Source organism: Hymenobacter metallilatus (assembly GCF_003944705.1).
Lineage (GTDB): Bacteria > Bacteroidota > Bacteroidia > Cytophagales > Hymenobacteraceae > Hymenobacter > Hymenobacter metallilatus.
On the sequence record NZ_RWIS01000003.1, the window covers coordinates 171861 to 228804 of the forward strand.

55 protein-coding genes and 1 riboswitch (1 of these 56 running past the window's edge) are annotated in these 56944 nt (G+C 59.3%); of the genes, 24 read left to right on the forward strand and 31 right to left on the reverse strand.

All coding sequences use genetic code 11. From position 1 onward, the window contains the following. Together EI290_RS06275 and EI290_RS06280 are read left to right on the forward strand one after the other, a co-directional pair. Nucleotides 1-498: the 3' portion of an oxidoreductase gene (locus EI290_RS06275; protein ID WP_125427830.1), read on the forward strand. It extends 348 nt beyond the left edge of the window; only the last 498 of its 846 coding nucleotides appear in the window; the start codon falls outside the window, past its left edge; its stop codon occupies nt 496-498. Nucleotides 499-853: 355 nt separating this feature from the next. Further along, nucleotides 854-2059: a hypothetical protein gene (locus EI290_RS06280; protein ID WP_125427832.1), complete on the forward strand. Its 1206-nt coding sequence runs from the start codon at nt 854-856 to the stop codon at nt 2057-2059. 82 nt (nt 2060-2141) lie between these two features. Here the strand turns inward: EI290_RS06280 and EI290_RS06285 are convergent, their stop codons facing one another. The 3 genes from EI290_RS06285 to hrpB all read right to left on the reverse strand — a co-directional run bounded on the left by EI290_RS06285 (nt 2142) and on the right by hrpB (nt 6468). After that, the gene (locus EI290_RS06285) at nt 2142-2804 is read right to left on the reverse strand and encodes a hypothetical protein (RefSeq protein WP_125427834.1); all 663 of its coding nucleotides are present in this window, start codon (nt 2802-2804) and stop codon (nt 2142-2144) included. Nucleotides 2805-3027: 223 nt separating this feature from the next. Further along, on the reverse strand, nt 3028-3810 hold the full coding sequence (locus EI290_RS06290) for a DUF2490 domain-containing protein (protein ID WP_125427836.1): 783 nt from the start codon (nt 3808-3810) through the stop codon (nt 3028-3030). Between the two features lie 138 nt (nt 3811-3948). Further along, nucleotides 3949-6468 (reverse strand): ATP-dependent helicase HrpB, encoded by a 2520-nt coding sequence (gene hrpB, locus EI290_RS06295; RefSeq protein ID WP_246008872.1) that lies wholly within the window; start codon nt 6466-6468, stop codon nt 3949-3951. 321 nt (nt 6469-6789) lie between these two features. On the opposite strand from hrpB, the gene EI290_RS22380 reads away from it, so the two are divergent. After that, the gene (locus tag EI290_RS22380) at nt 6790-8010 is read left to right on the forward strand and encodes a DUF6799 domain-containing protein (RefSeq protein ID WP_221766237.1); all 1221 of its coding nucleotides are present in this window, start codon (nt 6790-6792) and stop codon (nt 8008-8010) included. A 77-nt stretch (nt 8011-8087) separates the two neighbouring features. Here the strand turns inward: EI290_RS22380 and EI290_RS06305 are convergent, their stop codons facing one another. Then, the gene (locus tag EI290_RS06305; protein ID WP_125427838.1) at nt 8088-8411 is read right to left on the reverse strand and encodes a rhodanese-like domain-containing protein; all 324 of its coding nucleotides are present in this window, start codon (nt 8409-8411) and stop codon (nt 8088-8090) included. Nucleotides 8412-8537: 126 nt separating this feature from the next. Between EI290_RS06305 and pnuC the strand changes: the two genes are divergently transcribed. The 4 genes from pnuC to EI290_RS06325 are packed head-to-tail and all read left to right on the forward strand — an operon-like array spanning nt 8538 to nt 11086. Further along, a complete protein-coding gene (gene pnuC, locus EI290_RS06310) occupies nt 8538-9170 on the forward strand; it encodes a nicotinamide riboside transporter PnuC (protein ID WP_185816869.1) in 633 nt (210 codons plus the stop codon). Between the two features lie 2 nt (nt 9171-9172). Then, nucleotides 9173-9736, forward strand: a complete 564-nt coding sequence (locus EI290_RS06315) for an AAA family ATPase (protein ID WP_125427842.1) — start codon at nt 9173-9175, stop codon at nt 9734-9736. A 50-nt stretch (nt 9737-9786) separates the two neighbouring features. Beyond that, on the forward strand, nt 9787-10662 hold the full coding sequence (locus EI290_RS06320; RefSeq protein WP_125427844.1) for an aldose 1-epimerase family protein: 876 nt from the start codon (nt 9787-9789) through the stop codon (nt 10660-10662). Nucleotides 10663-10669: 7 nt separating this feature from the next. After that, nucleotides 10670-11086, forward strand: a complete 417-nt coding sequence (locus EI290_RS06325; protein WP_125427846.1) for a GNAT family N-acetyltransferase — start codon at nt 10670-10672, stop codon at nt 11084-11086. A 111-nt stretch (nt 11087-11197) separates the two neighbouring features. Here the strand turns inward: EI290_RS06325 and EI290_RS06330 are convergent, their stop codons facing one another. Beyond that, entirely contained in the window at nt 11198-11422 is a 225-nt protein-coding gene (locus EI290_RS06330) for a hypothetical protein (RefSeq protein ID WP_125427848.1), read from the reverse strand. Nucleotides 11423-11717: 295 nt separating this feature from the next. Continuing rightward, nucleotides 11718-11818, forward strand: a riboswitch (TPP riboswitch). A gap of 61 nt (nt 11819-11879) precedes the next feature. On the opposite strand from EI290_RS06330, the gene EI290_RS06335 reads away from it, so the two are divergent. The 4 genes from EI290_RS06335 (at nt 11880) to EI290_RS06350 (ending at nt 17436) form a co-directional block, all read left to right on the forward strand. After that, a complete protein-coding gene (locus EI290_RS06335) occupies nt 11880-14357 on the forward strand; it encodes a TonB-dependent receptor (protein ID WP_125427850.1) in 2478 nt (825 codons plus the stop codon). A gap of 415 nt (nt 14358-14772) precedes the next feature. Next, complete coding sequence (locus tag EI290_RS06340) at nt 14773-16005, forward strand: acyl-CoA dehydrogenase family protein (RefSeq protein WP_125427852.1); 1233 nt, start codon at nt 14773-14775, stop codon at nt 16003-16005. A 95-nt stretch (nt 16006-16100) separates the two neighbouring features. Beyond that, entirely contained in the window at nt 16101-16808 is a 708-nt protein-coding gene (locus EI290_RS06345) for a hypothetical protein (protein WP_125427854.1), read from the forward strand. Nucleotides 16809-16827: 19 nt separating this feature from the next. Then, nucleotides 16828-17436, forward strand: coding sequence for an acyl carrier protein (locus EI290_RS06350; RefSeq protein WP_125427856.1), 609 nt, complete (start codon nt 16828-16830; stop codon nt 17434-17436). 68 nt (nt 17437-17504) lie between these two features. Here the strand turns inward: EI290_RS06350 and EI290_RS06355 are convergent, their stop codons facing one another. Both EI290_RS06355 and EI290_RS06360 read right to left on the reverse strand, forming a co-directional pair. Then, complete coding sequence (locus tag EI290_RS06355) at nt 17505-17897, reverse strand: hypothetical protein (protein ID WP_125427858.1); 393 nt, start codon at nt 17895-17897, stop codon at nt 17505-17507. Nucleotides 17898-18126: 229 nt separating this feature from the next. Then, on the reverse strand, nt 18127-18588 hold the full coding sequence (locus EI290_RS06360; RefSeq protein WP_125427860.1) for a DUF4268 domain-containing protein: 462 nt from the start codon (nt 18586-18588) through the stop codon (nt 18127-18129). A 116-nt stretch (nt 18589-18704) separates the two neighbouring features. Between EI290_RS06360 and EI290_RS06365 the strand changes: the two genes are divergently transcribed. After that, complete coding sequence (locus EI290_RS06365; RefSeq protein WP_125427862.1) at nt 18705-19037, forward strand: HIRAN domain-containing protein; 333 nt, start codon at nt 18705-18707, stop codon at nt 19035-19037. A 212-nt stretch (nt 19038-19249) separates the two neighbouring features. Here the strand turns inward: EI290_RS06365 and EI290_RS06370 are convergent, their stop codons facing one another. Beyond that, nucleotides 19250-20215: a hypothetical protein gene (locus EI290_RS06370; protein WP_125427864.1), complete on the reverse strand. Its 966-nt coding sequence runs from the start codon at nt 20213-20215 to the stop codon at nt 19250-19252. 180 nt (nt 20216-20395) lie between these two features. Here EI290_RS06370 and ruvB point away from each other — a divergent pair, with 180 nt between their 5' ends. Together ruvB and queG are read left to right on the forward strand one after the other, a co-directional pair. Beyond that, nucleotides 20396-21442: a Holliday junction branch migration DNA helicase RuvB gene (gene ruvB, locus EI290_RS06375; protein ID WP_125427866.1), complete on the forward strand. Its 1047-nt coding sequence runs from the start codon at nt 20396-20398 to the stop codon at nt 21440-21442. A 125-nt stretch (nt 21443-21567) separates the two neighbouring features. Then, nucleotides 21568-22548, forward strand: a complete 981-nt coding sequence (gene queG, locus EI290_RS06380; protein ID WP_125427868.1) for a tRNA epoxyqueuosine(34) reductase QueG — start codon at nt 21568-21570, stop codon at nt 22546-22548. Between the two features lie 99 nt (nt 22549-22647). Here the strand turns inward: queG and EI290_RS06385 are convergent, their stop codons facing one another. The 5 genes from EI290_RS06385 to EI290_RS06405 form a co-directional block, all read right to left on the reverse strand. Further along, a complete protein-coding gene (locus EI290_RS06385) occupies nt 22648-22842 on the reverse strand; it encodes a hypothetical protein (protein ID WP_125427870.1) in 195 nt (64 codons plus the stop codon). A 273-nt stretch (nt 22843-23115) separates the two neighbouring features. Then, nucleotides 23116-24033 carry a ferritin-like domain-containing protein gene (locus tag EI290_RS06390; RefSeq protein WP_125427872.1) on the reverse strand — a complete coding sequence of 306 codons (918 nt, stop codon included), beginning with the start codon at nt 24031-24033 and terminating at the stop codon, nt 23116-23118. Between the two features lie 14 nt (nt 24034-24047). Next, nucleotides 24048-24752 (reverse strand): ferritin-like domain-containing protein, encoded by a 705-nt coding sequence (locus EI290_RS06395; RefSeq protein WP_185816870.1) that lies wholly within the window; start codon nt 24750-24752, stop codon nt 24048-24050. A gap of 161 nt (nt 24753-24913) precedes the next feature. Continuing rightward, on the reverse strand, nt 24914-25765 hold the full coding sequence (locus tag EI290_RS06400; protein WP_125427876.1) for a ferritin-like domain-containing protein: 852 nt from the start codon (nt 25763-25765) through the stop codon (nt 24914-24916). A 32-nt stretch (nt 25766-25797) separates the two neighbouring features. Continuing rightward, nucleotides 25798-26520, reverse strand: a complete 723-nt coding sequence (locus EI290_RS06405; protein ID WP_125427878.1) for a ferritin-like domain-containing protein — start codon at nt 26518-26520, stop codon at nt 25798-25800. A gap of 286 nt (nt 26521-26806) precedes the next feature. Between EI290_RS06405 and EI290_RS06410 the strand changes: the two genes are divergently transcribed. Next, complete coding sequence (locus tag EI290_RS06410) at nt 26807-28270, forward strand: BatD family protein (RefSeq protein WP_125427880.1); 1464 nt, start codon at nt 26807-26809, stop codon at nt 28268-28270. Between the two features lie 175 nt (nt 28271-28445). After that, on the forward strand, nt 28446-29528 hold the full coding sequence (gene aroC, locus EI290_RS06415) for a chorismate synthase (RefSeq protein WP_125427883.1): 1083 nt from the start codon (nt 28446-28448) through the stop codon (nt 29526-29528). Between the two features lie 319 nt (nt 29529-29847). On the opposite strand, the gene EI290_RS06420 is transcribed toward aroC, so the two are convergent. After that, entirely contained in the window at nt 29848-31230 is a 1383-nt protein-coding gene (locus tag EI290_RS06420) for a sodium:proton antiporter (RefSeq protein ID WP_125427885.1), read from the reverse strand. A 179-nt stretch (nt 31231-31409) separates the two neighbouring features. Here EI290_RS06420 and EI290_RS06425 point away from each other — a divergent pair, with 179 nt between their 5' ends. After that, nucleotides 31410-32045 (forward strand): NifU family protein, encoded by a 636-nt coding sequence (locus EI290_RS06425; RefSeq protein WP_125427887.1) that lies wholly within the window; start codon nt 31410-31412, stop codon nt 32043-32045. 136 nt (nt 32046-32181) lie between these two features. Here EI290_RS06425 and EI290_RS06430 read toward each other — a convergent pair whose 3' ends face one another. The 11 genes from EI290_RS06430 to EI290_RS06480 form a co-directional block, all read right to left on the reverse strand. Then, a complete protein-coding gene (locus EI290_RS06430) occupies nt 32182-33084 on the reverse strand; it encodes a DUF5777 family beta-barrel protein (RefSeq protein WP_125427889.1) in 903 nt (300 codons plus the stop codon). A 7-nt stretch (nt 33085-33091) separates the two neighbouring features. Beyond that, a complete protein-coding gene (locus EI290_RS06435) occupies nt 33092-33679 on the reverse strand; it encodes a YceI family protein (RefSeq protein ID WP_125427891.1) in 588 nt (195 codons plus the stop codon). A gap of 3 nt (nt 33680-33682) precedes the next feature. Next, nucleotides 33683-34156: a hypothetical protein gene (locus tag EI290_RS06440; RefSeq protein ID WP_125427893.1), complete on the reverse strand. Its 474-nt coding sequence runs from the start codon at nt 34154-34156 to the stop codon at nt 33683-33685. Continuing rightward, nucleotides 34135-35025, reverse strand: coding sequence for a hypothetical protein (locus EI290_RS06445; RefSeq protein ID WP_125427895.1), 891 nt, complete (start codon nt 35023-35025; stop codon nt 34135-34137). Before EI290_RS06445 ends, EI290_RS06440 begins: the two co-directional genes overlap by 22 nt. A gap of 161 nt (nt 35026-35186) precedes the next feature. Beyond that, nucleotides 35187-36731: a hypothetical protein gene (locus EI290_RS06450; RefSeq protein WP_125427897.1), complete on the reverse strand. Its 1545-nt coding sequence runs from the start codon at nt 36729-36731 to the stop codon at nt 35187-35189. Beyond that, complete coding sequence (locus EI290_RS06455; RefSeq protein ID WP_125427899.1) at nt 36706-37320, reverse strand: RNA polymerase sigma factor; 615 nt, start codon at nt 37318-37320, stop codon at nt 36706-36708. Before EI290_RS06455 ends, EI290_RS06450 begins: the two co-directional genes overlap by 26 nt. A gap of 248 nt (nt 37321-37568) precedes the next feature. Then, nucleotides 37569-40544, reverse strand: a complete 2976-nt coding sequence (gene secDF, locus EI290_RS06460) for a protein translocase subunit SecDF (protein ID WP_125427901.1) — start codon at nt 40542-40544, stop codon at nt 37569-37571. Between the two features lie 143 nt (nt 40545-40687). Then, nucleotides 40688-41056 (reverse strand): hypothetical protein, encoded by a 369-nt coding sequence (locus EI290_RS06465; RefSeq protein ID WP_125427903.1) that lies wholly within the window; start codon nt 41054-41056, stop codon nt 40688-40690. Nucleotides 41057-41242: 186 nt separating this feature from the next. Continuing rightward, entirely contained in the window at nt 41243-41860 is a 618-nt protein-coding gene (locus EI290_RS06470) for a uridine kinase family protein (protein ID WP_125427905.1), read from the reverse strand. 193 nt (nt 41861-42053) lie between these two features. After that, the gene (gene rdgB / locus EI290_RS06475; protein WP_125427906.1) at nt 42054-42635 is read right to left on the reverse strand and encodes an RdgB/HAM1 family non-canonical purine NTP pyrophosphatase; all 582 of its coding nucleotides are present in this window, start codon (nt 42633-42635) and stop codon (nt 42054-42056) included. A gap of 162 nt (nt 42636-42797) precedes the next feature. Then, the gene (locus tag EI290_RS06480) at nt 42798-43196 is read right to left on the reverse strand and encodes a hypothetical protein (protein WP_125427908.1); all 399 of its coding nucleotides are present in this window, start codon (nt 43194-43196) and stop codon (nt 42798-42800) included. 195 nt (nt 43197-43391) lie between these two features. On the opposite strand from EI290_RS06480, the gene EI290_RS06485 reads away from it, so the two are divergent. The 4 genes from EI290_RS06485 (at nt 43392) to hemC (ending at nt 47375) form a co-directional block, all read left to right on the forward strand. After that, on the forward strand, nt 43392-43637 hold the full coding sequence (locus tag EI290_RS06485) for a type B 50S ribosomal protein L31 (protein WP_125417889.1): 246 nt from the start codon (nt 43392-43394) through the stop codon (nt 43635-43637). Between the two features lie 174 nt (nt 43638-43811). Next, nucleotides 43812-45017, forward strand: coding sequence for a GlmU family protein (locus EI290_RS06490; protein ID WP_125427910.1), 1206 nt, complete (start codon nt 43812-43814; stop codon nt 45015-45017). 94 nt (nt 45018-45111) lie between these two features. After that, a complete protein-coding gene (locus tag EI290_RS06495) occupies nt 45112-46245 on the forward strand; it encodes a DNA polymerase III subunit (protein ID WP_125427912.1) in 1134 nt (377 codons plus the stop codon). A gap of 194 nt (nt 46246-46439) precedes the next feature. Then, nucleotides 46440-47375: a hydroxymethylbilane synthase gene (gene hemC, locus EI290_RS06500; RefSeq protein WP_246008873.1), complete on the forward strand. Its 936-nt coding sequence runs from the start codon at nt 46440-46442 to the stop codon at nt 47373-47375. A gap of 109 nt (nt 47376-47484) precedes the next feature. On the opposite strand, the gene EI290_RS06505 is transcribed toward hemC, so the two are convergent. After that, nucleotides 47485-48108 carry a DUF2238 domain-containing protein gene (locus tag EI290_RS06505; RefSeq protein ID WP_125427916.1) on the reverse strand — a complete coding sequence of 208 codons (624 nt, stop codon included), beginning with the start codon at nt 48106-48108 and terminating at the stop codon, nt 47485-47487. Nucleotides 48109-48283: 175 nt separating this feature from the next. Here EI290_RS06505 and EI290_RS06510 point away from each other — a divergent pair, with 175 nt between their 5' ends. Continuing rightward, nucleotides 48284-48925, forward strand: a complete 642-nt coding sequence (locus EI290_RS06510; RefSeq protein ID WP_125427918.1) for a peptidylprolyl isomerase — start codon at nt 48284-48286, stop codon at nt 48923-48925. A 21-nt stretch (nt 48926-48946) separates the two neighbouring features. Continuing rightward, the gene (locus EI290_RS06515; RefSeq protein ID WP_125427920.1) at nt 48947-49846 is read left to right on the forward strand and encodes an SDR family oxidoreductase; all 900 of its coding nucleotides are present in this window, start codon (nt 48947-48949) and stop codon (nt 49844-49846) included. A 470-nt stretch (nt 49847-50316) separates the two neighbouring features. On the opposite strand, the gene EI290_RS06520 is transcribed toward EI290_RS06515, so the two are convergent. The 4 genes from EI290_RS06520 to EI290_RS06535 all read right to left on the reverse strand — a co-directional run bounded on the left by EI290_RS06520 (nt 50317) and on the right by EI290_RS06535 (nt 54325). After that, entirely contained in the window at nt 50317-51285 is a 969-nt protein-coding gene (locus EI290_RS06520) for an ABC transporter permease (RefSeq protein WP_125427922.1), read from the reverse strand. After that, a complete protein-coding gene (locus EI290_RS06525) occupies nt 51282-52286 on the reverse strand; it encodes an ABC transporter permease (protein ID WP_185816872.1) in 1005 nt (334 codons plus the stop codon). Before EI290_RS06525 ends, EI290_RS06520 begins: the two co-directional genes overlap by 4 nt. Before the next feature lie 44 nt (nt 52287-52330). After that, on the reverse strand, nt 52331-54064 hold the full coding sequence (locus EI290_RS06530; protein WP_125427926.1) for an ABC transporter substrate-binding protein: 1734 nt from the start codon (nt 54062-54064) through the stop codon (nt 52331-52333). A gap of 72 nt (nt 54065-54136) precedes the next feature. Beyond that, the gene (locus EI290_RS06535) at nt 54137-54325 is read right to left on the reverse strand and encodes a hypothetical protein (RefSeq protein ID WP_125427928.1); all 189 of its coding nucleotides are present in this window, start codon (nt 54323-54325) and stop codon (nt 54137-54139) included. 808 nt (nt 54326-55133) lie between these two features. Between EI290_RS06535 and EI290_RS06540 the strand changes: the two genes are divergently transcribed. Beyond that, nucleotides 55134-56222 carry a phospholipase D-like domain-containing protein gene (locus tag EI290_RS06540; RefSeq protein WP_148103621.1) on the forward strand — a complete coding sequence of 363 codons (1089 nt, stop codon included), beginning with the start codon at nt 55134-55136 and terminating at the stop codon, nt 56220-56222. A gap of 72 nt (nt 56223-56294) precedes the next feature. Here EI290_RS06540 and EI290_RS06545 read toward each other — a convergent pair whose 3' ends face one another. Further along, nucleotides 56295-56798 (reverse strand): hypothetical protein, encoded by a 504-nt coding sequence (locus EI290_RS06545; RefSeq protein WP_125427932.1) that lies wholly within the window; start codon nt 56796-56798, stop codon nt 56295-56297. Nucleotides 56799-56944: the final 146 nt, after the last annotated feature.

Here is a 56944-nt window from a genome sequence, read left to right on the forward strand (position 1 = left end):
CTGCGGGCGGTATTGCCCCACCTGCGGGAGCAGAAAAGCGGGCATGTGCTCAACATCACCAGCATTGGGGGGCTGAAAACCTTCCCTGGCGTGGGTGTATACAATGCCAGCAAGTTTGCGCTGGAGGCTATTGGCGAAAGTCTGGCCCAGCAGGTGGCGCCGCTCGGTATTAAGGTAACCAACATTGAGCCCAGCGGCTTCCGCACCGAGTGGGCCGGTAGCTCGGCCACGTACGTGGATACCAACATTGAGGACTACCGCTCTACCGTGGGCGAGAACCTGAAAGGTATTCAGGGTTACAGCGGCCGCCAGCCCGGCGACCCGCAGCGGGCCGCCAAAATTATGTTTGAGGTAGTGCGGCAGGAAAACCCGCCCCTGCATTTGCCTTTGGGCAAAGCGGCCGTAAAAGGGGCCCGCGACAAGTTTACGAGCCTGGTACAGGAGCTGGCCCAGGTAGCCGACCTCGGCGACTCGGCCGATTACCCGGCTGGTGAATAAACAGAATTTCAGAACGTCATCAGGCCACTGTCCTTCGGGTTAGTGGCCTGATGCGGTTATCCAGGGTATGGGAGGTTGCGGAAGGATATGCTCGCCTCCTGGCGGGGGGCGTAGCCCGCAGCTGGATACGCCGCACCGTCTTGCTAACGAACCGGACCACGGAAGCTACGAGCTGCAGGCCGCGCTATAGGGCGCCAAAAACCGTTATATAGAAATACAGAAGATTGTTTTTTTATAGAAAGCAGGGGCCTGATTGTCTGAATGTTGGCGGGCGGGCAGTAAATTAGTGCGCTCTTTCCGAGCCTGTATTAATTTTTACTGTTCACGTCCTTCATTTCACTTCTTTATTCTGCCCATGCGGATACCTTTTACCCTCTCAGTAGCGGCCACGCTGCTAGCCCTGCCCGGCCTAGCGCAAAGCATCGAGTCGCAAAAAATCAGCTTTGAGTACGTTCGGCTACCTCTAGTGCCCCTGTCCGGCAGCGTCCATACGTACCACGCGGAAGTAGTAACCCGCTACCAGGACGCCATTGCCCAGCAGAAGGCCGCCCATGCTGCGGCCGTTACGACGGCCGAAACCAAGGCGGCCGAAGCCAAAAAAGAGTACAAAGCCCAATCATTCGGCGCAAAAGCCTTCAACAAAATTGTACTGGACGAAGGCAAGCCCAAGGATGCGGTGCTGCCCGCCGCCGACTATACCCCGCAGGTGTTCGACACGCAAACGCTGGCCACCACCTACGTTACAGTAAGTGGCCTGCAGCGGACCCCGGGCCCTGACGCCGACCTTCAGGTAGTAGTAGGCCTCGACGGATTTACCCAAGGCGAGATTGTGCAGCAGGCCATCCAGGGTAGCCAGATGAAAATTGGCGGTGTGGCTACCGGTGACGGTATCAAGCATGCCTATCAGGTGTCGTATAAGTCGCCGCTGAGCGTGAAGGTAACGGCCAAAGACGGCACAGTGCTGCTGGAGGAGCAGCTGGAAGCCTCTACCGCCTACCGCAAAGCCAGCACCGAGGCTTTTGCCACCGAGGCCGGCCTGGCCAAGTACTGGCAGGCTAACCAGATGGTGTTTATGCGCAAGCTGGACGACGACCTGATGAAGGAGAATATGAAGCTGGTGGCCGAGCTGCTGGATAGCCGGCTGGGCCAGCGCACCCTCACCCGCAGTACCAGGGTGGTAGTGGTTACCGACAAGAATATTAACTACGACGAGTTTCCGCAAGCCTACGAAAAGGCTGTAATGGGTTACAAGCTACTGGCTCAGCCCAACCGCTCGGCCGATGCCGCCAAGCAGATGCAGGAAGCCTTGGCTTTATGGAATAAAGCCCTGGCCGAGTCGAATCCCAAGGACAAAAAAGCCCGCATCGATGCCAAAGTAACGGCTGCTACGTTGCTGAATGCTGCGGAGGCCAACCTCTGGCTTAACAACTTCGATGAGGCCGAGCGGCTGCTGGTAAAGCTGAAGTTGCTGGATATTTCGCGCTATACCGAGGCCGCCAAGGAGCTGGACGTACTTCTGCAGGACCAGCGCACCCGCTACCTGGCCAATCATAAAGGGTAAGTCCTGTTACTCTACCACCAACGGGGCCCGCTACTGCGCAGTAGCGGGCCCCGTTGGTGGTAGAGTAACAGGGGCTAAGAGCTTAAAATTGCGTGCCGACGCTTAATTGCAGCTCCCGAACCCGAAATTCGGACTGGCTCACAACCGGGTTGCCGCGGTAGGTGCTCACAATGCGCGAAGCCTCCGGAATTTGCACGTTGTACGGCGTATCCGAGGCGGTCAGGGAGAGTAGCAGCCGGTTGTTGGTGAAGTATAAGCCGGGCTGAACGAACGTATAGCTGTAGCCTTTCTGGCTCAGATTGATCATCTGGCCCACCGAAATGCCAGGCATCAGATGGCCATTTTCACCCAGCCGGATGTGGTAGTGCAGGCCCCAGTCGACGCGGGCACGGGTGAGCAGGCGGCTGATATGCTCCTGAGAATAGAAGGTAATACCCGTAGCCGGATAGCTCTCGGTATAGCCGGTTTTGAAATTCAGCAGTTGCATGTCTAAGCCTACTGTGCCCGACATAAGCAGCCGGTTGGCCAAAGGCTTAAACGCTTTTACGTCGGCAAAGCCCGAAAATGTGTCGCGCAGCTCCGGCTGCGTTTCTGAGTAGCCACTGTACGAGGTAGAACGGAACTGACTGATTTTCGGTCCGGCCTCAAAATAGAACTGCCACTTATTGGTTTGCTGAGCGGCAGCAGACTGCGCCAGACCCAGGGCAGAGGCCAGCAGAACGGTTGTGGTAAATAAGTGCTTCATAACAGGCAACATGGATATAGGTGGATGTTGATCCTCCCAAAACCAAGGATAATGCCAGAATGCAGCGGGTTTCAGTTTTTAGCAAAAAAGTTCCCGGGCCTGCCTGTAAGCCGGTAGAATTTGCCTTATCGGCCGCAACAGGCGCTTCACAATTCCACCTGCCCACAAAACCGCACCTGACTGTGCCAAAGTATGAACATGGCCCGAGGCAATAGGCAAGCAATTAAGGCCGGATACTTGGCTGCGTGCGGCGCCAGTCAGGATGAAAGCACAGGCTGATCTGCATGTTCTCATTCAGTTCTGGCCGACTGTCCTGGGGCAGCTGGACAAACTGGTTGAGGTAGCCAATTTCTACTGACGAGGCAGTGCTGATCTGGTAGCCTATTCCAACGTAAGCGCGGTTTTGTTGGAACAGTCTTCCCTTGGCCTGCTGCCCGAATCCCAGAAAAATTTCATCAGCAACCACGGCAAAGGGTACCCCACTGGTCAACTCCCGGCCTAACAGAGGTATAGCCAGCCGCAGCTGGTAGCGCAGCCGGTTCAGGTAAGTAAAATCCTGGTCGGGCTGCAGCCGTACCCAGCGCTGCTCCAGGCGGTAGCGTTGCTGCAGCTGTACCCGGTTCTTGGCATCGCGCAGCTGCAGCTGCTGATATAGTCGGTGCTCCGGCCCGCTGGCTCCGGGGTAGTGGTCCTCGGCCACATCCTGGGAGTAGGCATAGCCACCGGTCAGCAGCAGATTATCGGAGAAGTAGTAGTTGGCGCCACCCCGGAATACGTTTTGGTAGCCCAGCTCGGAGGTGCGCGTGCGTAGCACCTGTACTTCCGTGTGCAGGCCCCACCGTTTACTCAGGCGGGCGTCGCTCAGGAACATAAGCCAGGTGTTCTGGCGGATAGAAGCGGAAGATGAAGGGGCAAACTGCTGGGCCACGCCCGGGTGTAGCAACAGCAACATCAGGCCCGCCAGCAGCCCTAATCCCCGGGAAGTGAGGCGGGTAGAGTGCTGCATAGGGTAATGTTACCGAATTGTTTCCTGTGTTACCTAATTGTTAATGTTAAGTTTTTGACGACTCTCGGTGAATAGCCCGAATCAGCAGGTAAAAGCCTGGCTCAGGGCGTAGCCGGCTTGAATGTAGCCCGTCCGTTGTTAGAGGCCGTTCTGCTTTTTGGTACCCCGAATGGCTTGGGCTTCCAATGGGTTTTCGGGCCAGTAGTGCTTGGGGTAGCGGCCCCGTAGCTCTTTGCGCACCTCAAAGTAGCTGCTGGTCCAAAAGCTGCGCAGGTCGCGGGTAACCTGGGCGGGGCGGTAGCCAGGACTGAGCAAGTGGAGCGTGAGCGGCACGCGGCCTCCCGCCACAGTGGGCGTATCCAGCAGCCCGAATACCTCCTGCAAGCGCACGGCCAGCACTGGCGCGGCCGGCTCGGCGTAGTCCAGCCGGATGCGGGAGCCGGTTGGCACTTCCAGGTGGGTGGGTGCCAGTTGCTCCAGCTCCTGGCGCTGCGCCCAGCCATCCGGCAGCAGGCCAAGCAAGGCTTCCTGAAAATCAACCCGGCTCAGCTCACTCATTGATTTTACACCGATGAGGTAGGGGCCCAGCCACTCGGGCAGGGCTGCCAGCAGCGCCGCATCCGACACATCTGGCCAGCGCTGAGGAAAATGATGCTGCAAAAAAGCCAGCCGCTCCCGAAGCTGTCGGGCCGCCTCGCTCCAGGGCAAGCGGCCAATGCCACCGGCCTGTATGGCCCCGAGCAGAGCCTCGGTTATGGCGGCGGGGTCGGGGTTGGGCAGGCTGGTGTCGGAAAGGAGCAGAGCCCCCAGGCGGCGCAGGCGGCGGGCGGTTACGCGGCCGGCCGCTTCGTCCCAGCGCACTTCGTCGCGGGTTTCCAGCTGCTCCGCGAAGTACTCTTCCAACTCGGCCCGACTGACCGGCGCGGCCAGACTAGCCCGGGGCTGGGCCGCCAGGCCATCCAGCGCGGCAACGGCAAAAAAGGTATCCTGCTGCCCGAAAAACTCCGCGGCCAGCGTGGCGCGCTGCCCACTGATGAGGCGTACCCGCTCGGGCGTTTCGCGCTGGGCCAGCCGGTCGGGGTAGGCCAGGGCCGCCAGCAGACCGGCCACATCGGGCTCAATTTCGCCCCGGGCCCCGGCGCGGTTGCGGAGCACGGCCGCCGCCTCGCGCACCCGGCGCAGGGCGGCTCCGTCGGGGTGCAGGCCGGGCAGCGGGGCGCGGCCGGTACTAAGCGCCTCCAGCCGCAGCCGCAAGTCGGGCGGCCCGAACGAGCCGTCGGCGGGGCGTAGCAGGTCGCGCTCCGTAAGCAGGGCCGCCAGGGCGCAGGCCGTAGCCCCGTGCCCGATTTCCTGCCCCCGCACCACCAAATGAGCCAGCCGGGGCGCCAGCCCCAGCCCGGCCAGGGCCCGGCCGTGGGCGGTGGGCTGCCCCTGGGCCGTGAGGGCCTGCAAGCGCCGCAGCAGCTCCCGGGCCAGCGCCAGGGCTGGAGCCGGGGGCGCATCGAGCCAGCGCAGGGCCGTGGCATCATAAGCGCCCCACAATGCCAGCTCCAGGGCCAGGGGACTAAGGTCGGCGGTGAGGATTTCGGGGGCCAGATGGTGGGGCAGCTTTTGGAACTCGGCTTCCGTCCAGAGGCGGTAGCAGGTGCCGGGACCCAGGCGGCCGGCCCGGCCCCGGCGCTGGTCGGCCGCGGCCTGGCTCACGGGCTCGGTGCCCAACGTGGTAAGGCCGGTGCGGGGCTCGAAGCGCGGTACGCGGGCGTAGCCGCCATCCACTACAATGGTTACGCCCTCAATGGTAAGGCTGGTTTCGGCAATGCTGGTGGCCAGCACCACCTTGCGGCGGCCGGCCGGGGCGGGGCACAGGGCGGCATCCTGCTGCTCGGCCGGCAGCTCGCCGTGTAGCACATGCACATCAATGTACTCAGGCAAGCCCGCCAGCTTGTCGGCCACGCGGCGCTGGTCGGCCAGGCCCGGCAGGAACACCAGCACGTCGCCAGTGGGGTGGGCCGTCAGGGCTTCGCGGATGATGGCGGGCGTGAGGTCCTGGAGTTTTTCGTGGGGGCGGCTGGAAACGGTAGCGGCCCGGCGCGGACTCAGGTAATGGGTTTCGACCGGAAACATGCGGCCCTGGCTGCGCACTACCGGCGCGCCCAGCCAGGCCCCCAGCCGGTCGGCATCCAGCGTGGCCGACATCACCAGCAGCCGCAGGTCGGGGCGGAGCACTTGTTGAGCATCCAGGGCCAGGGCCAGCCCCAGGTCGGCCTGCAGGCTCCGCTCATGAAACTCATCAAACAGCACCGCCGCCACTCCCTCCAGCGCCGGGTCGTCCTGGAGCTGCCGGGTCAGGATAACTTCCGTTACCACTTCAATGCGGGTTTTGGCCGATACCTTACTTTCCAGGCGCATCCGGTAGCCTACCGTGTGGCCCACGGGCTCACCCAGCAGCTGAGCCATGCGGGTAGCGGCGGCGCGGGCCGCCAGCCGCCGGGGTTCCAGCACCAGAATCCGGCCTCCCTCGCGCCAGGCGGCTTCCAGCAAAGCCAGGGGCACAATGGTGGTTTTACCGGCTCCGGGCGGCGCTTGCAACACGGCCCTGGAGTGCGTTTCCAGGGTGCGGAGCAGTTCCGGCAGGGCATCGAGAATGGGCAGAGACAATTCCTGCAATTGATGAGAAAGAGCTGATGACATAACGAAATACTGGCGAAGATGCCAACCGGTACTTAGGGCCGCGAAGTTGAGCAAAACTGCCACAATAGTTTGCCACCCTTATAAACCGAATGCAGATGCCTACTCTACCTCTATAGGGTGTAAATGGTAATTCGGCAGGGATAAATAAGCTTTTGTCTAATTGATGTTTAATCTGTGATAAAAAAAATTACACTTTTGTGTATTGGGCAAACCCTGTTCCCTACCAACTCTCACCTATAAGTCATTACGTTCATGATTAAACAAGTACTTTTTCGGCTACTCGGTTTGGTGTTACTGAGTTTATGCGCGCCGCGGCTGATACTAGCCCAAGGGCCTGCTGTACTCGACGCGCCCCCGGCCATGCCGCTCACCTGGTTTATTAAGCAAGACCAGCATATGGTGGTGCGACGCGGTGCCGTAGTGATGGTGATGGATCGGGACGTCGTCTTATCCAACGGAGCCCGCATCAACCACACCAACGGAAAAGTAGAGCTGCTGACTGGCGGCAGCATGCCGTTGCAGGAAGGTGAGGCCATGAGTCAAAATGGAGAACTGGTAGGCAGCCAGCGCGCCTTACAATTGGGCCTTACCCCGGCGGTAGTATCAGGGCGTATGGCAGCGGCAGTGGCTGCTACCCCGGTGGTAGCTCCGGCCGTTGTTGCGGCTCCAGTAGCAGCGGAAACCCCAGCAGCCAGCTCGCTTACTTTTGCCTATCAGGCGCCGGCGCCCGTTAATGGCAAGCTGAAGGGAGTAGTAGAACTAGGGGCCAGCGGCTTCAACTCGTTCATTATCCGGGTAGACAAACAACAGAACTGGAAACTAGAGAAATCGGAATTTGGCAACAGCTTGGTGATGGAAAACATGGCCACCGACGACGATGTGCGCAAAGGGCTTAAAAGCTACATTGCCCAAATGCTGGACTATGGTGTGGGGGGGCACGATATTCACTTCGTGGTAAGCTCCGGTGCTGCTATGGCCGACGTCACCCGGCGTATTGTTCAGAACCTGAAGGGACTGGGTTATGTGGTCAACACTGTAACGCCAGAGCAGGAAGGTGCCCTGGGGCTAAAGGCTGCTCTGCCGCCTTCCTATGCCAACAAGGCCTTTGTGGCTGATATTGGCTCGGGTAATACCAAAATTTCCTGGCTGCAGAACGCCATGCCAAAGGCGCTGGATACTTATGGTGCCAAGTATTACCAAAAAGGCATTGCTGATGAAGCTGTATCCCGCGACGTAGCCGATAATGCACGGCAGGTACCAGCAACGCAACGCCAGACCTGCTTTATTATTGGAGGCGTGCCCTACGAGCTGGCTAAAATCAACCGCCAGGGCAAGGAGCGTTTTACGGTGTTGGGCCCACCGGCCGCTTATGCCGAGCTGCCCAACGCCAAAACTAAGGCGGGTGTTACCATTTACAAAGCCCTGGTGGACGCTACCGGCTGTCAGCAATTTGTATTCGATTGGGATGCCAATTTCACCATTGGCTACCTGCTTAGCTTGCCCCAATAGTGCAACGAAGCCACGCAGAACGCCGACCCGAAGAAATTCCGGGTCGGCGTTCTGGTTTGAGCCTGGCAGCAAGTTTTTTAATACACCGGTACCGCTGGATCTACCTGCTGGCTCCAGGCGTGAATACCGCCGCGCAGGTTCAGCAGGTTCGTCAGCTCGTGGCGGTGCTGGAGGTAGGCCAGGGCCTGCATGGAGCGCACGCCGTGGTGGCAGATGAGCACGGCGGGTCGGTCGGGGTCAATTTCGGTGGCGCGGCTGGCTAATTCGCCCAGCGGCAGCAGCTGGCTGCCCTCTATGCGGCAGTAGGCAAACTCCTCGGGCTGGCGCACGTCAATGAGCTGGATGTCTTCGCCGCGCTGAAGACGGGCGTGCAGGTCGGGGGCAGTAAGTTCGGGCAGCATGGTGGGCGGTAGAAAGCGAAAAAGCCGGAGAAGCTGCAAAATTACGGGCTACTCCTTAGCTTTGACCAAGCGGGTAGCCTGAACCGGAGATATTGCTCCGGCGCCCCGCTTATCACTGGTCTTTCTGTGTTGCAGTCGTTGTATGAGTTCTGGACCGCCGCTGCCGGCGTCAGTCCGCTGGAGTGGGTGGCCGTGCTGACGGGCTTTGCCTGCGTGTGGCTGGCCGCGCGTGAGTCGCTCTGGAACTTTCCGGTGGCCATTGTCAGCTGCGGCCTCTACGTGCTGGTGTATTATAAAGCTCGGCTGTATTCCGATTGTGGTCTGCAGGGGGCGTTTATTGCGCTCAGTGTATATGGCTGGTATGAGTGGCTGCATGGTGGCCGCCACCGCGCCGAATTACCCGTTTCGCGCACCCAGCCGCTGGAATGGGGTGGATGCCTGCTGTTTGTGCCAGCTTTTACCCTTGGGTTCGGCTACTACCTGCAGCACCACACCGATGCTGCACTGCCCCACTGGGATGCCCTGACCACGGCTATCAGCTTGGCGGCTCAGTACCTGCTGATGCGGAAGCGGCTGGAAAACTGGTGGCTCTGGGTCTTGGTAGATATAATGTACGTTCCCATCCTCTGGTACAAGCAGCTTTATCCCACCAGTGCCCTGTATGCCCTGTACCTAGGGTTGGCTATCTACGGCTACCGGGAGTGGCACCGCACATTGCGTCGGCAGCAGGCTGCGGCCTCATCTTTTCAAGTCGCCTGAGTATGTTGCGTGTTGCCCTTACCGGACCCGAGTCGACGGGCAAAACGACGTTGAGCCGCCTGCTGGCCGAACAGTATACCACCACCTGGGCCCCGGAGTATGCCCGCTACTACCTGGAGCAGCACGGCCCCAACTACACCATGGCCGACCTGGAGCGGATTGCCAAAGGCCAGTTGCGGGCCGAGCAGAACGCCATGCAGGCCGCACAGGTACAGGGCCGGCCGCTGTTCTTCTGCGACACTGATTTGCTGGTAATAAAAATCTGGTCGGAACATGCCTTTGGGGTGTGCCCCCAGTGGATAATAGAGCAGATTGAGTTGCAGCGCTACGACCTGGTGTTGCTGCTGGATGTCGACCTGCCCTGGGAGCCCGACCCTTTGCGGGAGCACCCCAACCATCGGCAGTATTTTTACGATTTGTACCAGCGGGAACTGCGGGAGCGGCTGTCCAATTTTGCCGAAATAAGCGGGGCACCGGCTGAGCGCTTGGAGCAGGCCTGCTTCCACGTGGATATTTTGCTGGGCAAAACCAGCTTCTGGCGCACGGCGCGCATCTCCCAAGGCTAACCTTGCCGGCCCGGCTGCCGTTTCTGGGAGCTGGCTGTTCTCTACCGCGTATGTTATATACCCTCGAAAATGAAGTGTGCCGCGTGGCCGTAGATACCCGCGGGGCTGAGCTGCACAGCTTCATTCGCAAAGACCTGAACGAGCTAGAGTACATCTGGCCCGCCGAAGCCGCCTACTGGAACCGCCACGCACCGGTGCTCTTCCCCCTTGTGGGCCGCCTGCCCCAGGATGCCTACCAGCACCAGGGCCGTACCTACACCCTCGGCCAGCACGGCTTCGCCCGCGACCGGGAGTTTCGGCTGCTGCACCAAGGCCCGGCGGCGCTGACGTTTGAGCTGCGCGCTGATGAGGACAGCCGCCGCATCTACCCCTTCGAGTTTGCCCTGCGCCTCAGCTACCGCCTGGCTGGTGCCACCCTCACTATTGGCTGGGAGGTGGAAAACCCGGGGGCCGCTGAACTGCTGTTCAGCATTGGGGCTCACCCGGCCTTCCGGTGCCCACTGCTGCCCGAGGAATCCTTCGAAGACTACGAATTGGTGTTCGACCATCCCGTAACTTTGCAGCGGCATTTGCTGGAAGAGGGGCTGCTAACAGGCCACATGGCACCCGTGCTGGAACAACAAAACGTGCTGCCCCTCAGCTACGAGCTATTTGCGCAGGACGCCTTGGTGTTTAAGCACTTCGATTTCACCCACCTCACGCTGCGAAGCCGGCTTTCGGGCCGGTCCGTGCGGGTCCGCTTCGATGGGTTTCCGTACCTGGGCCTCTGGACCAAAGGGGCCGGGGCGCCGTTTGTGTGCATTGAGCCCTGGCACGGCATTGCCAGCGCTACCACCGGCTCCCGGGAGCTTGCCGACAAAGAAGGCATTCTGAGTTTGCAGCCCGGCCAGCACTTTACTACCACGCATAGCATCACCGTTGAGTAACTTCTTCATGACCTCCGAAATTACCATCCGCCCCATTAAGGCGGCCGATACGCACGCCCTGCGCCATCAGGTTCTCTGGCCCCAGGAATCATTGGATTATGTGAAGCTGAACAACGACGAGCAGGGCCGGCACTACGGGGCTTTTCGTAACGGCAAGCTGGTATCGGTTATTTCTCTGTTTGTGGATGGCCACGTGGCCCGTTTTCGCAAGTTTGCCACCCGCCCCGATTGCCAGGGGCAGGGCATTGGCTCCCAATTGCTACGTCATACTCTGGAAGAAGCCCATACCCATGGTGCTCAGCGCATTTGGTGTGATGCCCGCGCCATAAACGAGGCCTTTTACCGGGCTTTTGGCCTAGAGCCCGAGGGCAACCGATTCTACCGGGGTACCATTCCTTACATCCGTATGGCCAAGGATTTGTAGCGTTCAGTAATGAGGCTACAAGCAGAGAGGGGAGACTGTTGTTCGAACGGCCCGTACGGGTGTTGGAACAACTGTCTCCCCTCTGTTTGCGTGTCGGCGCACTCCCCGCCCTCATACTTCTACCCGCCGACGGTTGTAATCCGGCTCCCAGTCGTTGATGGGGCGGGAAATACCGGGCGGCAGGTCGAAATCAGGCAGGCCATCATCCAGGGGCTCCCCGCCGTCGTCGTCGTTATCGGAAGCGGGAGGATGACGCATACGCCGCCGCGGGAGCACCAGCAGTAACCCCGCAAATACCAACGCAACGAGCAAGTAGAGTACACCGGAGACGGTCATGGCGGGGAGAGTTGAGATGCAACATCAAACCGAAAAAGCAACAGACTTCAGTACGAGAAACGGAGGGGCGAGCCGGGTTGTTTTGGTCAGGGCACTTTTTCTTCGTAGCGCGTCAGTAGCTAGCTAATTTACCTGATTGTCAAGAAATAAAGTACACATTTGTTTGTAAATCCCGCTTGCTTCTGCGCTGGAAGCGGGTGCCCGAAATCCGGCCGGGGTTGGGGCTGAATGTGTGCCCGGGGGCAGACAATTTTGGGCCCGATGCGGCGAAACCCAAACTCCCGCGTACCTTTGCCGCATAGTTTAGGGGTGCCTCTCTGCACAGAGAGGCTGAGATCATACCCATTGAACCTGCCCGGGTAATGCCGGCGAAGGGAACAAACGATCCGCGAACGAAAAACCTCTGGGTGCCGACCCCTGGCACCGGGTCCGTTCCACCTTTTTCCATTTTTCACCAGTGAAAAATTTTGTAGTAACCGGAGTAGCCTTGTTGGCCGCTACCGGTGCGGCATGGGCGCAAGGGCCCGTGTCGGGCAGCGTGCTGGATGCCCGAACCGGCTTGGCCCTGCCCGGAGCGACCGTGCTGCTCGATGGCACTGCCGTGGCTGCCTCGCCCGAGGGCTCATTTACACTGCCCGCTGTACCGGCCGGGGCCCACGAGCTGCGCATCACGTTTGTGGGCTATGAGCCGCTGGTGCAGCGCCTGGAGGGGCAGAGTGGCCCCCAACAGCTGCGCCTGGCGCTACAGCCCGGGGGAGTGCTCACCGGGGAGGCGCTGGTAACGGCCTCCCGGGCCAACGAGCGGACGGCCACGGCCTACACCAACCTGAGCAAAGAGGATCTGGCCACGCGCAACTTCGGCCAGGATGTTCCCTACCTGCTCGACCAGACGCCCTCCGTTGTAGTCAACTCCGATGCGGGCAATGGTGTGGGTTACACGGGCATCCGGGTGCGGGGAACGGGCATTGAGGGCATCAACGTGACGGTGAATGGCGTGCCCTTGAACGATGCCGAAAGCCACGGCGCGTTCTTCGTGAACCTGCCCGATCTGGCTTCCAGCACCAGCAGTCTGCAGGTACAGCGCGGGGTGGGCACCAGCCAGAATGGTAGTGCCGCCTTCGGGGCCAGCATCAATATGAGCACCCTGGAGAGCCGGACTCAGGCTTACGCCGAAAGTCAGAATACCTACGGCTCCTTCAATACCTGGAAAAACAACGTACAGTTCGGTACGGGCCTGCTGGGTGGCCGCTTCACGGTGGATGGCCGCCTCTCGCGCATCAGCTCCGACGGCTACATGGTGCGGGGGGCTTCGGATCTGAAATCCTACTACCTGGCCGCCGGCTACCAGCAGAAGAATACGCTGCTTAAGTTCATCACCTTCTCGGGGCGGGAGAAGACCTACCAGGCCTGGAATGGAGTACCCGAGCCAGCCCTTACGCGCAATGCCGCCGGCCTGCAGCAGTACGTAGATAACTATGAGCTGACGCCCGAAGACGCCGCCCGGGCTTTGCGCGAAGGCCGCCGCTACGCTTACTATACCTACGATAACCAGACCGACAATTACCAGCAGAACCACTACCAGCTCCACCTCACCCAGGGCCTGGGCCGCAGCTGGAACCTGGCCGCCGCCGCCCACCTCACCCGGGGCTTCGGCTATTACGAGAGTTTCCGCGCCAACCGCAAGCTGGCCGAGTATAACCTGCCCGACGTGGTGCTGGGCACTGCCCCCAATACCACCACCATCAAGCGCACCGACCTGGTGGACCGTAAGTGGCTGGACAACTACTTTTTCGGGGGAATTTTCGCCCTCAACTACCAGCCCGCTGCGGGCCGGGTGCAGGCCACGCTGGGCGGGGGCTGGAACCGCTTCCTCAACGACCACTACGGTGAGGTTATCTGGGCGCGCTACGCTTCTACTGGCAGCATCCGGCACCGTTCTTACTTCAACGATGCCCGCAAAACCGACTACAACGCCTATGCCCGCGCCATCTGGCAGGCCCTGGATAAGCTGAGCGTGTACGCCGACGTGCAGGTACGGCGCCTCACGTACCGGCTCGATGGCATTGAGGATAAACAGGTGCCTGTTTCGGCCAAGGCGGACTATACTTTCATCAACCCCAAAGCCGGCCTTACCTGGCAGCTGGCGGCCAGCCAGACCCTGTATGCCAGCTACGCCGTGGCCCACCGGGAGCCCGTGCGCTCCGACTTCACCGACCGGCCCCTGAATGATGCCGGCCCCCAGGCCGAGCAGCTGCACGATGTAGAAGGCGGCTACCGGCTTAACCGCACGGTGAACGGGCAAGCACTGCGGGCCGAAGTAAATGGCTTTTATATGCGCTACCGCAACCAGCTGGTGCAAACCGGCCAGCTCAACGACGTGGGCACCCCGCTGCGTACCAATGCCCCCCGCAGCTACCGGGCCGGCGTGGAGCTTACCGGGGCCTATCAGCCCCTGGCCTGGCTCACACTCAATAGTACCCTCACCCTGAGCCGGAACCGCATCCTGAACTACCGCGCCGTAACCTACGATAAGGACTATAACCCCGTAGTTGCCGCCGAGGGCCGCACCACCACTATTTCCTACTCGCCTAGTGTGGTATCGGCGCACACGGTAGAGGTAGTGCCAGTGAAAGGCCTGCGGGCGGCGCTGCTCTACAAAACCGTCGGCCGCCAGTACCTCGACAATACCGAATCGGTCCGGAAGGTCATTGCCGCCTATCAGGTGCTGGATCTGCGCCTGCGCTACACGGTGCAGCCCCGGTTTATGCGGGAGTTGGAGCTGGGCCTGCTGGTGAATAATCTGCTCAACCGGGAGTACGTGGCCAACGGCTACACCTACGGCTACCCCGATGCCACCGGCCAGCAGCTCACTTTCAACTACTATTATCCTCAGGCTACCCGCAACTTCCTGGCCTCGGTGGGGGTGAAGTTCTGAAGCAAACCAGCTGTCATTCCGAGCCGCGCGCGGAATCTGGGAGAATTGTCAGGTGGTAAATCCAGATTCCGCGCGCGGCTCGGAATGATACGCTCGGAGTGCGGGTCACACTTCTGAACAACTTCATTGTCAGGATTTTTTGCGAATAGATTCGCGAAATGCTATTTTTCGGCATACGCTTTGCCAACAAGCGGTAGTGACTTTTCCCGACCGGAAATCTGCCTTCTGGTCGTATTGTGGGCGTGTAGTGTCGTTGGCTGGTTTCTGGCATTCCCTGTCAACCGCCACGTCCTCCAAAACCCTGACTGGTTCCGGTACTGGTCAGGGTTTTTTCGTGCCGGCTTGTTGCGGCCGGTTGCCGGTCAGGCGTTGCCAAATTCTTATCTTTGGGCATCATCCCACCCACATCACCATTATGTCTTCGCAAGCTGACGTTCTTTCCACCAAGGCCCAGGTGCAGCGCAACAAAGGCTCCCTCAACGCCGCTGGTTTCACCGATTACTACGACATCGACGATTTGCTCACGGAGGAGCACAAGCTCATCCGTCAGAGCATCCGGGACTTCGTTAAAAAGGAAATTTCGCCTAACGTGGAGAAATGGGCCCAGGATGCCTACTTCCCCTCCGACATTGTGCGCAAGTTCGGCGACGTGGGCGCGTTCGGGCCCACCATCCCCACGGAGTACGGCGGCGGCGGCCTCGACTACATCAGCTACGGCCTGATTATGCAGGAAATTGAGCGCGGCGACTCCGGGATGCGCTCCACGGCCTCGGTGCAGGGCTCCCTGGTGATGTACCCTATTTACCAGTACGGCTCGGAGGAGCAGCGCCGCAAGTACCTGCCCAAGCTGGCCTCGGGCGAGTGGCTGGGCTGCTTTGGCCTCACCGAGCCCGACCACGGCTCCAACCCCGGCGGCATGATGACCACCATCAAGGACCAGGGCGACTATTACCTGCTCAACGGCGCCAAGCTGTGGATCAGCAACTCGCCCCAGAGCCAGGTGGCTGTGGTATGGGCCAAAGACGACAACGGCCGTATCCGCGGCGTTATCGTGGAGCAGGGCATGGAAGGCTTCACCGCCCCCGAAATCCACAACAAGTGGAGCCTGCGCGCCAGCATCACCGGCGAGCTGGTGTTCGATAACGTGAAAATTCCCAAGGAAAACATCCTGCCCAACATCGACGGCCTCAAGGGCCCGCTCAGCTGCCTCGATTCGGCCCGCTACGGTATTGCCTGGGGCGCCCTGGGCGCGGCCATCGACTGTTACGAGTCGGCCCTGAAATATTCCCTGCAGCGGGAGCAGTTCGGGAAGCCCATTGCTTCCTTTCAGCTCCAGCAGAAGAAGCTGGCCGAAATGATAACCGAAATTACCAAGGCCCAGTTGATGGTGTGGCGCCTGGGAATGCTCAAAAATGAAGGCAAGGCCACCAGCGCCCAGATTTCAATGGCCAAGCGCAACTCGGTGGAAATTGCCCTGCACATTGCCCGCGAAGCCCGCCAAATCCACGGTGGCATGGGCATAACGGGCGAGTATCCCATCATGCGCCACATGATGAACCTGGAGTCCGTGGTAACCTACGAAGGCACCCACGACATCCACCTGCTCATCACCGGAGCCGATATTACGGGCATTCAGGCGTTTAAATAGCGTCAGTAGCACAAGCTTCAGCTTGTGCCGTATGTCGTCGTATTTTCAAACGGTCGTTCTGGAAGCAGGGCGGCCGTTTTAGGTTATACTCTGATATGCAAACTATTACCCGCCGTTTCCTGAGTGCCGCATTGCTGCTGGTAGCCATGTTTAGCACGGTGCATCTATTGACAGCATATTGGCGGAAGCCAAACCCTGTGGTGGCGCGAAAATGGAGTGCGCCCCGCCTATTGCTGCCGGATAGTGTGGTTTATGGCTTCGTGCGGGAGCTACTGGCCCAGTCAGACACAATGGAGAGCAGGCCGAATCACCCGTCATCAGCCGATTTTCACATCAGCAGAGTACTTTTTGAAAATAACTTGTGGCCCGCTGCTAATGGACGTTTTTATTCTCAATGTCCGCAGGAAAACGGCTGGTGGCTATGGCAGCTGTGCGAACAAGATCCCCTGCTTACACCGGCCGATACAGTATTTATGCGGCAGCAGATGCGTTTCTGCACCGGGTATGGGCTACACCAGCGTTTTATTCCGGGGCGCACGATTATTCCGGCCGATACCGTCTGGACGCTGAAAGAGCGTTTGCATGATATTTTTGAAGCAATGCGTATTCTTCGGCAGCGTCATCACACCTCTGGCTTCTCCAACATCAGCGCGCCCCAGTTTTCGGTTGACCATCAAACGGTAATTGTCGAAATCAGCAGCACCTGTGGTGGCGGGTTTTGTGGAGGAAGCGAAACGTGGTTGCTTCAGAAACGCGGCAGGCACTGGCATAAAATACGCTTACTAAGCAGCTGGGTCAGTTAACACGCCTACCTCTACCCATATGGGCCTTGATACTGTGGAACTCGTAGTTAAGTTCGAAAAATATTTTCAGATACAGATTCCCAACCGCGTAGCCGAATCCATCTATACTGTTGCCGATGCCGCTGCCGTCATAGCCCGGCTGAAACACCTGCCCGCTGATCCGGCCCGTACCGCCGCCTACTACCAATTGCTGACCCGGCTGCTGGATTGTTTACATCCGGGGTACTCACCGGCTACGGAGGCTACGCTGCTAACAGATCTGGATTTGTTGGATACTAATCTTACTCAGGCTCAGCCACTGGCGCACTGCCTGCAACTGCACATGCCCGATTTACCCCGGGCCGCCTGGGAGCCTGGCTTGCCCGGCTGGTGGCAACGCCTGTTTGGTAGTGGTAAAGATGAGTCCGTGCCTGATCCACCGCCTCTGTCTCCTGACTGGGCTCGTACTACCGTAGCCGATTTAACGGAATGGCTACTGGCCCAGAACTACGCCCAGTTGCTGCCGCAACCGGCCACACTCTACGAAGTGCAACGCGCCGTAATAGGCATCACCTGTGCCAAATGCGGGGTGCCGGTACCCGAAATTAAGCTGGCGGATAGCTTCACTGACGACCTGGGAATGGATTAGGTCTTGTAAATAGAAAAGCCCCGAAGCATATGCCTCAGGGCTCTTGGGTCCGGAAAAAATTTCGGCGGTTACTTCTTCTCCAGGTAGTAAATCGTCTGGCTGAAAACGGTATTGCCGCCGCTGGCTATGTCGCTGGGGGCTACGCTAACCAAGCGCCAGCCATCGGCAGTGTACTGATTTACGGCGGCCATGGCGGCTTTGTGTACTTCCGTCATGTTGGCGGCCATTTGTTTGGCACTAAAGCGGCTGAAGTCGATTTCCTTCACTTGCTCCTTACCATCCGGCGACACGGTGACAATGCTGGCCTGGGCGTTGAAACCCATCGACACGCGCGAAATAATCATCATGTAGCCGTTGGGGGCAGCGGCAGTAGCCGGGGCAGCCGGGCGGGCAGTAAGAGTAGCAGGAGCAGCGGCAGTAGCACTCAGCAGCAGAGCCAGCAAAAACGAGCGGATTTTCATGCGTAAAATTGGATATAAAGAGAGAAAAAAGGTGAACAAAGCCACCGCAGCAAATTAAGGGCCGCTATTTACAACGATTTACATATATACTCACTTAACGACAACCTGCGCAAGTTGTACCTCTTACATTTTGCTGAAAAATGTGCGAGCCAATACAGCCTTCCGGCTACTTTCAACTGTAAGCATAAGGCCAGAGGAATGCCCGAAAAGCCAGTAAGCAGGTACGAAGTTAGCGCAGCTCATCAAACGCATACTGGCCGGTACTCCAGAACTCATCCAGGGCCATGATGCGGGGCTTGAAAAAGGAAATCAACTCCGGCCACTGCTCCCGGTTGAAGAGGTTGGTGGGGCGCAGCTCCCGGTAGATGCGGCTCAGGGGGTACCCGTTGGCATCCACGGCTGCCGGCTCCCAGGCCCAGACTTCGCCGGTAGCTTCTTCCAGCATCGGGCGAACCTCCCGGAACTGCTCGAAGAACAGCTCCCGCAGGCCAGCGTCGGGGTGGGTTAGCTCGATACCGATGGTGGCGTGGCGGTTGTCGGCCTGCATGCGGAAATACACATGTTTGAGGCCTGTTTTATAGTTAATCCAGTTGATGGGCACTCCTTCGGCCGAGGGCACGGGCTGCATATAGTGCCCAAAAGTGGTCCAGAAAGCCTGACGGAGCTGCGTTATTTCGTTCTTACTATACATGATGGGGCAAAAGTACGGAGCAGGCGGCTAGTGCGTAAGTGAGCAAACCAGGCCGGCCATGATGCGTAAACCCGGGCCAACGTGTAATTTACGCCCTCAACCCAACGTCTGTCTCTATGTCCGCTCCCGCTGCTGATTCGCTCGTCTTGCTTGAATGTCTGGTTGCCGGCACCACGCACCGCGACGGGTTGCGGGAGTACGAGCCTCAGTTGCAGCCCAACCAGCACCTGGCCCTGCAACGGGAACCCGACAGCTCTTACGACGACTGGGCCGTGCGCGTGTACACCACCGGCCCCCAGGCGTTCTGGCTGGGCTACCTGCCCGAAGGTCGTAACGAAACCGTAGCCCGCCTGCTCGACGCCGGTTTTCCCCTCTCGGCCCGCCTCACCCACAAAGCCTGGGAAGAAGACTGGCTGCACCTGGAAATTGAAGTGCTGCTGGAGCGGTGAGTGGTGAAATTGTGAAAGGTGAAGTTGTGGCGGGTCATTGCGAGCAGCGCGAAGCAATTCTTCCTGTTTAAGGAGATTCGCGCTGAAAAACCGGAAAGCCCTTACTTCCACACCGAGCGTAAGGGCTTTTCAGTTTTTCAGCGTCTTGTGCTACATGAAGGCAGGATTGCTTCGTCGTGCCTCCTCGCAATGACCCGGCATAAATTCACTACTTACCCCAGCGTATCGGCCAGTTGCCGGATTTCCTGGCGGGCCTGCTGAATTTCGGGGGCGTCGGGGAAAGTACGCTGCACCCAGTGTGTGAAGCCGCTGACCATTTCGCCCACGGCCTGCCGGTTGCTTACCGGTGCCGCCTCCGTAGCCGCCGCTTCCGCCTCCGATAGCACCGGAAAGGCATCCTCCAGTCCAATCCGGCTCATTACATCTGACACGAACACCATGCCGCACACCTGCATACCCTGGTACAGCTGCACCAGCTCGGGCATGGTAAGGGTGAGCTGCTCCTGAGCCCGCACCCGCCCGAGGTGCTCGATAAGGGGTTCCAGGGCCGCCGGCTGCAAGTTGGGTAGTTGCGCCACCGCCCGCAGAAATGGGTGGTCGGTGGTGTTGGGCAAACTATGCACCAGCAGCAGAGCCAGGCGCAGCATCTGTAGCTGTTGCTCGGCCAGGCGCAGATTGGCGGCCGGTGGTGCAGGCGCAGGCTGGGCCGCCAGCAGGTCGGCAAACGCTTCTTCCAGCCGCAAGCGGTGCAGCCCCAGCGAAACCTGGCCTGCCGGCGCAGGCACGTGCTCCTCCAGGGTAGTCAGGAAAGCACCGCTTAGCTCCAGGCAGTAGGTTGTAAGCGTTTCCATATCGGGTGCGGCAATGCCCATCTGCTGCTGCACGTAGGCCAGCACCGGCGCCGCCAACGATGTTTCCAGCGTCAGGCGGCCCAGCAGCAGCAGGTGGTAGAGGGCCAGCGGGTCCGTGCGCAGGATGTGGAGTAGCTCAGCGTGCGTCTGAATCTGGTTTAACTCCTGCACCCGGCGGGTATTCAGGCTTGCCAACGTGGCTATTCGTTGAGCGTCAGGGTGGCTGAGCAGCTCGGCTGCGGCCATGCCGTGCAGGCTCAGGCAATGCGCCAGTTGCTCATAAAAATCGGGAGGAAGGGCGTCGAGCCAGGAGGTGGAAGTAGGCATAGCAAAACGGCGGATGATGCTGCAAGTTACGTGCTGTTGCCAACCCGGCAGTAGCCGTACCGACGATGCTTGCTAATATGGTTAGTAGAATAGGGCAAGAAGAATATTTTTTGCTAAAAAAGGCACCAACGCCCACCCTAAAGTGTTACCTTTCGACACGCTGAATTACACTTTACGCTTATGCGCGACCCGTATATGACCGGTGGCAAAGACCACATGGACGCCACCGAAAAGGACATTGACAAGGCGCTCCGGCCCCTTTCCTTCGATGATTTCACCGGCCAGGGCAAGGTAGTCGAGAACCTGAAAGTGTTTGTGGCCGCCGCCAAGCACCGCGGCGAGGCCCTCGACCACGTGCTGCTGCACGGCCCCCCCGGCTTGGGCAAAACCACTCTCTCGCACATCATTGCCAACGAGCTGGAATCGGGCATCAAAATGACCAGCGGCCCGGTGCTCGACAAACCCTCAGACCTGGCCGGCCTGCTCACCAACCTGGAGCCCAACGACGTGCTCTTTATTGATGAGATTCACCGCCTCAACCCGGTGGTGGAGGAGTACCTGTACTCGGCCATGGAGGACTACCGCATCGACATCATGCTCGATTCGGGCCCGAATGCCCGCTCCGTGCAGATTTCCCTGTCGCCGTTCACACTCATCGGGGCCACTACCCGCTCGGGTATGCTCACCTCCCCGCTGCGGGCCCGCTTCGGTATCAGCTCCCGCCTGGAGTATTATGATTCCAAGCTGCTGACCAGCATTGTGCAGCGCTCCGCCGAAATTCTGGGCACGCCCATCTATGAGGATGCGGCTTTTGAAATTGCCCGCCGCTCCCGTGGTACCCCGCGCATTGCCAACAACCTGCTGCGCCGCACCCGCGACTTCGCCCAGATTAAAGGCACCGGCACCATCACCCGCGAAATTGCCGAGTTTGCCCTCAACGCCCTCGACGTAGACCAGAACGGTCTCGACGAAATGGACATCCGCATTCTGAGCACCATCATTGACAAGTTCAAGGGCGGCCCGGTAGGCTTGGGCACTATTGCCACCGCCTGCGGCGACGAAGCCGAAACCATTGAGGAGGTGTACGAGCCCTTCCTCATCCAAGAAGGCTTCATCAAGCGCACCAGCCGCGGCCGCGAAGCCACCGAGCTGGCCTATCAGCACCTCGGCCGCCCCATGCCCCAGCACCTGCGCGGCAACACGGCCACGGGGGAGCTGTTTAGCTAGTTACATTCTGTCATCCTGAGCACAGCGAAGGACCTTATTCCATCTGAACGATACGGTTCAGATGGAATAAGGTCCTTCGCTGTGCTCAGGATGACGTATTTTTGTATTCTGCCTACTCAACTATCATGCTGCCCACTGCCCACTACACTGCTTTCATCAAACGCCGGGCGGCGGAGCTGGGGTTTATGTATTGCGGCATCAGTAAGGCTGGGTTTCTGGAGGAAGAGGCCCCGCGCCTGGAGAACTGGCTGAACCGCAATATGCACGGGCAGATGGCCTACATGGCCAACCACTTCGATAAGCGCCTCGACCCGCGCCTGCTGGTGGAGGGGGCCAAATCCGTCATTTCACTGCTGCTGAATTACTACCCACCCGAGGACCAGCAGCAGCCCGACGATACGCTCAAAGTCAGCAAGTACGCCTACGGGCGCGACTACCACTTCGTCATCAAGGACAAGCTCAAAACCCTGCTCCACGATATGCAGCAGGAGATAGGGGAGGTGGGGGGCCGGTGCTTCGTCGATTCGGCTCCGGTGATGGACAAAGCCTGGGCCCGGAAAAGCGGCCTGGGCTGGGTAGGCAAGAACACCAACCTGATCCGGCCCGGCACCGGCAGCTTCTTCTTCATTGCCGAGCTGATTGTGGACCTGGAGCTGGACTACGACGGCCCCATCAAAGACTACTGCGGCACCTGCACCAAGTGCGTGGATGCCTGCCCCACTCAGGCTATTACCGAGCCCTACGTGGTGGATGGCAGCAAGTGCATCAGCTACTTCACTATTGAGCTGAAAGACCAGATTCCGCGGGAAGTGAACGGGCAGTTCGGCAACTGGATTTTCGGCTGTGACATCTGCCAGGATGTGTGCCCCTGGAACCGCTTTTCCCGGCCCCACCAGGAGCCCCAATTCACGGCCCACCCAGCCCTGAAAGACCTAACCCCCGGCGACTGGCAGGAAATCACCCACGAGCTGTTTTTGGAGCTGTTCCGGCAGTCAGCGGTAAAACGCACCGGCTACGCGGGGCTGCAGCGCAACATTCGATTTGTGCTAGGCGAGGAAGTTGGTACAGCGCCGGAGGCCGGCCTCCCGGATGCACCTCGTATGTAATGCCCATACTACTGATGCAGAAACGCCGGAGCCGGGCGCTGGCCTGCAGTGTGGCAAGCGGCGCCCGGCTCCGGCGTGTGGGGAAGTGGAAAGGAGAAATTACGCTACAACCGGCTGACGGAACACGCGGTTCAGCACACGGCGGTACAACCGGGAAAACTGCTTGTAGCACCAGGATTTCAGCTCCGAAAGCTCTGCAGGTACCAGGGTACGAAGGGCTTTACGCAGTTCCTTCTCGAAGAGGATCTTGTCGAAGCTCACTTTGAGCAGAATGGTTTTGGCATACTCGAGCATGGGTGAAGTTGGTTTTCAGAGGGTGGTAAATAAAGAGCGGAAAGGGTGGGCAGGCACTTGTACGGAACAGCAAAAAAAAGGCTAACAAGTGTTAGAAGATTTCTTGACGCTTTCTTGAAAGATACAAAAAAATAACTGGCAAATGCAAGCAACAGTACCAGTGTTGCTGACTTTGACCCAGAGAAAGACATGAAAAAAGGAACGTTGCATACGTTCCTTTTTCTGGCAGCAAAGCTCGCAACCGAATGTTTCCGGTGCGTGTTGCAGCGGTTATTAATACGTGAATACCTGCAGGATGCTTTCGGCCGTAACAGACTCAATGGGCTCATCAAACGCTTCGGCTACCTTGGCCAGCAAGGCACTGGCGCTAAGAGCCGGCGTGCCTACATTGATGGGAAGCGTAGAATCGAAAGGCACCCGCGTGACGAGGCCGCTGAGCGAAACGTACTGATTAATGTTGGTTTCGGTGGTGTATACAGCGTGCTGGGGCGAGCCGGCCGTGGTAATGGCCGTATCGGTGGCACTTACCCAACTCTTGACGGTGGCCCCGCGCTGCCGCCGCAGAGTGCGGATGTGGGCGGCGTGGCGGGCCTCCGTGGAGTGAGCACGCACGGTAGTTTCCAGCAGGTAGTTGTCGGATTGCAGGAAGGCGGCCTGGCCCTTGTAGGTTTGCACGCTGGCGTCTTTCAACAACTGGGCTACCTTCAGGAAGGTATCCGGGTTGGTATATACATCCGGGTAAACGGCCGGCTGGGTGCCGTTGCGGCTGCCCGTAAAGTCATAGTTGGGAGAAGCATCGAGGGCGCTGCCAGCATTGGTAATCAATTGCCCATACAAGGCCGCGTGCTTCTGCTGCTGGCTCTGGATAGTTTGGATGGCGTCGCGGGTGGCCGCGGAGCCGAAGAAGGTAGCCGGATTGGCTGGTCCGCCTGGCAGCAGACCCAGGGCGCGGGAGTAGAAAGCGTTCTGCAAGTTTTCCAGCTTCAGAATCAGCTTCAGTGCATCCAGGCGGGTACGCACTTCTTTCTGGCCCGCTTGCGCCGGAGTAGCCAGGCCCGCCAGCAGAGCGGGTAGCAGAGCAGTGCCAGCCTGGCCCAGGCGGGAGAGGGCCGCCCGGCGGGGGGCCTGCGTCAGGGCGGTGTGTTCAGTATCGAGGGTAGCCAGCCGAGCCAGCAGATGCAGAAAATTCATAGATAAAAGCGGGCTTACGAAAGATTGGTCAGGCCATCCACTACCAGTGTAAGCGGAACAATGGAAACAAGCGACGCGGCCACTTCAGTAGGTGTTTTTACCACATCCAACCCATCAGTAGCGCTAATTACGTCGGGGCCGGCGAAGGAGCCGGGCTGGGCCTGCTCCCGCACGAAAGCCGCATGCCGGGCCTCCACCGACGATAGTTTGCTCAGTAGCGCCAGGTAACCGGCATCGGCAATGCGCTTGGCCGCGCCGTTGTAAGCAGCTACGCCCAGATCTTCGAGGGTGCGGGCGGCCGCGTACACTCCGGCGCGCGTGGTCAGGGTGAAAGAAGAGAAGTTGAAAATGATGGCCCCCGGCAAACTCCGGTCGTAGGCATTGCTGCCTAAGGCAAACTTGAGGAACTCCCGATGAATTACTTCATGGTCGCGCAGGTCAATGAAAGCAGCTTTATCCTCGGCTGTAAAGTCGCTGGGAAAGGCATCTACAACTTTCTGGTAGAAGGTGGCCTCAATTTGCTCCAGCAGGTAAGCAAAGTTCAGCAGCCCGTTGTCGTTGCTCGAAAATGTAAGAGAGGCCGTAGTGTTGGTTGGCGTAGGGTCGTCGTCGGAACCGCAGCCGGCCAGCAGAAGGGCGGAGGATGCCGCCGTGGCCCCGGCTGCCCGCAAGAAAGAGCGACGCCGCAGGGTGCGCTCCAGAAAAGAAGTAATGTGCATAGGAAGGAGAATATCAGCCGCCATGCAGGCACAGCCGCCGCATCAGTTCAGCAAAGATAACCTGTTCTGGGAGGATGCCGCTTTGCCGGGAAAGGTTGCACGAAAAAAGGCACCCCCGAACCGGAGGTGCCTTTCTGGCCAGGCGCTTACGCGCGGCGGACTTAGAAGGTAGCGGCCGAACGGGCAATGGCTACTACTGTGGTGTTGTCGAGGCCCTCATCAAAGGCTTCGCTTACTTCGGCGGCCGTGTAGGTGTTGCCACCCACCGAGGTGAGGGTAAGGCCACCCTGCACCAGGTTGCTTTCGGCCGGGAACGTGGCGGCCGGATTGCCGGCTCCGTACACGGCGGCCGGTGCCCCATTGGCTTCGGCGTTAGTAACCCAACCGTACTGGGCAATGCTGCCCGCAGGGGCGGCCCGCCGCATGTAGCGGACGTGCGAGGCGTGACGGGCTTCTACCGAGTGAATCTGCAGGGCAATTGTGAGGAGATTGTTGGGGTTACCAGCATCCTTGATTTTGGTGGCCTGGCCTTTGTAGGCACGCACCCCGGTATCTTCAAACGCCTGAGCAAACGTCAGGAACGATGCGTAGGTGGCAAAAGCAGTACCGAAGTTGAAGCTGGATGGGCGTGGGTTGGCATTGGCACCCAGGGCACCTTTCAAGAGGGCAACGTGGGCAGTTTCATGCGCTTTAATGGTCTGGATGGCACCCAGGGCTGGGCTGCCGGCGCTGAGGTTGGCGGCCAGGGTAGGAGCAGCCAGGGCCTGCGCGTAGAAATCTTCTTCCAGGTACTCCAGCAGCAAGGCGTAATTCAGCACATCGTTTACGCTGTTAAGCGTTTGCTGACCCATGGCTTTGTTGAAGGCCGAGCCAATGGCAATGGGGGCAGCGGCCAGCGCCATTTTCTTGCTGATGTCGCCGAGGGCCGTGAGGGCACTGCGACGATGGGTCAGTCGATCCATAATTTCCGGATCAACTTTTTCGATTTCGCGGATTATTTGAAACAGGTTCATATCGAAGAAAAGTCAGGATGGGAGGGGGAAGATTATTTGCCTACGTTGTCGCCGTTGATTTTGTCCTTGATGAACGGCTGAGCGGCCGCCAGCACCTGCGACACCGTCAGCGCCTGATCGAGGCCCTGCGCGTTTACTACGGTGCTGTCGGCGAAGCTGCCGTTGCTCAGCAGGTCGCGGATGTAGGCAGCGTGACGGGCTTCCACCGACACAATTTTCCCGGCTATCAGCAGATAATCGTTGGTTTTGATGAGCGAGCCGGCACCGTTATAGGCAGCTACTCCCAGGTCTTCGAATGTTTTGGCCGTCATCAGTACGGAGTTACGGTCAGTGAACGTAACCTTGCTGAAGTCCGGCGTGAGGCCCCCGATAATCTGGGTAGGCGCGGCGGCCGTAATAGCCGCCTTGAAAAAGTCGCGGTGAATAGCCTCGTGGCGGGCAATAGCCGTAAGAGCCGTTCTTTCTTCGGTAGTGATGCCGGTATAAGGCGTGGCAATTACCTGAGCGTAGAAGGCGGCTTCCAGCTGCTCCAAGGCGTAAGCGTAGTTGAGAACACCCACGTCGCCGGAGCCCAGGCTCACCGTGCCGGAAGGGGTATCGGTGTCATCGTCGTCATCGTCGCAACCTGCCAGCAACAGGGCCGTGGCACCGGCCGTAGCACCAGCGTACATGAAAAAGGAGCGCCGCTTGATGGGCACGAACAGAGGCTTGGCGAATTCCGCTTCGTCGGGGCCGAGGAGTTTGTTGTCGGACATGATGAGAACTGGTTGGGTGAATGAAAGTGAAGACAATACAAAGCCACCTGCCCACAGGCAGTTGTTTTTTTAAAACCCGGAAAACAGAGGAGACTAAAAGAGTAGGTGGTTGTGAGGGGAATTACGGGGTGGTGTTTCGCCCGGATTGGTAAAAGCCAAAATCTTGTTAATTCTATTTTATAAATAGTTGATCTTTATTGCGTAAGGTATCGGCCCTCAACCGGGTTTCTCGCCCCCTGCGTGGGTTTTTGCGTAGCTTTAGCGCCCTACCTGCTGCCTTTGGTTCATGCGTCTGTTTTTGTTTTTTCAGTGGGTGTTGTTGCTGATAGCCGCAACAGGGCACGCGCAGGCACCCGCGCCCAGCGCCACCATTGTGCTGGGTACTCCGGCGTTTCCGGTTAATGAGTACTATACCATCAGCTTTCAATTACGCGGCGCCCCGCTGGAGCGCTACTCTGCCTTTCCCGACCTAGAAGGGTTCAAGAAAAGCGGCAAGCTGAGCACCACTACCACGCGCATTGTAAACGGGCAAACCTCCACCGAGCTAACAATAACGCAGCGCTATGCCGCTTTTGCGGAAGGCAGCTACGAGGTGAAGCCTTTTAGCATGAAAATAAACGGCCTCACGGCTGAGTCGGCGGGGGCTACCCTGAAAGTAGGGCCCCAGCAAGCTACCCCGCCGCCCACCGCCGCCAGCCCACTGCAGGGTATCGGGCTGCTGGACCAGCTGTTTGGCAAGCCCAAGCCCCAGGAGTACGTGGAGCCCCAGGATCAGGCATTTCTGGCCCTGGTGCCCGATAAGCCCCGGGTGTATGCAGGCGAAGGCCTGCACGTGGGCCTGTATTTTTACCTCACACCCCAGGATCAGGCGGTACTAAACTTCTACAACTTTGCCGGGCAGCTACCCGGCATACTCCGGCAGCTGCGGCAGCGCACGGTGTGGGAAGAAAGCTTCGACGAGCAGGAAGTGTTGCCCGAGAATGTGGTAGTAGGCGGGAAACCCTTCCTGCGTTACCGTCTTTGGGAGGCGGAGCTGTATCCGCTCAATACGCAGGCGCTCAGCTTCCCGGCCGTGGAGCTCCAGATGCTGAAGTACCGATTGGCCAAAAAGCCCGATGCCGGCCTTGATAACCGTATGCAGGGTTACAAAACGTACCGCTCGGTACCCCGCACGGTGCCCGTACTGCCCCTGCCGCCCCACCCCCTCCGCGACCAGGTACCGGTGGGCAACTACGAGCTGAAAGAGGCTATTGACCGAACCACGTTCCGGACGGGCCAGGCATTTGCGTACACATTCACGGTGGAAGGCGAGGGTAATCTGGCCACCGTAAACCTGACTACTCCGGCGGCCAGTCCGGCCCTGGAAGTCTACGGCCCCGAAATTCAGCAAAGCCTCACGCGCCAGAACGGGCGGGTGGGTGGGCGCAAGAGCTTTCGGTTTCGGCTGGTAGCGTTGCGGCCCGGCCCCGTGGCCCTGGATACGTTGTTCCGGCTGGTAGTATTCAACCCCGCAAGAGCCCGCTACGATACCCTGCGCGCGGGGGTACAGCCCGTGGTGCGGGGCCCCGAACAGGCTACCACGGCTTTCCGGGCTCTTCCCGACGACCCATATTACCGGGAGGCCCTGGCGGGTGCCGACCCAACTCCTCAGCCCCGGGATATATACCATAATGTGCGCCGCTACGCCAACGTAGTGGTAGTACTGCTGCTGGCTCTGGCCGGGGCAGGCTGGTGGCGGGCCCGCAGGTGAGGCAGTACACTTGGGAAATGGGGAGTTTTAGGTTCAATTTGCACCGCGAAGTATCTGGTGAACTTGTTGCTTGCCTGTTGGAGCACCCGCCGAGCCGCGGAGGTGTGCCGGCACTGTTTCCTAAACCAGCCGCTTCGTTGGCTTTGCCTTTCGCTCACTCATTCCTTTGCCCCGCATGAATACCTTCGGCCAGCTGTTTCGCATTACTACTTTCGGAGAGTCGCACGGGCCGGGTATTGGGGTGGTGCTGGATGGCTGCCCGGCTGGCTTACCGGTAAGTCAGGAGCAGATTCAGGCTGCCCTGAACCGCCGCCGCCCCGGCCAGAGCGACCTGACCACTCCCCGCTCCGAAGCCGATCAGGTGGAGATTCAGTCGGGTATTTTCCGGGGAGAAACCACCGGAACCCCCATCAGCCTGTTTATCCGCAACCAGGACCAGCACAGCCACGACTACTCCCACATCGAGCATGCCTACCGCCCTTCGCACGCCGACTACACCTACGACCAGAAATATGGCCGCCGCGACTTTCGGGGCGGGGGGCGCAGCTCGGCCCGCGAAACGGCGGCGCGGGTAGCTGCCGGGGCTGTGGCCCAGCAGCTGCTGCTGCGCGAGGGCGTGGTGGTGAGTAGCTACGTGTCGCAGGTGGGCGCCGTGCAGGTGCCGGTCGGCTACGAGCAGCTGGATCTGACGCTGATTGACTCCAACCCGGTACGTTGCCCCCATCCCGCCACGGCGGAGCGCATGGCTGACCTCATCCGGCAGGTTCGGGACCGGCACGATACGGTGGGCGGCCTGGTTACCGGAGTAGTACGCGGGGTGCCGGCCGGCCTGGGCGAGCCGGTATTTGACAAGCTGCACGCCGAGCTGGGACGGGCTATGCTCAGCATCAATGCCGTAAAGGGCTTTGAGTACGGCTCGGGCTTTTCGGGGGTGCTGTTATTTGGCTCAGAGCACAACGACGAATTCTACACTGATGCAGCCGGGCAGGTGCGCACCCGCACCAACCACTCGGGTGGCATCCAGGGCGGCATCAGCAACGGCCAGGATATTTATTTCCGGGTAGCCTTCAAACCCGTCGCCACCATTTTGCAGCCCCAGGCCACCATCAACGACCAGGGCGAAGCTATTAGCCTGGCCGGACGGGGCCGCCACGACCCCTGCGTGCTGCCCCGGGCCGTACCCATTGTAGATGCCATGACAAACCTGGTGCTGGCCGATATGCTGCTGCGGGCCCGGGGGAACAAGGTTGGCTATTGAAGGAAGCAGAAGCGGTGGAATAACGGCGCAGGGCATTATGCCGGGCCCCGCGCGGTAGCCCGCGTGCCAGAGCGTGTGGACAGCTGGCAAACCGTACCCAGGAGTACGTCGGAAAGCATCCTTCCAAGCTTGCTAAGGTTGCGGTAGTCTGAAGGTCAGCAGGCGAGATTCCTTGGCATGTCCGGCAGGGCATATTTTTTGAGTGATGGTCACTCGGCTGTTACTGTTCACGCTGCCTGCCTGCATGGTGCGGCGCACTTCTATGGCAGCAGAGCAAGTTTCGCTGGCTTGGCTGCGCCGTTGCAGAGCGCAGCGGTTTCTACTTCCCGCCCCATAGCAGCCAGCCGCTTACTATCCCCAGTACCGGCAGCAGATACGGTAGGGAGTAGCGGCCCATGTAGCCGAAAAAGCTGGGCATAGGTACCCCTTCCTTCTCGGCAATTGCCCGCACCAAAAAATTGGGCCCGTTGCCAATGTAAGTGAGAGCCCCAAACAGCACCGCCCCGCTGGAAATAGCCCGCAACAGCGGAATTGTGGCCGCTGCTTCGGCAAATTGCTGTACCTGCGCAGCACTCGTAATCTGCAGCCCGTGTCCCGATAGGCTCAAACCCAGAAAGGAAGCGTAGGTGGGTGCATTGTCCAGGAAGGCCGATAGAATACCCGTGCACCAGTATAAGGTGGCCGGCGTAAGCCGGCTGGCCACGGCCGGATTCGCCGCGAGGTGCGCGGCGAGCTGCAGGGCCGGCATCATCGTCAGAAAAATGCCGAAGAAAAGTAGCGCCACCTCCCGCATAGGGGCCAGGTTGAAATGATTGGCCGCCAGTGCCTTGGGGTGGGCCGTACGGTAGCAGCCCCAGGCCGCCAGTAGCTGCAGCACTTCCCGCACAAACGAAACTTTCAGGCCGGCCAGGGGCAGGTAGGGCAGCCAAGACAGGCGGCCGGGGTCCAGAAAAACGGCTCCCAGCACAACCAGCAGCCACAAGGCATGGTAGCGGCCATTGAAATCGAACAGGGGCAGGCCTTTGGCCGAGCGTGCCCGGCGTCGCTCGTTGCGCGAGAGGCGGGAGGGGTAGGGCGTGCGGCGGTCTTTCAGCCAGAACAGCAGTAGCAGCAGGCCAGTGGAAAGAAGCCACGGTACCAGCAGGTGGGTGGTGGTCCAGAAAAACGGCACGCCCCGCAAAAAGCCGATGAACAATGGCGGGTCGCCGAGCGGAGTAAGCAAACCGCCGGCATTACTGACGATAAAAATGAAAAAGATAATGTGATACGTCCGGATGCGCTGGTCGTTGAGCCGGATAAGCGGGCGAATGAGCAGCAGAGAAGCACCAGTGGTACCTACAATGGACGCCAGCACCGCCCCGGCCGCCAGCAGCAGCACATTGCGGAGCGGTGTGCCGGCTACGTTCAAATTGAAATACAGCGTACCGCCTACCACAAACAAGGCCGTGAGCAGCACGGCAAAGGATACGTATTCGGCCAGGGTTTCGGTGGTGGTATGCCAGTCGTGCCGCCCGAAACCATAATACCCCAGCATCAGCAGGCCCAATCCCACGGCAATGTGCCCGTACCATTTCTCCCAGAAGTGAGGGAATAGCAGCGGGCCGCTGGCAATAAGGCCCAGCAGGCCCAAAAACGGCAGTAGCAACGGCCAGGCCGGAGCCGGGGCCCTCGCGGAAAGCAGAAGAGCAGAAAGTACAAGCACAGCCTAAAGGTAAAGCCTGCCGGGAAAGCCGGGTACTTATGCCAGGGGCACTTCCGGCAATTACATCTTGTTACGGCATTCAGCTACCTTTGCAACTATTACCGCCCCGCGCGGTTTACCGAGTCGGCTGCCTATTGCGGCCGGTATTCTCCCTTCGCTTGTCTCCAAGTCTTTCAAACATGGCTGAACAACTCACTGCCCCCGCTGGACCGGTTTCCATTTACGCCGAAGCCAGCCCCAACCCCGAATCCATGAAGTTCGTGCTCAACTCCCAACTCCTGACGGATGGGGTGAGCGTGGACTACCCTACTCTGGAAGCCGCCGCCAACTCGCCGCTGGCTCAGGAGCTTTTCAACTTCGACTACGTGGGCCGCGTGTTTATCGCCCAGAACTTCGTAACCATCACCAAAACCACAGAACACCAGTGGGCACAGCTGATTCCGGAGCTGCGTACCTTCCTGAAATCGTACATTGAGGCTGGCGGACCCATCTTCACCGTGGACCCCGCCGCCGAGCAGCGCGCCGCCCAGCAGGCCGCCGCTACCGGCGACGCCTCGGAGGCCGACCAGCAAACCAGCCAGAAAATTATTGACCTGCTCGATAATTACGTGCGTCCCGCCGTGGAGCAGGATGGGGGGAACATCACCTTCAAGAGCTACCAGGACGGCATTGTAACGGTGAACCTGCAGGGCTCCTGCTCGGGCTGCCCCTCGGCCACTGTTACCCTGAAATCAGGCATCGAAAACCTGCTCAAGCGTATGGTGCCCGAAGTAAAGGAAGTGGTAGCCGAAGGCGTTACAGCACAAGGATTCTAACGGATTCGCACGATTTCGCAGGCACCCAGCCAACGCAAAAAGCCCCGTCGGAAGACGGGGCTTTTTGCGTTGGCTGGGTGCCTGCGCACGTTATTCCGGGCGGAGCCGGGCACTACTGTTTTGGCCGGCTGCTTGCTTACAGCCCCGGTTTCAGGGTGAAGTTGCGGGCTACGTTGAAGCCGAAATACAGGTCGCCCTTAAAAAACCGGCCGCTGGTGCTGGGAATGAACTGCTGAGTAATCATGCTGTTGGCATTGGTGACGTGCAGCTGAAATACGTGGCCCCCGGTTTCGATGTCGAGGCCCGCACCCAGAGCGTCGCGCAGGCCGCCGATGCGGGAGCCCGGCAGGCGGTAGTAGTACTCCCAGGTAAAAGCCATGCGCTTGGTGAACTTCTGCCGGCCCGCAAACCCCAGGGCGTACACATCGTTGGGCGTGGCTTTTTCGCCTACCAGGTTGCGGTGTACTACCGTGGGCATCAGCTGCACCGACAGGGCTGGGCTGAACTTGCGGGCCAGCAGTGCCTGCCAGGTATAGGTGAGCCGGTGCGCAAAGGTGTGCTCAAACCCATCGGCCGCGGCCGAATAGCGCAGGGTGTTAATGGCGGAGCTAGCCAGCAGCGTGGCACTGAACGGCAGGCCGCCCGCCCGCTGCCGCAGGGCCCGGTACTGCACAAATCCATCGTAGGCTTTTTCCACGGAGCTACGGCCGATGCCCACGGCCAGGCGGTCGGTGAGGCCGTATTCCAGCCCCAGCCGGATGGTGGCCTGGTCGAGCCCAAACAGGTTGTACGCTCCGCTGTTCAGCCGCCCAAAGCGGTGCGAAATCAGAAATACCAGGGTACCGGGGCCGGGTGTTTCCACGGAGTGCCCGTTGATGATGCGGGTGCCTTTGAAAGTAGCCTGCACCAGTTCACGGTGAGTACTATCGGGGGGCTGGGCATTGAGCTCAGCCAGCAGACTGTCCTGGGCGTGGGCCACCGTGCTCAGCAACACGGCCAGCAGCAACCACCCCAGCCGCAAAGTAAAAAAACGGTTCATACACACATCAGGGTTGAGAAACGGCCGCAGCGCCCGGCACCGGAGCACAGGCCAGCCGAACCGTTATGAGAATGTTTTTGGCAATATGGTCGCGTACCAGTGCCGGAATGTCGATGTTGTACTCCGCTGGGGCTACCGAGAAGCTGGCGTTCATCAGCAGCTGGTTATTCAGGGGCGTGAGCGTACCAGGCACCCGGATGTGGCGCGTTACGCCGTGCATAGTCAGGTCGCCCTCGGCTACCACCGCCACAGCCCCGGTGGCCGTCAGCACTTCGGGCTTCCACTCCAGTATCCGCCCGCTAAAGGTGGCTTTCGGGTATTTCTCTGATTCCAGATAGTTCTCATTAAAGTGCTCCTGCATGAGGCTGCGCTTGAACTGAAACGAGCGAATGGACACCGTAAAAGCCAACTGCCCGCTGCGGGCATCCAGCACGGCCGCCAGTTGCTGGCTACGGGCCTCAATATCCTCAAGAGGACTGGCGGAGAAGAAGGACACCATGCCGGCCCGAGTGTGGTAACGGGTGGTTTGGGCCCGGCCGTCGGGGCACGGCTCCATCAGCAAAGCCAGGAGCAGCAAGCCTAGTAGTCGTTGCATAGCTTAGTTGTTGGGCATACCGGCCCGCACCCACTGCCGCAGGCGGGCAATGTCGCAGGTGGGCAGTTGTGGTTGGTTTTGGGGCATGGCGGGGTAGCCGGGCTGGTGTTTCACCACCCCCAGCAGGCGGCCATCGGCGGCTACCTGCTGCACCTGGGCGTAGGTTTCGAGGCTTACGTTGCCGCTGCGTCGGGCATTGTTGTGGCAGCTCACGCACCGCTGCTGCAACAGCGGTGCGACGGTTCCCGCGAATGTGACGGCCGTGGAGTCGCAGGAGGGAGCGGGTGGGGTGCTTCCCAATAGGTCATCCACGTTGTCGTAGGTGCAGGCGGAGGTAGAGAGCAGCCCCAGTAGCAGGAGCAGCAGCCACCACGCCGGCCGCCGGCCGGGGGTGAGCAAAGTGGCCGAGCGTGCGCCCCCGCGTACGGCCCGGCCACCCGGAGGTACCAGCCGGCTCATGGCGTAGCCACCAGCCATTGGTCACCCTCACTCACGAGTCCGTGTCCTTCTACCCGGCCGCGGGTGAGGTTGTCGGCCGTGTAGTAATAGAGCGGTTTGCCCTTGTAGGTAAGCTGGGCCGTGGAGGCCGTGCCATCCCCATAGGGGCCGCCGCCACCCGCCGTGGTGCGGGTGATGGTCCCAAAATCCGACGCTTTCAGCAGCGTTGGGAACTGCCGGCCCGCGGTAGTAAAGGGCGGCCACGCCGCCTCGCAGGAGCCGGTGCAGTTGGTGGGCAGGGTGTTGGGGTTGAGGTCATCCTTGCGGAAGAAGTACAGCGTCCGGCCCTTGCCGTCAATCAGAAAGCTTTTGGTAGTGGCCTGGCTGGTCGATTTATCCGTTACCGCTTTGGTGGCTACCATCACGGAGTAGCCGGGGTTTACCACGTACCACACGCTGCCTATGCCGTTGCCGGTGGTCTGGCCGCTGGCTTCGCGCACATTCTGGCCGTTTACAGCCGGGGCATAGTAGTATAAAGGCCAGCCTTTGTAGGTAGTTTGCGGCTGGCCACCGGCCGTCAGCTGGGTCTTGAAGTCGGAAGCCTGCAGCCCGTTGCCCACCTGCACGTCGGCCTCGTAAAAAATAGGCCATACAGCTGCGCAGCCGCCGGTGCACACGTTCTGTCCGTCCACGTCGCGGGTAAAGTAGTAGAGCGTGTTGCCGGCTTTGTCGGTGAGAAAGTTACCCAGCGTGGCCGAGGTAGCCAGCCGGATGGTGGGGTCGGGCGTAGGCTGGGCGGGCGGGCCGTCGGAGCCGCCGCAGGCCGTCAGGAGCAGCCAGCCCAACAGCAAGGCCAGGCCCGCCCCCGGTGCGCCAATGCGCGTCCGGCGGAATAAAAAACGTGTCATACAGGAAAAGAAGAAAGAGTGAAGAAAAGACAGCGGGAAGCCAGACCCGCTCCGGAGCGGGCGGCCACCTCCGGGTCCGAGGATGTAGCCCAGACCCGCCACCAGAAAAAAATGCCATAGCCTAGCCCGGACGATGCATCAGCCGAGGCGCCGCTATGCGGTTAAGGAACTACCGTTCGGGGCCGGAATAGCCCGTATTTTATGCCCAGCATTACGCCGGAGCTACTCAGTTTAATCTGGCCGAAGCCTACGCCGCTTAGCGGAATTTTTACAAAGGGCTCGGCCTGCACCAGCCAGCGGCTGCCTACGGCGCGCTCCAGGCCTACACCGAGCTGCAGCAGACTGAAAGCTGCATTGCCGCTCTGGTCAATGCTCCAGGTCTTATCGATATACTGCCCGTTGTACTCGTAGAGGTACCGGTACCGCTCGCGGCGCATCAGCAGAGAAGTTACGCCCGCCGAGGCGTAAAGCGTCTGGCCGGGCCGTATGGTAACATCGTAGCGCACATCCAGCGGAATTTCCAGGATGCGGCAGTTGGCGTCTACTTGGTTCACCGGAATGCGGTGGGTCCAGTACGTAGGCGGTGGGTTATAATCGGAGCCCCGGGCAGCGTAGCGCTTCACGCTGCGCACGAGGCCCGTCCGCACTCGAAAGCGGGAGGTCAGGCGGTACTCCAGCGCCACGCCCATAGTTCCGCCCACGCGCGGCGCGGGGCCCGGCAGTACGGCCGTGGCCTCGGGGCCGCCCACTACACCCACCAGTACGCGGTAAGCCGGTTTCGGCCGCTGAGACTTCGGTTGGGCACTATCGGGGGCGGCTACTGGTAAGGCCGTGGCGGCAGAATCGGCCGGAGGAAGCAGCGCGGCTGTAGCCGTAGCGGCTGCCGCCGCCCCGCTGATAGGTGGGGTGGGGGCAGGGATAACTCCGCCGTTTTCTTGCGCCGGCGCGGCCGAAACGGTAGCCGCAGAAGTTTCAAGGGGAGTCGGTCCAGCAGGCGCGGCGGCCGAAGCTACTGGCGGGTTTATTGCCGCGCCTGCCGTTGCAGCGGTAGAAACGGAAGAGGTTGTAAGAGCGGAAGTGGTGGTTGGAGCAGAAATGGTTGAAGCGGGAGTAGTTGAGGCCGGAGCCGCCTCCGGTGCCCGCATTGTTTCAGCGCCGGTGGGCAAGCCATTGCCGTTACCGGATCTGGTGGACAGAAGGCCGGCAAGAGTAGGGAGCTTTGCTGCCCGTCGTGCCTCGCCGGACGCAGAGGCCCTAGCGGTACCTGTCAGGTCGATGGCGGCAGGAGTTGAAAACCTAGCCTGATTATCAGTAGCAGCAGAAAGACCCGGGCTGGTAGCATACAACCGCCCGGCCACCGGCCGCCGCGGCTTAGCGGCTACGGGGGGCTTGCGGTCCTGCTTTCGGCCGGACTGCGGCGCAGTAGCGGTAGCCGAGGTTTGGACCCCGGTGCCGGCTAGCTCCGGTTGCCACTGCGGCTTGGTGTGCCACAGCAGCGCCAAAAACGCCAGCAGCACCAGCTCGGCGGCAAACCACAGGGCCACCCGCTGCCGCACCTGCCGCTGCACCAGCTGCTGGCGGTCGGCGGCATCGAGCTGCTCCTGCAGGTGTAACCAGCCCGACAGGGATACCTCGTCGGGGTAGGCTTCGGCACCGCTGCGGAACAGGCGGTCCAACTCCTCATCTGACATATCCGGCGTAGGCATGGTGATGTTGCTGTTTAAGCAGCGTTTTGAGCTGCGTGCGGGCTTTAAAGAGGTTCGATTTCGACGTTCCAACCGAAATACCCAGGTTTTCGGCTATTTCCTCGTGCGAGTAGCCATCAATGGCGAACAAGTTGAATACAGCCCGGTAGGCTGGAGGCAGCTGCCCAATCAGGCGCAGCAGCTCCTCGAACGACAGGGTATCCAAGGGCGTGCTGCCTACCTCGGCCGGGTGCTGTCCGGCCGCTTCCAGCTCCGTCTGGAAAGCGTGGCGGTGGTTGCGCCGGAACTGGTCGATGGCCGTGCGTACCATAATGCGCCGCACCCATCCCCGCAACGAACCCGCCAGGTCCTCGGGGTACCGGCTGGCATCGAAGCGGGGCAGTTCCTGAAATACCTTCAGAAATCCGTCGTTTACGGCTTCCTGGGCCAGGTCCCGGTCGTGGAGGTAGCGCAGACAGATGCTGAGAGCGTAGGAGAAATACTGCCGGTACAGCTGGCGCTGGCAGGCACGGTCCAGCTGCCGGCACCCGGCCAGTAGTTCGGTAAGCAGCGCAGAATCGGGTGCGGGGGCGGCCACGGAGCGAAGCATCTGAGTTATTGGGCAACTCGGAGCAGGTGCTAAAAAGGTTGCCCGAAGCAGGAAAAAAAGATACTAAAAAAAGCCTGACCGGGGAGGTCAGGCTTTTTTGGTCGTTTTTCAGATAGCACGTCATTCCGAGCGCAGCGGAGCGGAGCCGAGGAATCTCGCGTGCTGACGTTGTAATGGTAATCTGATTACTAACGGGCGAGATTCCTCCGCTGCGCTCGGAATGACGTGCTTTTTTGCCGCACGATACGTTACGCCTGCGCGGCGGTATTCAGCTTAGGTGCGCCGGCTTCCGAGGTATTGAGACGCTCTTTCTCTTTGCGGCCGTAGGTATCCAGAATCAGCGGAGCTGCAATGTACAGCGAGGAGTACGTGCCGAAAATGATACCAATAATCATGGCGAAGGAGAAGGAGCGGAGCGTTTCGCCTCCGAACACATACAGCACCACCATCACCAGGAAAACGGTGGTAAACGTAATCATCGTCCGCGAGAAGGTCGAGTTCAGAGCCGGGTTAACTACCTGTGCAAACGTCAGGTGCTTGTTTTCCCGCAGGTATTCCCTGATTCGGTCGTAGATAACGATGGTATCGTTCATGGAAAAGCCGATTGTTGTCAGCACGGCGGCCACAAACACCTGGTCCATCTCGTAGTTGAGGCCCAGGGCCCGCGCAATCGGGAAGGAGGCAATAACAATCAGGGCGTCGTGAAACAGGGCTACCACGGCGGCCATCGAGTACTGCCACTTCTCAAAGCGGAACAGCACGTACACGAAAATAGCCAGCAGCGTCAGGCCCAGGCTCAGCACCGAGGTCCGCTTGATGTCGTCGGCAATGGTAGCGCCCACTTTTGAGGAGCTTACCTTAGTCGGGTTCAGGGCGCTGTACTTGGTGTTCAGCCCCTTAAACATGGCAGCCTCCACCTGCTTGTCAGCATCAGCACTTTCGTCGGCCGCCAAGTAACCGGTCGTGATACGCAGCCGGCTTTCGGCGCCAAACGTTTTCACCTCCGTACCCGCGCCGCCGAAGTAATCCTGCGTGAGCAGGTCGCGCACATCCGAAGCCACTACTGGCTTGCTGAAGTTCACGATATACTCCCGGCCTCCGCGGAAATCAACCCCCAGGTTAGGACCACCCTGCTGGTACATCAGCCCGAAGCCAATGAGAATGAACACGGTAGAGAGGGTGTAGGCAATTTTACGCTTGCCCACAATATCCAGGTTAATGTTCTTGAACAGGTTGCGCGAAATAGGAGTGCTGAAGCTCAGCGACTTGGTGCTGCCATTTTTCACCATGCGCTCAATAATGAGGCGCGACACGTACACCGCCGACAGGAAGGAAGTAAACACGCCGATACCCAGGGTAATGGCGAAGTTCTGTACCGGGCCCGTGCCGAAGAAGCCCAGGATAACGGCAATAATCAGCTGGGTTACGTTGGAGTCGAAGATGGCCGTAGTTGCCCGCGAGTAGCCTTTGTTGATGGCGTCGGTGGGCTGCAGGCCATGATCCAGCTCTTCCCGGATTCGCTCGAAGATCAGCACGTTGGCATCCACCGAGGCGGCAATTACCAGCAGCAGACCCGCAATGCCGGGCAGGGTAAGGGCAAACTGAAAGTTGGCCAGCACGCCCATAATCAGGAACAGGTTGAACAGCAGCACAGCATCAGCCACCAGACCGGCCCGGCCGTAGTACACGGCCATGAACAACATGATGATGGCCAGGCCCCCGATTACCGAGAACAGACCCTGGTTGGTAGCCTCGCGGCCCAGCGAGGGACCTACAACGGCTTCCTCCACAATGCGGGTGGGAGCCGGCAGCTTACCGGCTTTCAGGATGTTGGCCAGGTCTTTGGCCTCCTCAATCTGGAAGTTACCCGAAATGCTGGAGTTGCCGCCGGCAATTTCCGACTGCACGTTCGGGGCCGAGTATACATAGTCGTCGAGTACAATGGCAATCTGACGGCCAATGTTGGCGGCCGTCAGGCGCTGCCATTTGCGGGCCCCGGTGGGGTTCATCTGCATGGTTACCTCGGCGCGGCCGCTCATGGGGTCAATATCCCCGTTGGCGTCGCTGATAACCTCCCCACCAATGGGGGCTTCCGTGGCGCTGCCCTTGCGGATGGGGTACAGCTCCAGGTACTCCTGGCCACTGATTTCCTCCGGCTTGGCTCCCCACAGGAAGGTGAGGTTGGAGGGCAATACGCCACGGGTTTCGGGGCTGCGCAGGATGGCGTTCATGCGGGCCGTATCGCGCAGGTTCACGCCCAGCTTGCCGGGCATGGTGAACAGGCTGGCCAGTACGTTTTTCTGGGGCGCGGCCGAGTCGGCCGTGGCCGTAGCCTTGGTGCCTTTCTTGGCGAGCTGGCTGGCCAGGGAAGTCGAGTCGCCGGCCGGGGTAGCGGCAGCCGTGGCAGTGGTATCGGTAGCAGCTTTGGCGGCGGGGGCCGCGGCCTGCTCCTGGGCATTCAGCACCTGAGCCAGCTGGTTCAGGTAGGGCGCAAACTCATCCTGGCGCCACACTTCCCAGAACTCCAGCTTGGCCTGGCCCTGCACCAGCTTGCGCACCCGGTCAGGGTTGTCCACGCCGGGCAGCTCAATCTGAATGCGGCCAGTGCCTTTCACCCGCTGGATGTTGGGCTGGCTGGTACCGAACTTGTCGATGCGGTTGCGCAGGATGTTGAACGAGCGGTCAATAGCTTCTTCTTCCTGCTTGTTGATTTCGCTCATCACCTTCTCATTGGAAGCGTTGATGTCGATGGCTCCCTTGTTGGTAGTGTTGGCGAAGATGCGGGCCAGCTTATCGTTCGGGGCAATCTGCTGGAACGACTGCGCAAACAGCGTAGTGAAGGGCGTGGAGGGGTTGGTTTTACGCAGCTCCTGCGCCTGGGCCATAGCCTTGTTGAACACGGGGTCCTTGGAGTTGCCGCTCATGGCGCGCACAATCTCCACCGGCGACACCTCCATAGTCAGGTGCATTCCGCCGTTCAAATCCAGGCCCAGGCCCAGCTCCGACTGTCGTACCTCTTTATAGGTGAGGGGACCGAAAACCGGTGCCCGCCACACCGAGTCGAGGTAGTGCTGCCGTTGCTTTTCGTTGAGTTGACCGCTACGCGAGGCGTAGCGCGCCGCATCCCGCTGTACCCCCCGCGAAACGAGGGTGAGGGAGAGGAAGTAAAGACATAACACCGACACGAGAACGGTCAGCGTAATGATGAGTCCTTTATTACGCATGAAAAAGTAAGGTTGGATAATCCAGAAAGAGGAAAGGTGGGAAGGGGCTCTGTCAGGCCGCACGCAGTTACCGGCAACAACATGGGGCTTCTGTTCCGTGGGTAGGAGCAGAAGCAGGCACCGGGCAACAGGCGACCTGGTGGCTAGGGGGCCTGGGGCGAAAGTGCCGCCAGCAGTAGCCGCATCCGGAAAAAATCGGGTACGGCGCTGGGTCGGGCCTGGGGCCCGGTGGAGCAGGCCGGCAGCCACTGCGCCAGAGGCAGCAGCACCGGGAGCGGCAGCCAGGCATCGGCGGCCGGAGCTACGTACAAGCCTAGCGGCGACGTAGCTTCGAGGATTACCCGCTGCTTCACCACTGCCGTGCGCGAAGCCACTGCCACCCGGGTTGAGGAGCCAGCCGGCAGCACCCGCAGCGTAGCCACGGCCTGGTGGTTCAGCCCCAACACCATCAGCAGCGTAGCTGTGATGAGGGCAAAACGCAGACGAGGCAGACTAGTGGTGAGGAAACGCAACGGAGTGGGGGTAAGAGCTACAAATATAGGTTTTTGCTCGGGCTAGGACCAGCCGCGCCCGAAAGAAGTTGTACCCCGAAGCTGTGCTTCGGGCCGCGTAAGAAGGGTATTCCCCCTGGCGCGGGCCGAAGCACAGCTTCGGGGTACAACTTCTGGCGGCTTGGGGTTGCCCGCGCTGCTGCGGCTTTAGCCGATTTTACTGCGCAGAAACGACACCAGTACCTCCAGGCCTTTATCAAAATGCCGATTATTCGGAATAATAATATCGGCGTCGTGCTTGAAAGGCTTGATGTACTTCTCGTAGGTGGGCGCCACGTGGTTGGTGTAGCGGTAGAGTACGTCCTCCAGGTCGTAGCCCCGCTCGTCCCGGTCGCGCACGATGCGGCGCTGCAGTTTCACGTGCTCCCGGGCGTCGATGTACACTTTCAGGTCCAGCAGCTTGGCCACTTCCTCGAAGTAGAATACGAAAATTCCCTCCACTACTACAATGGGCGCGGGCTGAAACACCAGCTCGGCGGGTACCACGTTGGGGTTGTTAAACGTGTACTCCTGGCGACGCACCTCCAGCCCCTGGCTGATGCGCAGCACATCGGCCGCATACGCCGCCGAGTCGATGCTGCCGGGAAGGTCGAAGTTGGTGACGCCTTGGGCATCAACCGTCTGACTTTCCCGGGGGTGGTAATAGTTATCCTGCGAAATCAGGCAGATTTCTTCTTCGGGAAACGAAGCGAGCAGCCGGCGCAAAAAGGTGGTTTTGCCGGAGGCGCTGCCGCCCGTGATACCGACGATGAAGGGGTGTTGCATGGTGGGGGGAATAGGCCCGTACCGGCGGGGCCAACCCTGCAAAAGTAAGCAGAAAGGATGAGGTGATGAAGTAATGGTTAATGGAGAGGGACTCTAGGCCCCTACTTCCGGGTAAAGCCGGTGGTTTGTTGCTTACTGGAGTCACCGGAGCACCGGCCGCTTCCTGCGGGGCCAAAACAACGGTTTAGTGCTCCTATTGCCCGTTTAGAAACCCCACTAGCCCAGCAACGGCCCGGCTACGGTGGCTGATGGCATTTTTTTCGTCGATGGTCATTTCAGCAAATGTGCGTCCGTCGCCTTCGGTCGGCTGAAATACCGGGTCGTAGCCGAATCCATCGGAGCCCTGGGGGTGTTCGGTAATGCGGCCCTGCACCGCTCCGGCAAATTCGTGCACCTCGCCTCCGGGCAGTACCAGTGCTATTACCGTCCGGAATTGGGCCGAGCGGTCGGTGGCACCCTCCAACTCCTGCAACAGCTTGTGTACGTTGTCTTCGGCGCGGCGCTGGGGGCCGGCGTACCGGGCCGAGTACACGCCCGGAGCCCCATTCAGGGCCGTTACTTCCAGACCGGTATCATCGGCAAAGCAGGCTATGCCAAAATGGTCCCACACGTATTGCGCCTTCTGGCGGGCGTTGCCCTCCAGCGTATCCTGGGTTTCGGGCAACTCCTGCTGGCAACCAATATCAGCCAGACTGAGCAGCTCTACCGCTGCAGGCAGTAGGGGGCGGATTTCATCCAGCTTGTGGGCGTTGTTGGAAGCGAAGCAAAAGCGCATACGGAACAGAGTAAAAACAGGAGCAGAATACAGGACGGGCCAGCCGCTGACGCGAACAAAGTGCGTCGCAAACATACGCCCTGCTGCTATTTTGTTTTGGGAGAAGCCAACAGGGTGGGGGCTGGTAGTACGGTGCGCCGGCTATTTTTTCCCGCTTCCTTGCTAGCGGAACATCCGCTTAATGGTATCCCAGGAACGGACCACTACATTATCTGCCGGCGGAACCGGAGTGGTTTGATACGTGCGGGTACCGGTAGCCGTGCGCACGGCCAGGCGGTATGTAACGGCCTGCGGGCTGGTATTCGGGCGTAACACGTGCGGATCGGTATAGCGGTACCAGGGCTGGGCCGTTGGCACCAGGGTAGTAATTTTAACAAATTCATCAGCCGGGTACTCCTGGCGGTACACTTCGTAGCCACTGCTGACCTGCTCTCGGTTCGCGGGCCATTCCAGCTGCACCCGCTCATCCTGAATCCGGGCCCGGAAGAAGGTAACGCCTGCTCCGTACGCCAGCAACGACACCAGCAAACAAGCCACAACAAGTGTAATGGTACGGGGCATAGCAATAAGTGGAGCGGCGAAAAGAAAGCGGGGTAAGTATACAGGTATCCGAGCAGAAATCAGAAGCTGACCGTGTTAAGTATCGGTTATGCCGCAGAAAAGCAAGCAGGGCCTTTTGAAATCCAAGCGTAACGTGTACTTTTGCAGTCCCTTCCGCAAAATCGGCAGGTACCAAGGTAAAACGGCCCTACGACCATGAAAAAAGACATTCACCCCGAGTACCGCGAAGTGGTATTCCAGGACACTTCCAGCGGCTTCAAGTTTGTAACCCGCTCCACGATGAACTCCAACGAGACCATCACCATGGAAGACGGCAAAACTTACCCCGTTATCAAGGTGGAAGTTAGCTCGGAGTCGCACCCCTTCTACACCGGTAAAAACGTTCTGCTCGACACGGCTGGCCGCGTAGAGAAGTTCATGAACCGCTACAAGAAAAAATAGCTTTTCGTAAGCTGTTAGCTACTAGCTGTTGGCTGATAGCTTTCTTCAAGAAACTCCCTTTGGCTCTCCGAAGGGAGTTTTTTATTTGCCATTTTTGCCCATTCATTCTCCAGTGGCCAAATTCAATGGCCAGAGCTATCAGCTAACAGCCAATAGCTAACCGCTTCGCCTACCATGCACGTTCTGCTCTTCGACGACCCCGCCATCCGGCCTCACCTGCTGCCGTTTACCTTCACCCGGCCGGTAGCCGCGCTGCGCTGTGGTATTCTTACCCTAGCCGAGAAGTGGCAGCATCGCCTGGGCGTGACGCAGGTGGGCTACCTCACCGAAAGCTACCTGCAGGCCAAATACCCGGCCGGCGACACCCAGGGCCCCGCCCTCGTTATCAACGGTGCCATCTGCCCCGACGATCTGCTGGTGCAGCAGGTACAGGCCCTGGCCCCCGGTGAGGCCCTGTTTAATGAGGAAATGCTGGTAGCCGCCCACCTGGCTGATGCTACGCAGGTGGCCGAGCTGATTCAGGAAGGCTTCCAGAAAACCCGCGACGTGCTGGAGCCCGTTACGGTCATTCAAGCCGTATGGCACCTGTTCCTGCGCAACGGGGCCGAAATTCGCCGGGATTTTGACCTGCTCACTAAAGGGCGGCAGTCGGAGCCCATCGGCGACAAGCACACCATTGTGTACGCCCCCGAGAACATCTTCATCGAGCCGGGCGTGAAAATCCGGGCGGCCATCCTCAACGCCGAAAACGGCCCTATTTACCTGGGCCGCAATTCCCAAGTGCACGAAGGCGCCATCATCAGCGGGCCGCTGGCTTTGTGCGAGGGTAGCCACATCAACGCCGGGGCCAAAATGCGCGGCGACAATACCGTGGGTCCCTACTCCAAAGTGGGCGGTGAAGTAGGCAACAGCATTCTGTTGGGTTACAGCAACAAGGGCCACGACGGTTACCTGGGCAACTCCGTGATTGGCGAGTGGTGCAACCTGGGGGCTGATACCAACACCAGCAACCTCAAGAACAACTACGCCCCCGTTAAAATCTGGAGCCACTCGGCCGGCCGCTTCGTGAACACCGGCCAGCAGTTCTGCGGCCTGATGATGGGCGACCATAGCAAGTGCGGCATCAACACCATGTTCAACACCGGCACGGTGGTGGGCGTGGGGGCCAACATCTTCGGGGCGGGCTTCCCGCGCACCTTCATCCCGAGCTTCAGCTGGGGCGGCGCGGCCGGCTTTGAAACCTTTAAGCTGCCCAAAGTAACGGAGGTAGCGGAGCGCGTGATGGCCCGCCGCCAGTTCCAGTACGACGCCGTGGAGCAAGGCATTATGCAGCACGTGTACGAGGCCACGGCCAAAGACCGGGTGTGGGAGCGAGTCTAATTTAGTTGTTAGTTGCTGGTTGTCAGTTGTCAGATTCCGTCAAAGCGAACCGACAACTGACAACTGACAACTAAAAACTATCAACTAAAACAGTATGCGTTTCTCCGAAATACCCGGTCAGCAGCAGGTAAAGCAGGTACTCCTTGGCAGTGTGCGGCGCAACCACGTGGCCCACGCCCAGCTGTTTCGCGGGGCCGAGGGGTCCGCTACGCTGGCCCTGGCGTTGGCGTACGCGGCGTTTCTGAACTGCGAGGCGCGCACCCCGGAGGCGGACGATTCCTGCGGGCGGTGTGCCAGCTGCCAGAAAATCGACAAGCTCATTCATCCCGACCTCAACTTTATTCTGCCGATTACCACCACCAAAGCGGTAACCAAGGATGCCGTGAGCAGCAAGTTTGCGGCCGAGTGGCGGGAATTTGTGCTCCAGAACCCCTACCAGGGCCTCAACGACTGGATGCAGCACATCGGGGCCGAAAACAAGCAGGGCAACATTTCCAAGGAGGAAAGCGTGAACCTGCTGCGGCTGGTGAGCCTGAAAGCCTTCGAGGCGCGGTTTAAGCTGGTGATTATCTGGCTGCCGGAGCTTATGCACCCTTCAGCCGCCAACGCCGTGCTGAAGCTGCTGGAAGAGCCGCCACCCGCCACCATTTTCCTGCTGGTGAGCAACGCCCCCGAGCAGCTGCTGCCTACCATCATCAGCCGGGTGCAGCCGGTAGTGGTGCGCGCCGTGCCGGAGCCGGAGCTGACGACCTGGCTGCGCGACGTGCAGCACGTGCCCGAGGTGAAGGCCCGGCAGCTGGCCCAGCTCACGGAAGGCAACATTGGCGCGGCCTTGGCGGCGCAGGCTTCCGGCCAGGAAGAGCACGACTATTTTGCCCTGTTTGTAAGCTGGATGCGCACCTGTTACGCCAACAAGGTGGCCGACATGCTGGAGAAGTGCGACGAGTTTCAGAAGCTGGGCCGCGAAAATCAGAAGGAGTTTCTGCAGTACGCCCTCACGCTCATGCGCAAGGTGCTGCTGTTTGGACTAGATGCGCAGCTGGTGCCCCACCTGCCCCAGCAGGAGCAGGGTTTCGTGAAAGGCTTTAGCCCGTTTGTAACGCCCCGCAACGCCTCCCAACTGGCCGAGGAACTGAACGAGGCCCATTACCACGTGGAGCGCAACGCTAACCCGCGCATGGTATTTCTGGATGTTTCCTTGCGCGTGGCCGAGTTGCTGCGGCTGTGAAAAATACCGTGTTGAACAACGAAAAAGCCTCTTAATTGGCTGAAATTAGCGAAAATATAGTTTGCTAAATACATATAGCTGCTGCTAAACACCGTATAGCCAGCTGGCTTAGAAGGGGTGCGTATCTTTGTAGAGGCGAAGGCCTGGGGCTGTTTAGGCTCCCAAGTATCATAGTTTCTGAATTCGTTTCCAAGTTGAAGACTTCCATTCGCATTGGTACCCGCGGCAGCAAGCTGGCGCTGTGGCAGGCTCACCACGTAGCCGACTTCCTCACGGCCGCCGGCCTCTCGCCCGAAATCGTCATCATTACTACCAAGGGCGACGTGGTGCTGGACCGCTCCCTGGATAAGATTGGGGCCAAGGGCGTATTCACCGAGGAGCTGGAAGAGAGCCTGCGCACCGGCCACATTGATATTGCCGTACACAGCGCCAAGGACGTGCAAAGCACTATTCCTGCCGACCTGGAGCTGCTGGCCTTTATGGAGCGGGAGCGGGTAAACGACGTGGTAGTGAGCTTTGATGCCAACCTGGACCTGCAGCGCCCCGACCTGGTACTGGGCACCAGCAGCACCCGTCGCAAGGCCATGCTGAAGCGGTTTTTGCCCCACGCTACCGCCGCCGAAGCCCGTGGCAACCTGCAAACCCGTCTGCGCAAGCTCGAAGAAGGCCAATACCACGCCCTAGTGCTGGCCTACGCCGGCGTACACCGCATGGAGTACGACGGCCTCATCCGCCATATTCTGCCCGAAACCCAGTTTATCCCGGCCACTGGCCAGGGTAGCGTAGCCATTGAGTGCGCCCGCAACCTGGAGCCCGCCCTCAAAGCCGAACTGCACCGCATCCTCGACCACGCCGTCACCCACGTGTGCCTGGCCGCCGAGCGGGCGTTTCTGCGCACCATGGAAGGCGGCTGCAGCATCCCCAGCTTCGCCCTGGCCACCCTCAGCCCCGACGGCGCCACTCTGCAGCTTCACGCCGGCCTCATCAGCCTCGATGGCCAGCAGTTCATCGAAGAAACCCGCACCGCCCCCCCCGCCGAGGCTGAAGCAACCGGTGTTCAACTGGCCGAAAGCATCCTCGCCCGCGGCGGCCAGCAAATTCTTGACGATATCCGACGGGAGCGGGCTTAGCAACTATACGGTCTGTCATCCTGAGTAACGCCAAGGACCTTACCACGCCTGAACGAATTGTTTTGACGTGGTAAGGTCCTTCGCGTTGCTCAGGATGACAATTCTGTATCTATTCTCTTTTCCCTCGGCCAAACAGCGCGTACAACACCAGCGCAAAAACGGCCCCGCTGGTATCGGCCAGCATGTCTTTCTGAGCGTCCCAGATGTCGCCCTGGCTGCCCAGGAAGGCGGCCCCGGCGTCGCCGCCGGCCAGCTCGGCGTACACCCATTCAATCAGCTCGTAGCTCATGGCCACGGTGCCAATCACGCACAGGGGCAGCAAGTAGCTCAGAAAACGGCTCCGGATCAGGTCCCGCTGGTCGAGGTACTCGATAAGGGCGTAGGCGTAGAAACCCACCGAGAAGTGAGCTACCCGGTCGTACATATTGCGCTTGAAGCCAAACAGGTTATTGAACCAGTCGAACGGCACTTTCTCGAAGGTGTAGTGCCCGCCCACGGTGTGCATAAAAATCAGCACGCTCATCAGGGCGTAGGCTAGGTTCGAAAACCGCACCCCACGTACGTACAGCAGTACCAGGGCCCCCACAATCAGCAGAATCGGAATATTTTCGGCCCACCATGTGCCTCGGTCGGTGGGGCTGATGCCCAGCGCCACAAACTCAATGAGGTAGGCGGCCAGGAGGACTTTCGGAAACCAATGTGAAGTAGTCGAAGAGGGGAGAGGTTGGGGCATACTGCGGCAGAATAGTTGGTTGAGCTTACCGGCATACGTAAACCGGTTCCATTCGCTGTCTACACTCAAAAATAACTCTGGCCGGAAAGGGCTGGCTTGCGTCATTCGGTCATGTGTGACCCGGCAAAACCGCGTAACTTCGCCGGGCTTCTTCACCTCCGAATCGTGCCTCTTTATGCGGAATGTTTTGCGCCGTGCCCTCTGGGTAAGTCTGTTTTTGAGCGTGGTAGTATCGGCCGCGCAGGCCGCTAAAAAGCCCCGTACTAGTCGCAAAGATGAGGTGGTGACTATCAGCACCCCCCAGGGCGACATTCGGCTGATTCTGTTTGATGTGACTCCCCTGCACAAAGCCAATTTCCTGAAGCTGGCCCAGAGCGGCTTCTACAATGGCACCACCTTTCACCGCATCATTCCGGGCTTCATGATTCAGGGCGGCGACCCCAACTCCAAGGATGCCGACCCCAACAATGATGGAGCCGGACAGACGGACGAAAAAATGATTCCGGCCGAAATTCGTCCCGAGCTCACGCACAAGCGGGGGGCCGTGGCTGCCGCCCGTACCCCCGATTTCATTAACCCCCAGCGCATGAGCAGCGCCTCGCAGTTCTACATCGTGCAGAACCCCCAGGGCACGCCTCACCTCGATGGGCAATACACGGTGTTTGGGCAGGTTATCAGCGGGCAGGACGTGGTAGATAAACTTGCGCAGCAACCCGCCGCCGAGCGGAACCGCCCCGTTACGGACCTCAAAATGACGGTAAAAGTGGAGAAGCTCAAAAAGAAAAAGATTACCGAACTGTACGGCTATCAGTACTAAGCATCTCCGGCATTTGCTACTATGAAAATCCTGGTGACTGGGTCCAATGGCCTGCTCGGACAGAAGCTGGTGGCCCTGTTGCGGCAGCAGCGCGAGGTGGAGTTGGTAGCTACTTCCCGGGGAGCCAACAAGCTGGCCACGGTGTACCCGGAAGTACGGTTTGTGACATTGGATACAACCCACCGCGAGCAGGTACTGCAGATGATCAGCCAGGAGCGTCCCACGCACCTCATCCACACTGCCGCCATGACCCATGCGGACGAGTGCGAGCTGAATCAGGCGGAGTGCTGGCGCCAAAATGTGGAAGCAGTAGCTCACCTGGTTGCCGCCTGTGGGCAGCAGCAGGTGCACTTGCTGCACCTTAGCACCGATTTTGTTTTTAGTGGAAACCAGGGCCCCTTGGCCGAGGATGCGGTACCGGAGCCCGTGAATTTTTACGGACACAGCAAGCTGGCAGCCGAGCAGTTGGTGCGGGCCTGCCAGGCTCCGTGGACTATCTTGCGCACGGTGCTGGTGTATGGTACGGCCCACAACTATGGCCGCACCAACATCGTGACTTGGGTGCGCGACTCCCTGCGGGCCGGCAATCCAGTTCGCGTGGTAAACGACCAGCTCCGCACACCCACGCTGGCGGAGGATCTGGCTATGGGCTGCTGGCTGGCGGCCCGGCACAACGCAACGGGTATTTACCACCTGGGTGGGCCAGAACTGTACACGCCCTACCAGATTGCACTGGCGGTGGCCGCCCACTTCAACCTGGATACTTCACTCATTAGCCCGGTTGATGCCAGCACCTTTACGCAGCCTGCCCGGCGCCCCTTGCGCACTGGCTTCATTATTGAAAAGGCTCAGCGGGAGTTGGGCTACCAGCCGCACACGTTGGCTGAAGGCATTGCTTTACTGGCTTCCCAAACTGCCTAAAACGCAAAAAACCCGCGAACAACGCCCGCGGGATTTTCACACACCTATTGCAACAACCTGTTTGTAAAGGAGCCGCTACGAGCAGCCGCAGAAGCTCCCTACATGAATTATCGTGTCAAAAAACCGCCCGTATAGCGGTACTAGTAACCCGCTGATTAATCAGCAGCCTTGCCGGCGCCAGTCGGCCGGAAAGAATGGACAACTGAGATGAACCCGGCACAAAGTCCCGGTTGTAAAGGGTTAGTCCCCTCTTGCTCGTCGTTCCCTATGACAATATTATAGGAGAAATAAGGCCTTGTAAAGGACACTTCTGCAGTAATTGTGACTTGTTATTTAATAATATTAAATAGCCATTTTTAGACTCATGCGCTGTGCAACAAGTGTTAAATAGTCTGGGATACAAATAGTGACACTGTTTTGAACTGGCTTTTAGTACGGCTGCTAGCTGAAAAAGCGAAGATTTGTGACATCTACTCTCCTTCTTTCGAAGTAGCTATATACTGTAGGCTAAGAATAGTAAAGGCAATGGCTAAGCCTGGCCATAGCATCAGCCACCAATTGGCAGGTGCTTGGCGCACAGCTGCTAAGAGTCGGCCCCAGCTGGGAGTTTCCGGGGGCAGGCCTACCCCCAGAAAGGATAGGGTAGTCTCAAGGCTGATCAGGACTGCCACCGTGAGCGGAAAACGCACCAGAAGTACTGGCAGCGCATTCGGGCTAATATGCCGCCAGAGGATGCGGACAGCCGGCAGGCCGGCTGCCTGCGCGGCTTCTATGTAAGGTTGACTACGGCTCTGTAGCGTTGCTGCCCGCATGAGGCGGGCAGGAGTAGGCCAGCAGGTAAGGCTCAGCAGAGCTACCACACCTGCCAGGGAGGGGCGTTGTATGGAGGCAACGGCAACTACCAATACCAGTAACGGGACGGAGTTTACCAAGGCAATCAGGGCCAGAATGCTACTGTCGACGGGGAAGGGCCAGGTGTTGGTGGAAGGCTTCTTGTTTCGCCATGGTAAGAGGCCTAACCCTGCCGCTGCCGGTACGCCCAGCCAAGGCCAGCCGCCCGCCCCCGGAAACCAAGAGAGAAGCAGCCCGGCCAGCCCGACACCAGCCACCATCAGGACCAACTGAGTACGGGTTATCCGCAGGCCGGTATTGCCCCAGTAGCCAGCTATACCCCCCAGAAAACCGCCCAGAAGTAACGTGCACAACGCCGCTGGTACACTTACCAGCAACAGCGTACGGGCACCCTGCCACAAACTCATCCCTACATCCAGACCCTGAGAGGTAGTACCCAGCCAATGAGTCGAATGAAAAGGTGGTTGATTGATAGTGGCCAGATCGGGGGTGGGTACGGTTGATGGGGCCAGTAGCGCCGCTACTATCAATAGGCTCAGCCAGCTGATGGCCAGCCCCCGCTGCACCGTGCGAAAAGGCCTCTTCATGCCGTAATCCGGATACGAGGGTCCAGGAGCGGGTACAGAATATCGGCGAGCAGTTGGGCCAGTAACCGTACAATTGCCACCAAGCCAACCCCGGCCAATAGTACCGGATAATCTTGCTGTACAGCCGCGTCGGCAATCAGTCGGCCCATACCTGGCAGGGCAAAAATTACCTCAACCACCACGGAGCCAGCCACGATGCTGGGCAACAGCTCGGTAAGGAGCGTAACAGTTGGCAGCAAGGCGTTGCGCAGGGCATGACGCCAGATGGTGCGCCCCTGCGACGTGCCTTTGGCGCGGGCCGTAGCCACGTACGGGCGGGCCAGTTCCTGGTGCAAAGAGCCATTCAGCTGAATAGCCAGGGCCGGAAAGCTGCCCAAAACCAGGCTCAATGTAGGTAAGGTAAGCTGATAAAGTAATGCCTGCGGGTGGCTCCAGCTAGTACTGGTCGGGCCGGTGGGACCCAGGCCGAAAGCCGGAAACCAGTTGAGCGCATCGGGGTTGGCCAGCAGCAGCAGCAGACCCAGCGCCAGCAGAAACAATGGAATGCTTTGCAGCGTGTGCGCCATGCTCATTACCCAATTGCTGACTATTGGGCGGTAGCCAGTTGCCGCCACCAGATACAACGCCAGGGCAATGCTCAAAGTGGCCGCCAGCATCGTGAGCGGCAATGTGTACTGGAGGGCCTGCCCCAGCAACACCAGCACGGGCTCCTCCGAGCGGTAAGAGGTGCCCAGGTTGCCCTGCAGAAGCTGCGTCAGCCAGGTATGGTATTGATTGTGGAAGCCGTGCCAGTACCAGCCGGTAGCTGGCTGCCAGCTCACGTAAAACAGTGGGGCATCCAACCCATAGCGCTGGAGCAGCTGCTGACTGACGGCTGGTTGCTCCAGCAAGCTGCCAAGGCGGGCGCTACTTTCCACCATAGTCTGTAGCAGGCTGCGCTGGTCAGTGGCGCCCCGGCTCAGCAAGAACAACACCGACAGAATAAGCCAGGCGGAGCCCACCGTTCGGAGAAGATGCCGTAGCAAAACAAGCCCTGGCATGTGGCTTACAGTGGTGCTTCCATGGGCCTGATGCGGGCTGCCTCGTAGCCAGGCTTCAGGCCGGACACCGGTACCCGCCCAACAGCCCGCGAAGCCCCGACCCGGTATTTCTGGAAGTACAGCACAGAAAACGGTACCTCCTGCGCCATCACGCGCTGAAATTTCCGTAGCAGCAACTTCTTTTTCTGCTTGTCCTCTGTGCTGGTAATCTGCTCAATCAGCCGGTCGGTAACCGCAGAGGAGAATTGCATGGTATTGCTGGCACCAATACCGCGGGAATGCAGCAACGCAGTGAAATCGTAGGAAAACGGATTGCCCGAGTAGTTTCGGATGCACATATCTGTTTCCCCGGCCTGTAATTGCCGGCTCAGCACTGCCTGTTCGGTAGGGCGCAACTCTGCCTCTATGCCAATGGCGGCGGCGGCCGCTCTGAACTGTAGGGCCGCCGTTTCGAAAGCAGGCTCCCCGGCCCGGTAGCTCACGCCAAAACGCAATACCTGGGGGGCACCCTTGGCCACCTTGCGCTGCCAACGGCCATCGGCCTGGCGTTGCCAGCCGGCCTGCCGAAGCAATCCCACGGTTTGAGTGGGGCTAAATACCGGTAAGGGCAGGCTGTCGTTGTAATAGTCGGCCACGCGCGGGCTGATAAGGCCTGCGCTGGGAATAGCAGCTCCCTGTTGGGTAGCCTTAATCAGGGCCGGTACATCAAACAGGAAGCACAACGCCTTACGGGTAGCTGCGTCCTGAAATACAGGGCGGCGGACGTTGAAGCCAGCCGTCAGAAACTCGTAGGAGTCGGCCGTGTAAAATGCCAGCCGTTTCCGGTCTTCGGCCGACTGCTGCAGACGGGTAAACTCCGCGGCGGGCATCAGACCATAGATATCTACTTCGTTGCGGCGCAGCGCAAGCGTAGCAGTTGCCGCATCCGGAATAACCTGGTACGTAAGCGTAGTAGGGTAGGCCTGAAGCTGAGCGGGCGGGGCAGACAACACATCCGCCCACCATTTCGGCTTGCGGTGAAGCGTCAGGTAGCGGCCACTCTGCCAGGCGCTGAGCCGGTAGGGGCCACAGCCGGGCAGGTTTTCCGGATGGCGGGCCAGGCGAAGACGCTGATACCGGCGGGCCAGCGCCTGCACTGCCGCCTGCACCGGCTGTTGGCGCATGGCTGTCAGCGAAACGGTACGCAGCTGCCTGCCCGGATCCAGAATATACTCCGGCAAGATGGAAAAGTCGCCGGAGGAGCGAATGTGTTCTGGCGACTGGCCGGCACACACCAACGTAAACCGCCGCGAATCTGCCGTATCGAGCCGAATATCCCGGATAAAACCGAACATGGCCTGGTCCATTTCCGTGGGCAGTCCCGGGCAGTTCATCACCTTAAGGGTGAGGGCCACATCCTGAGCCAGCACCGGGGCCCCGTTATCCCAGGTGGCTTCCGGCCGGATGCGGTAGCTTACCAGCAGCAGGCTGTCGGAAAGCCGCTCAACGGATGGGAATGCCTCAGCAAGCCAGGGCACGAAATCATGGGCCTCTTCCCGGCCCATCAGCAGGCTACAGTGCGTGAGGTTAATTACCTCGTAGGCGCTGGTATTGCTTACTACCAGGGGGTCCAGATTTTCCGGGTCGCGGGCCCAGCGGATTCGTACGGTTCCCGGGGCAGAATAGGTAGCAGGAGTGGTACAACTGCTCACCATACCTACCCAGACCAGGAAGAAAAACCGGAGAGAAAGGTGCTTCATGAACGGGTAACCGCGTAAGACGAGTGTCCGGGCAAGTTACCACGTTTTGGAAATACAGGAGGTACTGCCGGCCTAGTGGCCGTCGCCCCAGCCGCCTACACCGTGGTCTGCCACCACATGGCCGTCGCCCCAGCCACCTACGCCGTGGTCATCCGAAACCGATGTTGTGCTGGTGGAGCCATTGGTGGCTGAAACGGTGGCAGCATCAACAGAAGCAAAGCTGGCGAACTGCAGGAGGGCGATGGTGATGAGCTCTAGCATGGCTTGGAAATATTTGTGTGTCAGGTGATTGAATGACACAAAGGTGGAGTCCAAACCAGCCCAGGTAAAGGAAATACAGGCTGTAAACGTGACCTGAAAAAGAGCTATATCAGTAAATAAAAATCAACCTAAAACCAGTTGCCAGTACGAAAAATGACGTAGAAATGCACAATATCGGAGGCCCATATTCCCTGATTTTGTGACATCCAGCCGTAAAAAAAGCCCACCTATACGCCTACAAATGTCTGGGTAGATAAGCCAATGAATAAAGGCATAGCATTCAAAAAATGTGACATAGGAAACAGGGGCCGTATAATATAGTATATTGGCTAAAACAGGCTAATCCAGCCGCTTTGCTATGGATGAATTAACAACACTGGTAAGAATTGTGACAGACAGACGGCAAGCTGTTCTCCCTTTTCTCGACTTCTCTGATAGAAATTCCGCGCAAAAAGATCTACGACTCGTTCGGCTGCTGGATGGAGCACCCGTAGTAACCCAGACGCAGCTGGTAAAAAGCCTATATGGCAAAACCGACGCGAAAACCCAGGCAACCTACCGCAAGCTGAAATCAAGAGTACAGCAGAAGCTGCTGAATCATCTTTATTTCCTGGATCAGACGGATCCGCGGCATATTGCCTCAAAACGGTATGAGCAGCAATGCCTGGGGTTATTGCATCAGGCAAAAATCTTGGCGGGGGAGGGTGAGTACAAGATGGCCGAAAAGCTGTTTCGGAAGTTTATTCGGGTTGCGGAAGATGCTGAATTTACGCCATATACAGTGCTGGGTGCCCGTATTTTACGCAACATGTACGCCGAGATGCGCCAGCCTGCCAAGTTCAAGCGCATTGTAAAGCAGCTAGCGGCTTATCAGGCTAAAATGGCGCTGGAAGAAGAGGCGGAAATACTGTACGCTGAAATTAAAATGACCCTGAATCATAAAGTCAGGTCGCGCAAATTTTTACTGCACCAGATGCCGGCTTACCAGAACAAGCTGGAGCAGATTCATAAGAAGGTAAAAAGCTACAACACGTTTCACGTGCTGTACGTCACCCGATTATCGAAGGAGGAGCTGGTGGGAAATTATGAAGAGATTATCAACATAACTGCTGCCACTGAAAGGGCTCGTAAACAGGGTAAAATCAATGAAAAGCGTTTCGATAAGCGGTTTAATAACTACATGAGTGTGTACGCACACTTGCGCTGCCGGAAGCCTGAGCAAGGACTGGTGCTAGCCGAGGAATATTTCAAGGATTTCCACTACTCCTCGGGCAACTGGTTTTACTTTCTGGAAACGTATCTGTTGCTGGCTGTACATGCCCGGCAGTATGGGCAGGCCTTTGAGCTGCTGCAGCAGGCGCGCAAAAACCCGTATTACCGCAAGCAACGAGCCGCTGCCCAGCAGCGCTGGGAGCTGTACGAGGCCTACGTGCAGTTTGTGCGGCCTGAACAGTCGCCGGTCAAAATGCGCTACTTCACGCAGTTTGTGCAAACGGTACCCGATTTCAGCCGGGACAAGCAAGGTTACAACGTAGCCATCCTGATTCTGCAGTTTATGCACTTCCTGCGCCGGCGGGATATTGAGGGGTTGCTGGCCCGCCTGGAGGGGCTGCGTAAGTACGAGCAACGCCACCTGCGCGACCCAGCTACGCTGCGTAGCCAGTTGTTTTTCCGGATGCTGCTAATGACAGTAAAGGAGAATTTTGTACTGGCAGCCTGCGAGAAAAAAGGGGCTCTGTTACTGGAACGGCTGCGCGCCGCCCCTCAGCCCGGCGAGGCCTACGGCGAAATCGAAATCATTCCCTACGAAGACCTCTGGGCCCTGGCCCTGGGTATGCTACGGCAGCAAGAGGCAGAGCAAGCTGCTGCTGAGCAAGCGGAGCGCAACCGCACCTGACAGTGAAATCTGATTTTGCCCACCACCTGCAAGCAAGTGCCAGCCAAAGCGGTAGAAATAATACGCTGCCGACTAATGCCGGGCGGCAGCTTTGGAAGCTGGAGCAGGCTGCGCTGCGGGACGCGCAACGGAGCGGGCGGCCTTGGCTTTGCCAGCTGCCGGTTGTACCGCCGGCTGAGCCTGCACCAGGGCTGCGGCTGGGGCCGGAGCTACTTTAGCGGCTACAGTAGCGGGAAGCGTACCCGGAGCTGCGGCCACATAGCGCTGATATTGCGCCGGCGTGAGTACCTGCTCCAGCTGCTTGGTGTATTCCTGTCCAATGGCTGATAGTTTCTTCTGGAGCATATCCGCGTCGTTGGCGTACAGCTGCCGGGCATCGGCTTCCTGCGTGAGGCGCGCCTGCGTAAGGCGGCGCACAGGAAGCTGGCGGGCATCATCCAGAGAAATGAAAGCAGCTAGTTGGCGAGTGGCAGCCAATGCTTCGGTTTTGAAAGCGGAAGACGCTTCCTGTGCTTTCGCCTGGGCAAAGGACAACAGGTACACAGTTGCCAACAGTAAAACGAACCGGTGTTTCATAGAAGGAAGCGGGCAAATGCCTCGGATGAGAGTGAAAGCCGGAACCCGGCGGGAGCAAGCGTTAAGCAGCCGCTAACATAGCGCTCAGCCACCTATCCTATCGTCAACATAAGCTGAACAGGGGCAGGGGCTCGGTCAAGTGTGAA

Coding starts and splice junctions, on each gene's coding strand:
- EI290_RS06320 (WP_125427844.1), top strand. CDS start 9,787: ATGTTATATACCCTCGAAAATGAAGTGTGCCGCGTGGCCGTAGATACC.
- EI290_RS06530 (WP_125427926.1), bottom strand. CDS start 54,064: ATGAAGCACCTTTCTCTCCGGTTTTTCTTCCTGGTCTGGGTAGGTATG.
- EI290_RS06280 (WP_125427832.1), top strand. CDS start 854: ATGCGGATACCTTTTACCCTCTCAGTAGCGGCCACGCTGCTAGCCCTG.
- EI290_RS06395 (WP_185816870.1), bottom strand. CDS start 24,752: ATGCACATTACTTCTTTTCTGGAGCGCACCCTGCGGCGTCGCTCTTTC.
- EI290_RS06330 (WP_125427848.1), bottom strand. CDS start 11,422: ATGACCGTCTCCGGTGTACTCTACTTGCTCGTTGCGTTGGTATTTGCG.
- EI290_RS06390 (WP_125427872.1), bottom strand. CDS start 24,033: ATGAATTTTCTGCATCTGCTGGCTCGGCTGGCTACCCTCGATACTGAA.
- EI290_RS06325 (WP_125427846.1), top strand. CDS start 10,670: ATGACCTCCGAAATTACCATCCGCCCCATTAAGGCGGCCGATACGCAC.
- EI290_RS06285 (WP_125427834.1), bottom strand. CDS start 2,804: ATGAAGCACTTATTTACCACAACCGTTCTGCTGGCCTCTGCCCTGGGT.
- EI290_RS06445 (WP_125427895.1), bottom strand. CDS start 35,025: ATGACACGTTTTTTATTCCGCCGGACGCGCATTGGCGCACCGGGGGCG.
- EI290_RS06290 (WP_125427836.1), bottom strand. CDS start 3,810: ATGCAGCACTCTACCCGCCTCACTTCCCGGGGATTAGGGCTGCTGGCG.
- EI290_RS06355 (WP_125427858.1), bottom strand. CDS start 17,897: ATGAAAATCCGCTCGTTTTTGCTGGCTCTGCTGCTGAGTGCTACTGCC.
- EI290_RS06305 (WP_125427838.1), bottom strand. CDS start 8,411: ATGCTGCCCGAACTTACTGCCCCCGACCTGCACGCCCGTCTTCAGCGC.
- EI290_RS06365 (WP_125427862.1), top strand. CDS start 18,705: ATGTCCGCTCCCGCTGCTGATTCGCTCGTCTTGCTTGAATGTCTGGTT.
- EI290_RS06410 (WP_125427880.1), top strand. CDS start 26,807: ATGCGTCTGTTTTTGTTTTTTCAGTGGGTGTTGTTGCTGATAGCCGCA.
- rdgB (WP_125427906.1), bottom strand. CDS start 42,635: ATGCGCTTTTGCTTCGCTTCCAACAACGCCCACAAGCTGGATGAAATC.
- EI290_RS06485 (WP_125417889.1), top strand. CDS start 43,392: ATGAAAAAAGACATTCACCCCGAGTACCGCGAAGTGGTATTCCAGGAC.
- EI290_RS06515 (WP_125427920.1), top strand. CDS start 48,947: ATGAAAATCCTGGTGACTGGGTCCAATGGCCTGCTCGGACAGAAGCTG.
- EI290_RS06470 (WP_125427905.1), bottom strand. CDS start 41,860: ATGCAACACCCCTTCATCGTCGGTATCACGGGCGGCAGCGCCTCCGGC.
- EI290_RS06385 (WP_125427870.1), bottom strand. CDS start 22,842: ATGCTCGAGTATGCCAAAACCATTCTGCTCAAAGTGAGCTTCGACAAG.
- queG (WP_125427868.1), top strand. CDS start 21,568: ATGCTGCCCACTGCCCACTACACTGCTTTCATCAAACGCCGGGCGGCG.
- EI290_RS06535 (WP_125427928.1), bottom strand. CDS start 54,325: ATGCTAGAGCTCATCACCATCGCCCTCCTGCAGTTCGCCAGCTTTGCT.
- EI290_RS06440 (WP_125427893.1), bottom strand. CDS start 34,156: ATGGCTGGTGGCTACGCCATGAGCCGGCTGGTACCTCCGGGTGGCCGG.
- secDF (WP_125427901.1), bottom strand. CDS start 40,544: ATGCGTAATAAAGGACTCATCATTACGCTGACCGTTCTCGTGTCGGTG.
- EI290_RS06495 (WP_125427912.1), top strand. CDS start 45,112: ATGCGTTTCTCCGAAATACCCGGTCAGCAGCAGGTAAAGCAGGTACTC.
- EI290_RS06545 (WP_125427932.1), bottom strand. CDS start 56,798: ATGAAACACCGGTTCGTTTTACTGTTGGCAACTGTGTACCTGTTGTCC.
- EI290_RS06510 (WP_125427918.1), top strand. CDS start 48,284: ATGCGGAATGTTTTGCGCCGTGCCCTCTGGGTAAGTCTGTTTTTGAGC.
- EI290_RS06425 (WP_125427887.1), top strand. CDS start 31,410: ATGGCTGAACAACTCACTGCCCCCGCTGGACCGGTTTCCATTTACGCC.
- EI290_RS06540 (WP_148103621.1), top strand. CDS start 55,134: ATGTACGCCGAGATGCGCCAGCCTGCCAAGTTCAAGCGCATTGTAAAG.
- EI290_RS06430 (WP_125427889.1), bottom strand. CDS start 33,084: ATGAACCGTTTTTTTACTTTGCGGCTGGGGTGGTTGCTGCTGGCCGTG.
- ruvB (WP_125427866.1), top strand. CDS start 20,396: ATGCGCGACCCGTATATGACCGGTGGCAAAGACCACATGGACGCCACC.
- EI290_RS06455 (WP_125427899.1), bottom strand. CDS start 37,320: ATGCTTCGCTCCGTGGCCGCCCCCGCACCCGATTCTGCGCTGCTTACC.
- EI290_RS06520 (WP_125427922.1), bottom strand. CDS start 51,285: ATGAAGAGGCCTTTTCGCACGGTGCAGCGGGGGCTGGCCATCAGCTGG.
- EI290_RS06360 (WP_125427860.1), bottom strand. CDS start 18,588: ATGTATAGTAAGAACGAAATAACGCAGCTCCGTCAGGCTTTCTGGACC.
- EI290_RS06450 (WP_125427897.1), bottom strand. CDS start 36,731: ATGCCTACGCCGGATATGTCAGATGAGGAGTTGGACCGCCTGTTCCGC.
- EI290_RS06350 (WP_125427856.1), top strand. CDS start 16,828: ATGGGCCTTGATACTGTGGAACTCGTAGTTAAGTTCGAAAAATATTTT.
- EI290_RS06370 (WP_125427864.1), bottom strand. CDS start 20,215: ATGCCTACTTCCACCTCCTGGCTCGACGCCCTTCCTCCCGATTTTTAT.
- aroC (WP_125427883.1), top strand. CDS start 28,446: ATGAATACCTTCGGCCAGCTGTTTCGCATTACTACTTTCGGAGAGTCG.
- EI290_RS06340 (WP_125427852.1), top strand. CDS start 14,773: ATGTCTTCGCAAGCTGACGTTCTTTCCACCAAGGCCCAGGTGCAGCGC.
- EI290_RS06505 (WP_125427916.1), bottom strand. CDS start 48,108: ATGCCCCAACCTCTCCCCTCTTCGACTACTTCACATTGGTTTCCGAAA.
- EI290_RS06480 (WP_125427908.1), bottom strand. CDS start 43,196: ATGCCCCGTACCATTACACTTGTTGTGGCTTGTTTGCTGGTGTCGTTG.
- EI290_RS06490 (WP_125427910.1), top strand. CDS start 43,812: ATGCACGTTCTGCTCTTCGACGACCCCGCCATCCGGCCTCACCTGCTG.
- EI290_RS06435 (WP_125427891.1), bottom strand. CDS start 33,679: ATGCAACGACTACTAGGCTTGCTGCTCCTGGCTTTGCTGATGGAGCCG.
- EI290_RS06405 (WP_125427878.1), bottom strand. CDS start 26,520: ATGTCCGACAACAAACTCCTCGGCCCCGACGAAGCGGAATTCGCCAAG.
- EI290_RS06345 (WP_125427854.1), top strand. CDS start 16,101: ATGCAAACTATTACCCGCCGTTTCCTGAGTGCCGCATTGCTGCTGGTA.
- EI290_RS06400 (WP_125427876.1), bottom strand. CDS start 25,765: ATGAACCTGTTTCAAATAATCCGCGAAATCGAAAAAGTTGATCCGGAA.
- EI290_RS06315 (WP_125427842.1), top strand. CDS start 9,173: ATGTTGCGTGTTGCCCTTACCGGACCCGAGTCGACGGGCAAAACGACG.